The organism is Pedobacter sp. MC2016-05, assembly GCF_026239735.1.
Classification (GTDB): Bacteria; Bacteroidota; Bacteroidia; order Sphingobacteriales; family Sphingobacteriaceae; genus Pedobacter.
In genome coordinates this window covers 57672-107991 of sequence record NZ_JAPIVT010000020.1, presented here as the reverse complement: position 1 = coordinate 107991, position 50320 = coordinate 57672, and the positions used below count along the sequence as shown (strand labels likewise).

The 50320-nt window shown below is 38.6% G+C and carries 31 protein-coding genes and 1 tRNA gene (1 of these 32 running past the window's edge); 21 read left to right on the top strand and 11 right to left on the bottom strand.

What is annotated here, in order from left to right; translation table 11 throughout:
* The 3 genes from OQZ33_RS20250 to OQZ33_RS20240 form a co-directional block, all read left to right on the top strand.
* Positions 1-403 (top strand): DUF2264 domain-containing protein (locus tag OQZ33_RS20250; protein ID WP_265801187.1); only part of this gene is annotated, 403 nt, incomplete at its 5' end.
* Positions 404-439: 36 nt separating this feature from the next.
* Entirely contained in the window at positions 440-1564 is a 1125-nt protein-coding gene (locus tag OQZ33_RS20245) for a glycoside hydrolase family 43 protein (RefSeq protein ID WP_265801186.1), read from the top strand.
* A 239-nt stretch (positions 1565-1803) separates the two neighbouring features.
* A complete protein-coding gene (locus OQZ33_RS20240) occupies positions 1804-4926 on the top strand; it encodes a glycoside hydrolase family 2 TIM barrel-domain containing protein (RefSeq protein ID WP_265801185.1) in 3123 nt (1040 codons plus the stop codon).
* 572 nt (positions 4927-5498) lie between these two features.
* Here the strand turns inward: OQZ33_RS20240 and OQZ33_RS24590 are convergent.
* The 5 genes from OQZ33_RS24590 to OQZ33_RS20225 form a co-directional block, all read right to left on the bottom strand.
* Positions 5499-5696, bottom strand: a complete 198-nt coding sequence (locus OQZ33_RS24590) for a phage integrase SAM-like domain-containing protein (RefSeq protein ID WP_416338767.1) — start codon at positions 5694-5696, stop codon at positions 5499-5501.
* 159 nt (positions 5697-5855) lie between these two features.
* Complete coding sequence (locus OQZ33_RS24585) at positions 5856-6080, bottom strand: Arm DNA-binding domain-containing protein (RefSeq protein WP_416338768.1); 225 nt, start codon at positions 6078-6080, stop codon at positions 5856-5858.
* 239 nt (positions 6081-6319) lie between these two features.
* Positions 6320-6392 (bottom strand) — tRNA-Lys (locus OQZ33_RS20235).
* 164 nt (positions 6393-6556) lie between these two features.
* On the bottom strand, positions 6557-7255 hold the full coding sequence (locus OQZ33_RS20230; protein WP_265801184.1) for an NUDIX hydrolase: 699 nt from the start codon (positions 7253-7255) through the stop codon (positions 6557-6559).
* On the bottom strand, positions 7255-7926 hold the full coding sequence (locus OQZ33_RS20225) for an HAD family hydrolase (protein ID WP_265801183.1): 672 nt from the start codon (positions 7924-7926) through the stop codon (positions 7255-7257). The genes OQZ33_RS20230 and OQZ33_RS20225 overlap by 1 nt, the downstream gene beginning before the upstream one ends.
* Before the next feature lie 129 nt (positions 7927-8055).
* On the opposite strand from OQZ33_RS20225, the gene OQZ33_RS20220 reads away from it, so the two are divergent.
* Positions 8056-9207: an aldose epimerase family protein gene (locus OQZ33_RS20220; protein WP_265801181.1), complete on the top strand. Its 1152-nt coding sequence runs from the start codon at positions 8056-8058 to the stop codon at positions 9205-9207.
* 129 nt (positions 9208-9336) lie between these two features.
* Here the strand turns inward: OQZ33_RS20220 and OQZ33_RS20215 are convergent, their stop codons facing one another.
* The 5 genes from OQZ33_RS20215 to OQZ33_RS20195 form a co-directional block, all read right to left on the bottom strand.
* Positions 9337-10506, bottom strand: coding sequence for an alpha-hydroxy acid oxidase (locus tag OQZ33_RS20215; protein ID WP_265801179.1), 1170 nt, complete (start codon positions 10504-10506; stop codon positions 9337-9339).
* Positions 10507-10602: 96 nt separating this feature from the next.
* Positions 10603-11424 (bottom strand): amidohydrolase family protein, encoded by an 822-nt coding sequence (locus tag OQZ33_RS20210; protein ID WP_265801178.1) that lies wholly within the window; start codon positions 11422-11424, stop codon positions 10603-10605.
* 8 nt (positions 11425-11432) lie between these two features.
* The gene (locus tag OQZ33_RS20205; RefSeq protein ID WP_265801177.1) at positions 11433-11762 is read right to left on the bottom strand and encodes an L-rhamnose mutarotase; all 330 of its coding nucleotides are present in this window, start codon (positions 11760-11762) and stop codon (positions 11433-11435) included.
* A 1-nt stretch (position 11763) separates the two neighbouring features.
* The gene (locus tag OQZ33_RS20200) at positions 11764-12618 is read right to left on the bottom strand and encodes a fumarylacetoacetate hydrolase family protein (RefSeq protein ID WP_265801176.1); all 855 of its coding nucleotides are present in this window, start codon (positions 12616-12618) and stop codon (positions 11764-11766) included.
* A gap of 23 nt (positions 12619-12641) precedes the next feature.
* Entirely contained in the window at positions 12642-13406 is a 765-nt protein-coding gene (locus tag OQZ33_RS20195; RefSeq protein WP_265801175.1) for an SDR family NAD(P)-dependent oxidoreductase, read from the bottom strand.
* 339 nt (positions 13407-13745) lie between these two features.
* On the opposite strand from OQZ33_RS20195, the gene OQZ33_RS20190 reads away from it, so the two are divergent.
* The 7 genes from OQZ33_RS20190 (at position 13746) to OQZ33_RS20160 (ending at position 29032) form a co-directional block, all read left to right on the top strand.
* Positions 13746-16490, top strand: a complete 2745-nt coding sequence (locus OQZ33_RS20190) for a hypothetical protein (RefSeq protein ID WP_265801174.1) — start codon at positions 13746-13748, stop codon at positions 16488-16490.
* On the top strand, positions 16490-18043 hold the full coding sequence (locus tag OQZ33_RS20185; RefSeq protein WP_265801173.1) for an MGH1-like glycoside hydrolase domain-containing protein: 1554 nt from the start codon (positions 16490-16492) through the stop codon (positions 18041-18043). The genes OQZ33_RS20190 and OQZ33_RS20185 overlap by 1 nt, the downstream gene beginning before the upstream one ends.
* 131 nt (positions 18044-18174) lie before the next feature.
* Positions 18175-19752 carry a glycoside hydrolase family 28 protein gene (locus OQZ33_RS20180; protein ID WP_265801172.1) on the top strand — a complete coding sequence of 526 codons (1578 nt, stop codon included), beginning with the start codon at positions 18175-18177 and terminating at the stop codon, positions 19750-19752.
* Between the two features lie 6 nt (positions 19753-19758).
* The gene (locus OQZ33_RS20175) at positions 19759-22569 is read left to right on the top strand and encodes a glycosyl hydrolase family 95 catalytic domain-containing protein (RefSeq protein WP_265801170.1); all 2811 of its coding nucleotides are present in this window, start codon (positions 19759-19761) and stop codon (positions 22567-22569) included.
* Between the two features lie 110 nt (positions 22570-22679).
* On the top strand, positions 22680-26168 hold the full coding sequence (locus OQZ33_RS20170; protein WP_265801169.1) for a malectin domain-containing carbohydrate-binding protein: 3489 nt from the start codon (positions 22680-22682) through the stop codon (positions 26166-26168).
* Between the two features lie 313 nt (positions 26169-26481).
* Positions 26482-28050, top strand: a complete 1569-nt coding sequence (locus tag OQZ33_RS20165; protein WP_265801168.1) for a sodium:solute symporter — start codon at positions 26482-26484, stop codon at positions 28048-28050.
* 49 nt (positions 28051-28099) lie between these two features.
* Positions 28100-29032: a dihydrodipicolinate synthase family protein gene (locus OQZ33_RS20160; RefSeq protein ID WP_265801166.1), complete on the top strand. Its 933-nt coding sequence runs from the start codon at positions 28100-28102 to the stop codon at positions 29030-29032.
* A 158-nt stretch (positions 29033-29190) separates the two neighbouring features.
* On the opposite strand, the gene OQZ33_RS20155 is transcribed toward OQZ33_RS20160, so the two are convergent.
* Positions 29191-30060 carry an AraC family transcriptional regulator gene (locus OQZ33_RS20155; protein WP_265801165.1) on the bottom strand — a complete coding sequence of 290 codons (870 nt, stop codon included), beginning with the start codon at positions 30058-30060 and terminating at the stop codon, positions 29191-29193.
* Positions 30061-30288: 228 nt separating this feature from the next.
* Here OQZ33_RS20155 and OQZ33_RS20150 point away from each other — a divergent pair, with 228 nt between their 5' ends.
* The 10 genes from OQZ33_RS20150 to OQZ33_RS20105 all read left to right on the top strand — a co-directional run.
* Positions 30289-31920, top strand: coding sequence for a fucose isomerase (locus OQZ33_RS20150; protein ID WP_265801163.1), 1632 nt, complete (start codon positions 30289-30291; stop codon positions 31918-31920).
* Between the two features lie 17 nt (positions 31921-31937).
* Entirely contained in the window at positions 31938-32606 is a 669-nt protein-coding gene (locus OQZ33_RS20145) for a DUF3826 domain-containing protein (RefSeq protein ID WP_265801162.1), read from the top strand.
* 454 nt (positions 32607-33060) lie between these two features.
* On the top strand, positions 33061-36198 hold the full coding sequence (locus OQZ33_RS20140; protein ID WP_265801160.1) for a SusC/RagA family TonB-linked outer membrane protein: 3138 nt from the start codon (positions 33061-33063) through the stop codon (positions 36196-36198).
* 26 nt (positions 36199-36224) lie between these two features.
* Entirely contained in the window at positions 36225-38060 is a 1836-nt protein-coding gene (locus tag OQZ33_RS20135) for a RagB/SusD family nutrient uptake outer membrane protein (protein ID WP_265801159.1), read from the top strand.
* Positions 38061-38089: 29 nt separating this feature from the next.
* Positions 38090-39025: a hypothetical protein gene (locus OQZ33_RS20130; protein ID WP_265801158.1), complete on the top strand. Its 936-nt coding sequence runs from the start codon at positions 38090-38092 to the stop codon at positions 39023-39025.
* Between the two features lie 474 nt (positions 39026-39499).
* Positions 39500-42697, top strand: a complete 3198-nt coding sequence (locus OQZ33_RS20125) for a SusC/RagA family TonB-linked outer membrane protein (protein ID WP_265801157.1) — start codon at positions 39500-39502, stop codon at positions 42695-42697.
* Between the two features lie 35 nt (positions 42698-42732).
* Complete coding sequence (locus tag OQZ33_RS20120) at positions 42733-44745, top strand: RagB/SusD family nutrient uptake outer membrane protein (protein ID WP_265801156.1); 2013 nt, start codon at positions 42733-42735, stop codon at positions 44743-44745.
* 374 nt (positions 44746-45119) lie between these two features.
* Positions 45120-46775: a pectate lyase family protein gene (locus OQZ33_RS20115; RefSeq protein ID WP_265801155.1), complete on the top strand. Its 1656-nt coding sequence runs from the start codon at positions 45120-45122 to the stop codon at positions 46773-46775.
* A gap of 1 nt (position 46776) precedes the next feature.
* Complete coding sequence (locus OQZ33_RS20110) at positions 46777-48408, top strand: pectate lyase family protein (RefSeq protein WP_265801153.1); 1632 nt, start codon at positions 46777-46779, stop codon at positions 48406-48408.
* Positions 48409-48571: 163 nt separating this feature from the next.
* On the top strand, positions 48572-50320 hold the 5' portion of the coding sequence (locus OQZ33_RS20105; RefSeq protein ID WP_265801152.1) for a DUF6298 domain-containing protein. Its footprint extends 1404 nt past the window's final position; 1749 of the gene's 3153 nt are visible here — the first part of the coding sequence; the start codon lies at positions 48572-48574; the stop codon falls past the right edge of the window.

Below are 50320 nucleotides of genomic sequence, written 5' to 3'. Positions count from 1 at the left end.
TTTAATCAATGCAGATGGAAGTTATCCTGCTACGGGTCGATCTATTATTTATCGTGGTGCAGCTTTTCATCATCTGGCCGATGTTGCTTTGAGAAAGACATTGCCGAAACAGCTTAGTCCTGCGCAAGTTAGAGGTGCATTAACTGCGGTTATCAAGAAAACTTTAGAAAGCCCGACAACCTACAAAGCAGGCTGGTTAACTATCGGATTGTATGGAGCACAGCCTTCGTTGGGCGATTTTTATAACAATCAAGGTAGCCCTTACATTGCAACAAACATATTTCTTCCATTAGGATTATCAGAAAATGATCCCTTTTGGGCAAGTCCTGCAGAAAAATGGTCGGCACAAAAGATTTGGGGTGGAGAAGACTTTCAGAATGACCATAGTGCGAGTTTAAAGTAAATACAAATTTAGAAACATCCAAATCCAAACTTCCTCATGCTTTTAAACTTAAAAAAGGTATTTACCATTTTTTTGGTATTATTCCTGCCGCTGATTTTCCACCATGCATTTGCGCAACAGCGATATAATAACTTCAAGCCAGGCAAAATCTGGGAAGATAACAAGGGGAAACACATCAACGCACACGGTGGTGGGGTTACCGAAATTGATGGCGTTTACTATTGGTATGGAGAGCATAAGGTGGCAGGAAATATTGGAAATACCGCGCAGGTAGGCGTTCATTGCTATTCTTCAAAAGATCTGTACAATTGGAAAGATGAGGGCATAGCCTTAAAAGTTTCTGATGATCTATCCAGCGACATTGCTAAGGGGTGTATTTTGGAGCGGCCCAAAGTTGTGTTCAATAAAAGAACGAAGAAGTTTGTAATGTGGTTCCATCTGGAGTTGTTAGGTAAAGGCTACGAAGCTGCTAGAGCTGGTGTGGCCATTGCTGATCGAGCATCAGGTCCCTTTCTGTTCGCGAGAAGTTATCGTCCCAATCCAAACAAGCTTCCTGTTTACCCTAATGCAGAATCACAAAAGCAGGCGGTTAACTGTAGCAGTCCTGCCAATAAAAGCGATGGGTTTTTCTGTCGGGATATGCCGGGAGGCCAAATGGCCAGAGATATGACGGTTTATGTAGATGATGATGGCAAAGCTTACCATATTTTTTCTTCGGAAGAAAATTTTACCCTTCATCTTGCCGAATTAAGTGATGATTATCTCTCGCATACCGGTAAGTTTATCAGAATTTATATCGGACAACAAACCGAAGCACCGGCTTTATTTAAAAAAGACGGTAAATATTATATGGTGGGATCGGGTTGTACCGGTTGGGCGCCAAATCCTGCCAGGTGGTTTGTTGCGGATAGCATTTGGGGACCGTGGAAATACATGGGGAACCCTTGTATAGGTGAAGGTTCAGCTTTAACCTTTGGCGGGCAGAGTACGCACATTTTCAAAGCGCCAGGTACGAAAAACCAATTTATTTTTATGGCTGATCAATGGACACCTAAAAATCCGATAGATGGAAAATATCTTTGGTTGCCTATCGATTTTAATGAAGGGAAAATGGAAATTTCGTGGAATGATAGGTGGGATCTGTCGGTTTGGAAAAAATAATATCAGGATCTATTTAGGGCGTAAATATTATGAAATAGGATTTATCCCCTGTTATATGCCAAATTACCCCTTACATCCCAGGCGTTTTATCATTTTATTTGTGGCATAAGTTAAAGGAAAGCGTAGGCAAAAAGCCCGTCAACTTTAGGCTTTGAGAATAACCTTTTCTTTATCGTGAACCTTAACCAGCTAATATAAACCAATTTCCAGATCATGTTTGGAGATAAGATTGAATACACATGAAACTTAAATTTTTACTCATTCTGCTTTTGATGAATTTCGTTGGGGCAAAAGCCCAAAATAACGATTGGGAAAATCCGACACTCGTAGATCAGGGAAAGGAACGACCACATGTACCTTTTATGCTTTTTGAAAATGAAAAAGACGTAATTGATGACGATTATTCAAAATCAAATCGCTATAAACTGCTCAACGGTACATGGAAGTTTAACTATGTAGACAAACACGCAGATCGTATAAAAGATTTTTATCGTGAAGATATCAATGATCAGTTATGGGCAAATATCCCTGTACCATCTAACTGGGAACTGAATGGTTTTGGTATCCCTATATACACCAATATCACCTATCCTCATCCTAAAAATCCTCCTTTCATTGGAGAAAATAATCCGGTAGGTACTTACAGGAAAAGTTTTGCTGTTCCTGCAGACTGGAAAAATCAGGAAACATTTATCCACTTCGGTTCCATTTCAGGCTGTGCTTTTATTTATGTAAACGGCAAAAGAGTGGGTATGACCAAAGCAGCTAAAACACCTGCAGAATTTAATATCACACCATTCTTAAAAGCAGGTAATAACCAGTTAGCCGTACAGGTTTTTCGCTGGCATGATGGAAGTTACTTAGAAGATCAGGATTTTTGGAGATTAAGTGGCATAGAACGAGATGTTTATCTGTTTTCGCTGCCAAAGCTTACCATTTGGGATTTCTTTTTAAAAGGTGATTTGGATGCGAATTATAAAAATGGAGTTTTTAGTGCAGATATCGACCTAAGAAAATTTCAAGGCAATGTTACTCCAGCAGGAAAATTAAGTGTTAAACTTTTGAATAGGGATGGTAAAGTAGTTCTGAGTAAGCGCCAAAATTTCACCACCTCAACGAATGATTTACAAACGATTAAATTAAATGGTGTGGTGGATAAACCATCGAAATGGAGTGCCGAGCAACCGACCTTATACACCTGCATCATAAAGCTGGAAGATGAACAGGGAAAAACGTTAGCAATTACCGGCGCCAAAGTCGGCTTTAGAAAGGTGGAAGTAAAAAACGCACAATTGCTTGTGAATGGTGTGGCGACAATGATTCATGGCGTTAACAGACATGAGCACGATGATGTTACCGGGCATACCACAACCAGAGAGCTGATGTTAAAAGACATTAGGTTAATGAAAGAGCTAAACATCAATTCGGTTCGTTTGTCGCACTATCCAAACGACCCCCTTTGGTACAAATTATGTGATCAGTATGGTTTGTATTTGGTGGATGAGGCCAATATCGAAACCCATGGAATGGGAGCGGAGTTTCAATCATGGTTTGATAAAACCAAGCACCCCGCATATTTACCAGAGTGGGCTGCCGCACATACAGATCGTACGGTTCGTATGGTAGAGAGAGATAAAAACCATCCCTCAATTATTATTTGGTCGCTTGGAAATGAGTGCGGAAATGGTCCTGTTTTTCATGATAATTATAAATGGATAAAAGCGAGGGATAATAGCAGGCCTGTGCAGTTTGAGCAAGCCGGAGAAGATTGGAATACCGACATCGTTTGCCCAATGTACCCAAGCATCGGAAGTATGAAAAGATATGCGGCCGATAAAACTAAAACCAGGCCATACATTATGTGCGAGTATGCGCATGCAATGGGCAATAGCAACGGCAATTTCCAGGAATATTTTGATATTATTCGCACGGGCGAGCACATGCAGGGCGGCTTCATTTGGGATTGGGTTGATCAGGGAATTAAAACCAAAGATGCCAATGGAAAGACTTTCTGGGCCTACGGAGGCGACCTGGGTGGTTTCTATTGGCAAAATGATGAAAATGGTGTAGCTGATGGAATTTTAAGTGCCGACCGTACTCCTGATCCGGGTGCTTACGAAGTAAAAAAAGTTTACCAGAATATTCTTTTCTCAAGTGATGACATCAGCAAAGGAAATTTAAACATTGAAAACATTTTTGATTTCACCAATCTAAGTGATTACCAGTTTAAATGGGAGATGCTCGCTGATGGGCTCAAAATAAAAGAAGGAAGATTCAACGTTAACCTTGCCCCCCATAGCAAAACAACAATCAAACTTAACCTGCCACAATTCAAATCAGTGGAGGGCACTGAATATTATTTGAATGTATTTGCATTAGTAAAAAAGGAAATCCCCATGTTAAATATAGGTTTTGAAGTGGCAAAGGAACAATTCAAATATGCCGGAAACTACTTTGAAAAGTCTGCAAAAATAGAAAACCAGCTTAAGCTTAATGCCGAGAATAGCAAATTGAAATTTTCGGCTGGAAACATTTCTGGTGAGTTTGATACCAAGACTGGGCATTTTAGCAGGTATGCCATTAACAACACAAGTGTTTTGAGAAGTTTTCCGGAACCCTATTTTTGGCGAGCGCCAACTGATAATGATTTCGGAAATAACATGCCATCACGACTAGGAATCTGGAGATCTGCTCATGAAAATAAAACACTTAAATCAGTTGATGTAAGCAAGCAGACTGATAGCGGAGTGGTAATTAAAGTGGCATATGAACTTACGGCCATACAGCTGCCTTATCATATTAACTACTTAATTGGTAATGACGGATCGATTAAAGTGACGGCATCTATGAATATGGGAGACAGGACTTTGCCAGAGTTGCCACGTTTTGGAATGAGAACTACCTTGTCTGATAAATTTGCTAATCTGGAATATTATGGGCGAGGGCCATTTGAAAATTACAGCGACAGACATGATGCTTCATTCATAGGGTTATACCAGGATAAAGTTCAAAATCAATATTACTCAGGTTATATACGACCGCAGGAAAGTGGAAATAAAACCGATGTGAGGTGGCTGAGATTAAAAGACGATGCGGGGAATACACTACAAGTTGAAGGCAGCCAACCTCTATCTTTCACCGCAATCAAACATAGCGCTGAAGATCTGGATCCTGGATTAACTAAAAAACAGCAGCACCCAACGGAACTTCCGGTTAGAGATGAAGTTTTTCTTTCGATCGATTTGAAGCAGCGGGGCGTAGGTGGCGATGATAGCTGGGGGGCCTATCCACACAAACCCTATTTATTGTTGGATAAAACTTTTTCGTACAGTTACACCGTCAAACTCTTAAATTCACTATGATGCGCCGGGTGCCTCGCTAGACTTTTATGCATTGATCTCAATTTCGAATCATGTGCATTCAAAAAAATGTATGTACATTAAATATTTATTGATCTGAAGGTTATAGATTTAGTGTCGATGCAAACTTAAGGCTAGCAGCAAATCGGATGCTAGACCCGGATGCTGAAATAAGATTTGTTAGGAAGAACTACTGTCGCATCAGCAAGAAATTGCTGTTGTTGAAAATCGAAAAGTTATTGTAGAAGCAAAGCCGGAAAAAAAAAATCACGTTATTTGAATGGATGTAACAGGTGGCGAATAAAATTGGCGTACATTAAGTTTGCCTTTCTGCGTCCTTAATCACCTAGGCTTCCCCTGTTTTTCGTAAGGGATGCTCAAACCCGTGAAGCATTGGAAAATGAATGCGTCTCTGACCTTTGCTAGACAATCAATTGTAAGTTTCTTACGCCATATCTTTTCAACCTCAGAGATTTCAAGATGTATTATTTCTGGATCTTCCGAACCACACTTGAATTTTTCAATAGGATTTTTTAATATCCATTCATTTGCTTCAGCTGTATTTAATAACTGTTTTAGGTTTTTAATCTGCTTGATTGCAGCATCTTTGATAGGGAAAATCTGTCTAGAACGAGGTAGTTATAGAATTTTTGAGCAAAGCAATATTCAATATCTGATAAGTCAATATCGTCTATCTTTAATTTCTCTTTCAGGAATTTTGCAATCTTCTTCCCAGTGGCGTTCCATTGTTTTAGCGTTTCCTTTGACCTCAAAGCCTTTTCAATTACCTTTCAAATACCTTAATATGAATCGACTAATTCCAATAATGAAGGAACCTTGCTCTGAGTCTGCGATTTGATTTGTCCTTTGCTTTCAATCTTGATGTTATGAATTTTTTAGCATTGTTGGAGTGATAAATTCATACTTTGTTTTTAAAATGCGAAGTTGACTTCCAAGACACTGGATATACGAATGAGTTCGGAATTGATTTTCTTAGCATTTTCTGATCTGATGACCTTTTTAAGTTCGATGTTCCAATTGTTAATATGGACTTTTTGATCAGTAGAAAACTCAGCGCCCTTGCCATCAATAGAAATTCTACAAATGATAGGGGCATAATCTTTTAAATCCGCTTTTGATTTGCGCTGCCAGAACAGGATTTTTAGGGTGAAGTTACTTTTCGTTTCTCAATCTTTTGGTAAACATGTTGTTTTCAGATTGTCCGTCAAATGTTATTTAAGGTATTCTCGATAACTGGTGCCCAAATTTACCGAATACATTTGGGAACCATTTGTATTGGATTATTATTATGGTTAGAAATTACCTATTATTTTTTCGCGAATCGTCGTTTAAAAGGTCTTTTAAACAAAAAAGACGCAATCTCTTGCGTCTTTCGTGATCCCGCTGGGATTCGAACCCAGGACCACTACATTAAAAGTGTAATGCTCTACCAGCTGAGCTACGGAATCATTTCCTTTTGTTTAAGGAGGTGCAAATATAGAGATAAAAATTAATTGAACAAATATTTTTAAATAATTATTAATGCTTTCAGTGAAGCGTTAAAAAATTGTTAAGCCAACTGACTGATTTTGAATTTCGTAAGCTTACATAGTGTGTGAAAAATTTTTCAAAATTATTTTATAGTCTTTGGTATAAAGTTCAAAAAAGATTGAAATTGTGCCTTGTGCTTGTTTTTATCTAACTTGAAATAAAATGCACCACGCCTCGAATTTGATTTGTCTTTCTCGGTTTGTTTAATTAGCAGTCCGCTGGCGGTAATTTTACGAATGAAGTTGCGGTTATCAATCGGTGAGTCGTAAACCTGCTCGTATAGTGCTTGTAACTGCGGGATAGTAAATTTCTTTGGCAGCAGTTCAAACAAAATAGGGTGCAGTGCTGCCTGGTAACGGATCTTGGCCATAGCAGCCTTAACCATTTCGTTATGGTCGAAAATCAGTTCGGGTACTTCTTTTATCTTAAACCATTCTGCATGGTATTGATCGTTGATCTGTTTGTTATATTTATTAATATCAATCAAAGCAAAGTAAACAACCGAAATGGTGCGTTCAATGGGGTCACGGTCTGGGCGACCATAGGAGTGGAGCTGCTCCAGATAAACATCATGCAAGCCTGTTAATTCTAAAAGAATCCTTTTTGCAGCGCCATCTAAATCTTCGGTGTCGCCGATAAAACCACCCATTAAACTCCACTGATCTTTGACCGGTTCAATCGCCCTTTTAATTACTAATAGTTTAAGTTGATCACCATCGTAACCAAAAATAATGCAATCTACAGCAACAAGGACAGGTTTTTGATTTAAATATTTTCCCATTAAAAAAGAGAGTTTAGTTTTTCGTCGTTATAATCACTAATATAGCCTAAGATGTTCGGGTATCCATCAAATTCCTCGATGCTGTGGGTGGTAGTGAGCACGATGCATTTCATTCCAGCATTTAATGCTGATTCAACGCCTTTCGGCGCATCTTCAAAAACCAAACAATCTTGCGGTGAAATATTTAATGCTGCTGCGGCCTTTAAAAATGTTTCAGGATCTGGCTTGCTAATTTCGACGTCATCTGCACTCACTATCGCATTAAGGTAATTACGAATGTTTAATCCATCAACAACGAAGTCGATATTAAACGGGATTGCTGCAGAACCAATGGCCATCGCGATATTTTTTTGCCTGGTCAAATCTAAAAACTTGTCTAATCCGGAAATTAAAGCCAGGTGCGGAAAATAGCCTTCCTGATATTTTTTCTCCTTATCCATAGAAAGCTTTTCTATTTCTGATGGAGAAAATTTATTGCGACCAAATACCCGCTCTAAAACTTCGTGGTTTTTGCCATACATCTCTTGCTTAACGGTTTCGTAATCTAAATTTGCACCTAAATCTTCGTTCATAATGGAATGCCAGGCCATGGTGTGATATTGCATATCGTTGATCATGGTGCCATTCAAATCAAACAGAAATGCTTTAGGTTTGAAGTCGAAATTCTGCATAAGCCGCTAAATTATGTGAAATTTTTAGATGTGAGCTAATCCAATCAATATTACCTTAAATTTAATTGATAATCGTTGTAATAACGTTAATTTTTTTTTCATACTTTAGCCTTAACCAAAATAAATCTTATGAAACGAATTTTTTTAAAATGCTTTCCAATTGCAGCAATTTGCTTAGCGGCCACATTATATTCCTGCAATCCAAAAAGTGAAAAAAAGGATGAAACAAGCGTTCAGGCTGATTCATCAAAATATAATACCACACTTGATGGCAAGGAAGTGAAGCTTTTTACCTTAAAGAATAAGCAAGGTGCAGTGGTTACAATTTCCAATTATGGTGGTCGAATCGTATCACTTAAGGTGCCTGATAAAGATAACAAACTTACCGATGTAGTTTTGGGATATGATAGCATCGGAGCCTATCGCAAAAAAGGAGAGCCTTTTTTCGGTGCTTTAATCGGTAGATATGGTAACAGAATTGCTAAGGGAAAATTTACCCTTGAAGGCAAGGAGTATCAACTTCAGTTAAATGATGGGGTAAACAGTTTACATGGCGGAAAAGATGGTTTCTTTTCAAAGGTGTGGGAAGCCAAGCAGTTAGACGGACAGAAATTAGAACTTAATTACATATCTAAAGATGGCGAGGCGGGTTATCCTGGAAACCTTGATGTGAAAGTTGTTTACAGCCTAACGGAAGATAATTCATTAACAATTGATTATACTGCTACCACAGATAAAGCAACGGTGGTAAACTTAACTAACCATGCCTACTTCAATTTAAGTGGTGAAGGAGATAAAACGATTTTAGATCATGAGTTAATGATTGCTGCTGATGCATATACCCCAGTTGATTCAACCTTGATTCCTACAGGTAAGTTACAGCTAGTTAAAGGCACTGCTTTTGATTTTAATACTGCCAAAGCCATAGGCAAATCAATTGATGAAAATGACCAGCAATTAAAGTACGGTAAAGGCTACGATCATAATTTCGCACTTAAAGCAAATGATGGCAAAACTGCTGTTGCAAAGGTTAAAAGTCCATCGACAGGAATTATATTAGAAGTTTTTACAACTGAGCCGGGATTACAGTTTTACAGCGGGAACTTTTTAACAGGTGCAGATAAAGATGGTAAAGGTGGAAAATCGTATCCTCACCGTTCGGCCTTTTGCCTGGAAACGCAACATTTTCCAGATGCACCGAATCACCCGAACTTTGCTTCAACGGTGTTAAAACCTGGTGAAACTTACAAAACCAGCTCTACTTATAAGTTTTCTAAATAAGGTCAAAGCTTTTATAAGAAGCGCAATGGAGTGAATTGAAATCTGCATTTAAAGCAAAAGCAAGACTGATTGGCCTTGCTTTTTTATTTTATTATTGAATCTAAGTCCGAAAAGTTTTCTTCAGGAATCTTAATGTTGTAGTAACCGATCAGGAAACTGAGTGATTTTCTCAATCGTTAACTGTTGCATAATCTGATACAAATGCGTTTTGAACATGTTGATGGTATGATCACCACCTTCGTTGCCCAATGCACCTACGCCATACATAAAAGGGCGGCCCATAAAATTAAATTCCGAACCTACGGCATGTGCCCTTGCTAAATCTACACCTGAACGAATACCTCCGTCCATCATAATTTTAAGCTTTGATTTGTATGCCGGATTAGCGGCGAGTTTGATTAACGAATTGATAGAGGATTCGCCTGCATCAATTTGTCTGCCGCCATGGTTAGATACAATTACGCCATCTACACCAATTTGAATCGCTGCCTGCATATCTTCATCGGTAGCAATTCCTTTAAGTACCAAAGGGCCTTTCCAAATCTCGCGGATAGCCGAAACTTTTTTGATATCAACTTTTCCGGTGAAGGTTTTGTTCATGAATTGCCCCAACTGCGACATATCCATGCCTTTTTCCATATAAGGTTTTAATGTTGCGAAAGAAGGAATGCCATGTTGCAGCGTTTTTATTCCCCATAGTGGACGGGCAAAAGCTTGCAGAATATTATTGACAGACATTTTTGGTGGGATAGAAAGTCCACTCTTGATCTCTTTGTATCGTAAACCAAAAGCCGGTACATCAACTAAAACGACCAGAACCGGGCACTCTACTGCTTTTAATCGTTTAAGGATATCATCTCTTAAGCTATTTTCTGTCGGATGATATAATTGGAACCAGGCTTTTCCATCCGATACTTCAGCAATACGTTCGATGCTGCTCGTAGATACCGTACTGAGCGTATATGGGATATCTGCTTTTGCTGCGGCCCTCGCTAAAATTTCTGGTGCGTTTGGCCACATTAAACCTTGCAAACCAATCGGCGAAATTCCAAACGGTGCACTATAACGGCGACCGAAAAGTTCGACTGACATGTCAATATCACCACCCACTTTTAAGTAGTTTGGTTTTAAATAAATGTCATCAAAATCGTTTTCGTTTCTAATGAGGTTGAGTCCTTCATTGCAACCCCCTTCTAGATAGTCGAAAGCAAACTTTGGAATTCTTGACTTCGCCTTAACTCTTAAATCGGCAATGGAGGGATATTGTGGATTATAAGGGAATGTGATCTTTTTACTCATATTAATTTGTTCATTATCTATTCTTTGGTTCTAGAGGCGAAAACTAATATTTTAAATTGAATTTTCCATCCTGCTCTATCGGCCTGGTTTAACTGATCAGAGTTTGTAAAAAGCACTTGCATTCTCTCCAAAAATAAGTTTTATTTCGGCCTCAGTAAATTGCATCGCATACTTACTTACCAAGGTAAACCAATCCTGGTATGGGCGACTGATGATCATTACCGGCCAATCGCTGCCATACATCACCCTTTCGCAGCCAAAATTTTCAAAAATCACATCGAAACAATTAGATATTTCGACTTCCTTCCAGTTTTTCCAATCCGCTTCTACTAATAATCCGGAAACTTTGCATGATACATTTGTGTTTTGCGCAAGCGTTTTGATATGACCGGACCATTTTTTGAGGTCTTGAGATTTTACATCGGGTTTAGCACAATGATCTAAAACCAGCGGTTGATCTGGAAGTTGGTCAACAAGCTCCAAAATACTTTCCAATTGGTTATGGTAGCAAAGTAAATCATAGGTGAATGCAAACTCATTAAGCTGCTTTACGCCATCAACAAATTTCGGATCGACAATAAACTCGTGGTTCTCGGCCTGCAAAACATGCCTGAAACCCTTAATCTTTTTAAAATTTTTCCAATGACTTAATCGATCTGGTAAATTTTTGTCTTTCAAATCAACCCATCCCACTATTCCTTTGATCATTTCATTTTGCTCCGCAAGCGTAAGCAAAAAATCATTTTCAGCTTCCGACTGGTTTGCCTGAACCGCAACACAACCTGAAATTTGAAGCTCATTGTAAGTTCGCATTAAATTTTTTGGAGAAAAGTCTTTGCGGATGGCATTCATTTCCTCTGAAATCCAACTGTCTCTAACAGGGTCGAAATTCCAGAAATGTACGTGAGAGTCAATCATAAAAATTGTTATAGTTTAAAAATCTGGTCCATCAATCTCCATTTTTCGCCGGGTAAAGCACCGTGCAAGGCTTGCTGATATTTCCACATCAACGCTTCCCATTCCTGCACTTTCACATTTTGCAAATCGGCTGCTGTTTTCTTTTCAAAAGTAAAGCTGTCGTTTACATCCATTACCATGAAAAGGCGGGTTCCGGAAAGGTAAATTTCCATGTCATCTATCCCAGAAGATTTAATGCTTTCTAAAATTTCAGGCCAAACCGATTGATGATACTGCTTGTAAGCAGCAATTAGTTCGTCATTGTCGATCAAATCGAGCGTAAAGCAGTATCTTTTCATGTTAGTTTCCGCTGTAAACTTTAACAGTTTGTTTGCTGCTGCCTAAGCCATCAATGCCCAATTCTACCACATCACCGGCTTTCAAATACCATGGTTCAGGTTTTTGGCCCAAACCAACACCTGCAGGTGTTCCGGTAGTAATCACATCACCAGGTAAAAGTGTCATAAACTGGCTAATGTAGGAAATCATGAAAGGAACATTGAAAATCAGATTCGATGTGTTTCCATCTTGTAAGGTTTTACCATTCACAGTTAGCCATAGGCGAAGATTGTGGACATCAGCAATTTCATCTTGCGTGGCAAGAAATGGGCCAATAGGGGCGAATGTGTCGCAGCTTTTACCCTTAACCCATTGTCCGTTTCTTTCCAGTTGGAATTCGCGTTCGCTGTAATCATTATGCAAAACATAACCTGCAACATGATCTAAAGCGTTTTCTTCTGAAACATAACTGGCTTTTTTGCCAATCACGATAGCCAGTTCCACTTCCCAGTCGGTCTTTTTGCTGTTTTTTGGAATCACTAAATCGTCATTCGGACCAACGATTGCTGATGTTGCTTTAAAAAACAAAATAGGTTCAGTTGGGATCGCCGCATTGGTTTCTGCAGCGTGATCTTTATAGTTTAAGCCTACGCAAATAAGTTTTGATGGGCGAGCAAGGGCTGCTCCCAAACGTACATTTTGATCAATTTCTGGTAAATCAGCCGAGTCAAGATCTTTCTTTAATTTCTCTAAACCGTCGCCACCAAAAAAGGCCTCGTTATAATCATCAACCAATGATGAAGCATCGTAATATTTTTCATTGATAATCACACCTGGTTTTTCAAATCCTGGTTCGCCAAATCGTATTAATTTCATTTTAGGAAGTATTTATATTTTATCTAATTATTTAATGTGGTAAAGCCGCCATCAATGGGATAATCGCAGCCGGTTATAAACGAAGCCTCATCGCTACATAAATATAAGGCAAGGGCACCAACTTCCTCCGGCTTCGCCATTCTTCCAATCGGTTGAGTTTTCGAAAGTTTCTCAAACATTTCATCGATGTTATCCGGATAGTTCTTTTGTAGAAACCCATCAACAAAAGGGGTATGTACCCTGGCTGGAGAAATAGAGTTGCATCTGATATTTTCGCCGATATAATCTTTTGCAACGCTCATCGTCATCGCTTTAACTGCACCCTTTGCAGTGCTGTAAACAAAGCGATCGGGCAGGCCGATTAATGCAGCAATGGAAGCCATATTGATAATCACACCACCACCAGCTGCCCGCAATTGTGGGATAGCCGCGTACAAACAATTATATACGCCTTTTACATTTACACGCATTACCTTGTCGAAATCAGATTCTTCAGTGGTATCAGCCTTACCGATATGGGCAATGCCAGCGTTGTTTATCAAAATGTTAATCGCTCCGATTTGATTGAAAATTTCTTTTACGGCCTGATGATCAGCAACGTCGCAAGCATAACTAAACGCTTTTCCGCCAGCCGCTTCAATTTCTGATAACGCTCCGGCAGCTTGTTCTACACCCAGCTCGATGATGTGCACTTCTGCACCTTGTTTTGCCAATATGGTCGCTATGGCTTTTCCAATTCCACTTCCACCACCTGTAACGACAGCCCGTTTATTTTGTAATGAAAACATATTTTTTTTTCAGATTAATAATTGATAATTTGGTTAAAATCCTGATCGAAATCTTAGTAAGAAGCAAATATATACAACGCTTCTCTTTGTTGTTGTTTTTACACTTACAAATAAAGCAGATATTCTTGATTAAAAATTTGATCTTATTATCAAAATACTTGCTTATGTTGTCATATTGCCTTTAAAGTTATTAAAAGATGGTTTACCTTGCAGAAATATTACATAATCCAAAAGCTATAATACTTATATTTGAATAATTTATTTATATTTAAATAAGCTTTTTAACCAAATGTTATTTCCTTAGCCTTGTTTTCAAGGTTTGTTATTAGAGCCAACCGAATGAGAAATTTTCTGATTTTAATTTTCCTTTTTATTTCCAGTAGTGCGATAGCGAATTCAGTAACGCCAGCAGCAAAATCAAAAACCATTTATTTATCCTCGCAAAGTGGTACACGTGAAAAGTTTGGCTTGAAACGCCTAACCGATGCTTTAGTTGCAAGCGGTTATAACGTTAAGTTTAGTGTGATTGATTATCGCCAAAAGTTTGTAAAGGGTAAAAATTCTATTGTTATCGGCACTGCAGACGACAAAATTTTTAAACCGCAATTCCCGGTTTCAATTCTCAAAAAGGCTTCAGCAGCTGGTAAAGAAGGTTTTTTTATCTCTTATGATAAGGATGGTACCCTTTATATTATAGGTGCAGACCATTCAGGAAACCTTTACGGTTGTTTGGATTTGACCGATAAAATTGCTGAAAACAAAATTCTCCCCGCAAAGCTTTCCTATACCGATCATCCGGAAATGGTGTTAAGGGGAACCTGCATTGGCCTTCAAAAACCGGATTATCTCCCAGGGCATGATGTTTATGAATATCCTTATACGGAGGAGTCTTTTCCATGGTTATATGATAAAAAGCTATGGATAAAATATCTGGATATGATGGTTGAAAACCGTTATAATTCTCTTTATTTATGGAACGGGCATCCATTTTCATCCTTATTAAGGCTTAAAGAATATCCTTATGCGGTTGAAGTTGATGATGCGACTCTAAAAAAGAACGAAGAAATTTTCCGTTTTCTAACCAGTGAGGCTGATAAACGTGGAATTTGGGTCATTCAGATGTTTTACAACATCATTATTCCAAAGCCTTTTGCCGATAAGCATGGCTTAAAAACCCAAGACAGGAACCGCCCGATTATTCCTTTGATTGCTGATTATACACAGCAATCTATTTCTGCCTTTGTAGCCAAATATCCAAATGTTGGTTTAATGGTTGCGCTAGGCGAGGCCATGGAAGGTGTCGGGCAGGATGATATCGACTGGTTTACCAAAACGATTATACCAGGTGTGAAAGATGGTTTGAAGGCAGCCGGCATTAAAGAAGAGCCGCCAATTGTTTTACGGGCGCATGATACCGATGCACCAGCGGTGATGAAGGCGGCTTTACCTTTTTATAAAAACTTATATACCGAAAATAAATTTAATGGCGAGGCTTTAACAACTTACGAACCTCGTGGAGCATGGGCAGAGCTCAACCGGAAATTGGCAGCCATTGGCACGGTGAACATTTCAAACGTTCACATCCTTGCAAATCTGGAGCCTTTTAGATATGGATCTGCAGATTTTATTCAGAAATCGGTTATAGCGATGAATAAAATATACAACGCGAAAGGTTTGCATTTGTATCCTCAACACAGCTATTGGGATTGGCCTTATGCCGCCGATGACGTGAAAGGAAGGATTTTAGAGGTAGATCGCGACTGGATTTGGTACAAGGAATGGGCAAGATACGCCTGGAAATCAGAACGTGATCGCCCACAGGAAATTAATTATTGGGGCAAGCAGCTTGCTGATAAATATGGTTCGAGCCTGGCGGATGGAAAATCAATTTTGAACGCCTATGAAGCGTCTGGAGAGATATCGCCAAAATTATTGCGTCGGTACGGCATTACCGATGGCAACCGCCAAACCTTAACTTTAGGTATGCTGATGACGCAGTTAATTAACCCTTTCCGTTATGGTTTATTTACCTTGATGTACGAATCGGAAGCGCCAGAAGGCGAGATGATTATTGAGTACGCTGAAAAGGAATGGAAAAAACAAGGTCATATTGGCGAAACGCCTGTTCAGGTTGCTAAAGAGGTGGTGGAACATGGTAAAAAGGCATTGGCATCTATCGAAAAGGTAAAAGCAACCAAAGATGTTGAAGAGTTTAATCGCCTTAAAAACGACATGTATTGCTACGATGAAATGGCTAATTTCTATGCAGAAAAGGTAAAATCAGCACTTTGGATTTTGAGATATAAATACTCTAACAACGTTTCAGATTTGGAGCAGGCATTGCCTTTTCTCCAAAAAAGTGTGGATCATTATGCTAAACTGGTAAAGCTTACTGAAAGCAGTTATTTATATGCCAATAGCATGCAAACCAAACAAAGAAAAATTCCGATGCGAGGGGTTGATAAAACTTTTATCCATTGGAAAGAAATGTTGCCTGTTTTTACAAAGGAATTAAACCATTTTAAGAAGAGCATCGATTCTTTAAAATCATTGAACGGGGCAGCTGTTGCTAAAGTTATGCCTTACAAAGCTGCTGAAGTAAATGTACTTAACGAATCTGCAAACTACATCATCAACAAAAATGTGGAGGTATTTACAGATACCACCGTTCAAATCAAAGAAGTTGCCGAACAATTAATCGGTTTGAAAGGAATAAAAATTTCAAAAGAAAAGCAAGTTAAAACGGGTACCGAAATCAAATTTTCGACTAAAGCTCCGGTAAAGTTATTGGTGGGATTTTTCAATCAGAAAAACCCAAAATACCTGGCGCCACCGCAGTTGGAAACCGATGCAAGTGCAAATAACTATGGCCAGTCGGAAATTAAAATTTCGAATGCCTTGGTGCTAAATGGCTTTCCGCCTGCAAACGTACATGCTTATTCATTCCCGGCAGGAACGCATATGCTAAATCTGGGCAAGGGTGAATGTTTAATATTAGGTTTTATTGATGATAAACAAGAACTGCGTATCTTCAATGCAGGCTTAGATGGTAGAGGAAAAGATATAGACTGGTTATTTGAATAATGAGAAATACACGAAATTTTATAGCAACCATTTCCTTGTCGGTTATGGCGTTTACAGGCTTTGCACAGCAAAAATCTATTTTAGGCACTGAGAAATTAAATAAATATGTGTCGTATTTTAATTCAATTGATGATGAAGCGATAAAAAATTATATTCCAAATGCCGACGCTTTTAATTGGCTGGCAGATCAGGCGCCTTTATTCGAATGCCCTGATTCTGTTCTGGAACAAAATTATTATTACCGTTGGTGGACCTTTAGAAAGCATTTGGTTAAAACACCAGAAGGATTCATTTTTACCGAATTTATTGAACCAGTAAAACACGCTGGGAAATATAACTCCATCAGTTGTGCCCTAGGGCATCATATTTATGAAGGCCGTTGGTTAAAAGACAATAGCTATTTAAAAGATTATATCAAATTTTGGCTTTACAAGGCCGATGTTGGTCAAACAAAGCAACGTTTTCATCAATTTAGCAGTTGGGTTGATGATGCCGTTTATCAGAACTATCTGGTAAAACCTGATCAGGGTTTTTTAAAAGAAATTCTTCCGGCACTTGATGAAGATTATTCCAAATGGGAAACTCAGCGACAACTTAAAAATGGCTTGTTCTGGCAACATGATGTGAAAGATGGAATGGAAGAATCAGTGAGCGGCTCAAGGAAAGATCAAAATCAACGCCCTACCATTAACAGTTATATGTATGGAAATGCTGTGGCTTTGGCTAAGATTGCTGAAATGTCTAGCGATCAGAATTTGGTTTCAAAATATCAATCAAAGGCTAAAGCGATTAAAAAATTAGTGCAGGATAGTTTGTGGAATTCGTCTGAATCATTTTTCGAAACAAGAAAAGCAAAAGGTGGTTCGTCTGATGTACGCGAAGCCATTGGTTTTACACCCTGGGATTTCAACCTGCCTGATGATAAGGAAGAATACGCAAAGGCATGGAATCAATTACTGGATACCGCCGGCTTCAAAGCGCCTTGGGGATTAACCACAGCGGAGCGTCGGGAGCCAACTTTTAGAACCCGTGGTACGGGCCATAGCTGCGAATGGGATGGTGCACTTTGGCCCTTTGCAAGCTCGCAAACCTTAAAAGGGCTTTCGAATTTGCTCACAAACTACAAAAATCATGGTAAAATGAATGCACAGGTCTTTTATCAGGAGTTGCATCAATATGCGGCTTCTCATGTGAAAAACGACAAACCGTACATTGGCGAATATCAGGATGAAAAAACGGGAGAATGGCTAAAAGGCGATAATCCTAGAAGTAGCTTTTATAATCACTCCACTTTTAACGATTTGATCATTAACGACCTGATTGGAGTAAAACCTCGCCAGGATAATATGTTAGAAATCTACCCATTAATTCCAAAAAATAAATGGGATTGGTTTGCTTTGGATAATCTAACTTACCATAATAAAATAGTGACTTTAATCTGGGATAAAACCGGGAAAAAGTACAACAAAGGAAAAGGTTTTACGGTGTTTGTTGATGGAGAAGAAATTTATAGATCTAAAACATTGAAGCCTGTAAAAGTTGAGATGAACTAAAGCCAATAAGTGGTTTGGCAGTTCGTCATTTTCGCGACGGCGAAACTCATAAAGCAGCATGTTATGCTTTAGGCTTAGTTAATTATAAATGATCACATCATAAATTAAAAATATAAATAGTAATAAACAAAATGAAACACATCCTAAAGTCGCTAATATTTTTACTATTAATAGGTTTTTATTTATCCGCTGACGCACAATCGTTTTATAATGTTACCAAATATGGTGCGAAAAACGACAGCAGTAAATTGGCTACCGCTGCCATCAAGAAGGCAATTGATGCGGCATCAAAAGCAGGTGGTGGAACGGTTTATTTCCCAGCAGGAAAATATCTAACTGGGGCAATACATTTAAAGAGTAATATCACCATTTTTATTGATGCTGGTGCTGAATTGCACTTCAGCAATAACTTTGATGATTATTTGCCAATGGTAGAAAGTAGATACGAAGGGGTTGATGTTAAAAGTTTTTCTCCATTATTTTATGCTTACAAAGCGGAGAATATTTCCATCATAGGGCGTGGATTAATTGATGGCCATGGTAAGAAGTGGTGGGATTTTGTAGAAGGTTATAAAGAAGGGCAAGCTCGATCTAAATGGCAATATGAATTCGATAAATTAAACAAAGATATTCTTTTGCCCGATGATCCAAAGCAGATGAAACGAGGTTTTCTTCGTCCGCCGTTTATTCAAACCATGTTTTGTAAAAACGTATTAATCGAAGGCATTACCATACGAAATTCTCCATTCTGGACGGTTAACCCTGAGTTTTGCGAAAATGTAAAAATCCATGCAGTGACGATTAATAATCCGTACTCCCCAAATACGGATGGAATCAACCCGGAATCCTGTAAAAATGTTCACATTTCAGATTGCCATATTAGCGTTGGTGATGATTGTATCACGATTAAATCAGGTAAGGATGAACCTGGAAGAAGAATGGCAGTCCCTGCAGAAAATTATGTAATTACCAACTGTACGATGTTATCCGGTCATGGCGGTGTAGTGATTGGCAGCGAAATGTCTGGAGATGTGCGAAAAATTACCATATCTAATTGCGTTTTTGATGGAACGGATAGAGGAATCAGAATTAAAACTGCAAGAGGAAGGGGTGGTGTAGTGGAAGAAATTCGGGTGAGCAACATCATCATGAAAGATATTAAGCAGCAAGCTATTGTTTTAGATTTGCAGTACGCTAAAACGAATGTCGAACGCGTGTCTGATCGAACCCCAAAATTCAGAAATATCCACTTCAGCAATATCACCGGCCAGGTAAACCAGGCAGCTTACCTTAATGGTTTAGAAGAAATGCCGATTGAAAATATCACGTTTAACGATATTAATATGGATGCAAAAACTGGTTTTGACATCAGTTTTTCTAATAAAATCGAATTTCATAATGTACAGGTGAACACAGAAATCGGCCCATCTTTAAAGGCATCTAGAGTAAATAATCTGGTAATTAATAATCTTAAAACTTACACTCCGCATAACGATGCAGCAGTGGTAGACTTAAAAAATGTAAGTAACTTATTTCTTTACAACTCTTTTCCAGTGGCAGGAACAGGCACTTATTTGAGGTTAAGCGGTGCCGGAACGAAAAATATCTCTTTAGGAAATAACAATTTTAGAAACGCCAGGGTGGGTGTAAGAAAGGAAAAAGATGCCTTCGAAGCGATAGACTATGTTTCTGGTGATAAAGGACAATAGAACCTGATGAAAGTTGAATCGATTATTTTAATAGCTACGCTCTTGTGTACCATCAAGGTTTCTGTTGCACAACAAGCCAAGCAGGAACTCTGGTATAAACAATCTGCAGAGAAATGGACCGATGCCCTACCAATTGGAAACGGCAGAATTGGGGCAATGATTTATAGCGGTGTAACTCACGATCATATTCAGTTTAACGAAGAAACTTTATGGACCGGAAAGCCTCGCAACTACAATCGGAAAGGTGCCTACAAATATCTTCCGGAAATTAGAAAGCTACTTTTCGAGGGGAAGCAAAAAGAAGCTGAAGCACTTGCTCAAAAAGAGCTTATGGGCCTGCAAAGTGAAGCAGGCGATCGTAAAGCATGGGTGGCGGAAATGAAGAAAGGTAAGGGAATGACCGGAAACCCTGCTTCAGCGAATTATGACGACAAACTTTGGAAAACAATTGCGGTACCCGCTTACGAAGGTTGGGAAACTGTAGGTTTAGCTAATGTTGATGGTTCAGTTTGGTTTAGAACAACTTTTGATGTAGCACCAGGCTGGGCGGGTAAAGATTTGGTTCTCGATCTTAACAAAATTTTCGATCAGGACTTTACTTACGTAAACGGCCAATTGGTTGGCAATACCGATGGCCCCGATGCCAGAAGATATACTGTGCCTTCAAAACTGATTAAACCTGGTAAGAATGTAATTGCTATCCAGGTGCTTAACTACTACGATCGTGGTGGGATAGGTGGATATAAGGATACGAGTAAAAAGATCGGTGTTTATCCCGTAGGTGCAACAATTGAACAAGGCGTTTCGTTAGTGAAAACTTGGAAATATAAAATTCAAGATCAAAATCCTCCAGCCGTTCCGCAGTATCAAGCCAGTTATCAGCCTTTTGGTGATTTGAATTTACAATTTGCTCAGCAAGGTTCAATTAGTAAGTACAAGCGTTCTCTTGATTTAGCCACTGCAACCGTTCGCACTGCTTATCAGGCAAATGGAGTGAATTTTATTAGAGAATATTTTGCGAGTCAGCCTAACCAGGCGATCGTGATAAATCTTACTGCCGACCGTAAAAAATCAATCAGTTTCACTGCTGTTTTATCTAGTTTACATCAAAAGTCTGTGGTAAAAGTGTTGCCGAATAACACACTTTCACTTACCGTAAATGTGAAAGATGGCGTATTGAGGGGCGAAAGCAGGTTGACTATCCAGGTTAAAAATGGATCGATAAAAACAATCGGTGAAAAAGTTCAGGTGATTAATGCTGATGAAGCGAGATTATATTTAACGGCGGGAACTAATTTTATAAACGCTCAAAACGTTTCTGGCGATCCAGCCAAGGCAAATATCCAAGCGCTAACCTCGTTGACAGGTAAGTCGTACGCAGAAGTGAAGAAAAATCATGTTCAGGAATATCAGGCTTATTACAATAAATTCAAAGTAAATTTTGGTGCCTCGGAAAATGAGATACTGCCAACTGATGAACGTTTAGTAAAGTTTGCAACTTCCAATGATCCTGCTTTCGCTGCACTTTACATACAATATGGTCGGTATTTGTTGATTTCTAGTTCAAGGCCTGGTACGCAACCCGCAAATCTTCAAGGGATTTGGAATGATTTACTTACGCCACCATGGGGGAGTAAATACACCACAAACATTAACATGGAGATGAATTACTGGCCAACGGAAATTCTAAATCTTTCGCCATTAAATGAGCCTTTGGTTAAGAAAATAGAAGGTCTGGCGAAGGCAGGGGCAGAAACTGCTCGTGAGTATTATGATGCACCGGGTTGGATTTTGCACCACAATACTGATATTTGGAATGCTACAGCGCCAATAAATGCCTCCAATCATGGAATTTGGGTAAGCGGTGCCGCCTGGTTAAGTCAGCATTTGTGGGAACATTATGCATTTAGCCAGGATAAAAAATTCTTAAGTGAAGAAGCTTATCCCTTGATGAAAGGAGCGGCGTTGTTTTTTGATGCTTTTTTGGTTAACGATCCGAAAACAGGTTGGTTAATCAGTACGCCTTCCAACTCGCCAGAAAACGGTGGCTTAGTTGCCGGGCCAACGATGGATCATCAAATCATCCGTACCTTATTTAAAAATTGCATTGCTGCTGCCGATATTTTAGGTGTTGATCGTGAACTGAGAAATTCATTGGCAGTAAAGCTGAAGTTAATTGCACCAAACCAAATCGGAAAATACGGGCAGTTGCAAGAATGGTTAGAGGATAAAGACGATACCACAAATAAACATCGTCACGTTTCCCATTTATGGGGTGTATTTCCTGGAAATGACATCACCTGGAGTCAGGATGAAAAGATGATGAATGCCGCAAAACAATCTCTGCTTTATCGCGGCGATGAAGCCACTGGCTGGAGCTTGGCATGGAAAATTAACTTTTGGGCAAGATTTAAAGATGGCGACCATGCCATGGAACTGGTAAAAATGTTGCTAAAACCAGCGAAAAGTGGAGCTGGATCCTATGTAAACTTGTTCGATGCCCACCCACCATTTCAGATTGACGGAAATTTTGGTGGTGCAGCCGGCATCGCAGAAATGATTGTCCAAAGCCACCAGGGATTTATCGATATTCTACCTGCCTTACCAACAGAAATCCCTCAGGGAGAGATTAGTGGATTGCAGGCCAGAGGTGGTTTCGAGCTAGATATTAAGTGGAAGGACGGAAAACTGGAAGCACTCGAGGTGAATTCTAACGCTGGCGGAACATGTTTAATTCGCTATAAAAATCAAACCATTAGTATTTCGACCCAGCCAGGTGAAGTTTATAAGTTAAGTGGGGATTTAAAAACGCTTTAAATCTTATGTAAATCGTCATTGCGAGGTACGAAGCAATCTTAAAGCAACTGCAAAATTAAATTAATGAATAAGACTGCTTCGTGCCTCGGGATAACGCATAACGTTATTGTATGAAAAATTTAAAAGTATCATTTCTTGCCATTTTTCTTTGTTTAGCATCCGGTGCTTTCTCGCAAAACAACCGAAAAGACATTCTACTTAATGCCAACTGGGTAAGCATTGCTGATGAAAAAAACATCAATGCCTACAATGGGTTTGAAAATACCACCTTTAAAACCAATAACTGGAAAACCCTAAACGTTCCCCACAACTGGGACCAATACGAAGGATATCAAAGAAAACTTCACGGCAATAAACATGGTTACGCCTGGTATAGAAAAACCTTCAAAAGCAACGAAATTAAAGCTGGCAAAAGGTTTTTCTTATACTTTGAAGGTGTTGGCTCTTACGCCACCATTTGGCTAAATGGAAACAAAGTTGGTTATCATGCTGGTGGAAGAACTACGTTTACTTTAGATGTGACCGACATTATCAAATCAAATAATCAGGAAAACTTATTGGCTGTTAGGGCAGATCACCCTGCAAACATCCAGGATTTACCCTGGGTAGATGGAGGTTGCTCTACCGAAAGAGGCTTTTCCGAAGGTTCGCAGCCTATGGGTATTTTCAGACCAGTACATCTCATCGTGACCAATGAGTTGCGAATTGAGCCTTTTGGTGTTCACATTTGGAATGATAATAGGATTTCAGAAAAATCTGCCCTGCTGAATTTTGCTACTACTGTCAAAAATTATGGTTCAAAACCTAAATCAGTAACAATCTACAACCAGTTGTTAGATGCTGAAGGCACTATCGAAAAAGCACTGCCTAAAAAAATAGTTATCCCGGCAGGCAAAGAGATTGTAATAAATCAAGAAACCGATGAGATTATTAATCCCAAATTATGGTCGCTCGAGAACCCATATTTATATACTTTGAAAACATCCATTATCGAAAATGGTAAGGTAATAGATGAAATAAAAACGCCTTACGGAATCAGATGGATTAGCTGGCCAATTGGTGAACAAGCAAATCAAAAAGTATTTCTTTTAAATGGAAAGCCAGTTTTTATCAATGGAATTGCAGAATATGAGCACTTAATTGGCAACAGTCATGCTTTTAGCAATGAGCAGATTCGCTCGCGGGTAATGCAAATTAAATCTGCGGGTTTCAACGCTTTCCGCGATGCACACCAACCGCATAATTTACTTTACCAAAGCTATTGGGATGAACTTGGTATTTTAAGCTGGACCCAAATGGCAGCTCATATCTGGTATGATACGCCTGAGTTTAGAAAAAACTTCAAATCATTACTGGTCGACTGGGTTAAGGAACGCAGAAATAGTCCGTCGGTTGTATTGTGGGGCTTAGAAAATGAGAGTACTTTACCCGAAGATTTTGCGAAAGAATGCACCGAACTGATCAGGAAATTAGATCCGACGGCATCATCGCAAAGAAAAGTAACCACTTGTAATGGCGGTAAAGGGACCGATTGGGATGTACCGCAAAACTGGACAGGAACTTACGGAGGCAATCCTGCAACTTATGGAGAAGATTTAAAAAGACAGGTTTTGGTTGGTGAATATGGTGCCTGGAGAACAATCGATCTTCATGAGGTTGACGCAAACGGGAAAGGTTTTACTGAAAACAAAATGACCGATTTAATGGAAACGAAAGTTCGTTTGGCAGAAACGGTAAAAGATCAAACTGCAGGTCATTTCTTCTGGCTATATAGTTCACATGATAATCCGGGTCGGGTACAGGGGGGAGAAGGCCTGCGAGATTTAGATCGCATTGGTCCGGTAAATTATAAAGGAATGTTTACCCCATGGGAAGAGCCGACTGACGTTTTTTACATGTTCAGAGCCAATTATGCGCCAAAAGCTACCGAGCCCATGGTTTATATTGTTTCTCATACCTGGCCAAATCGCTGGTCAATACCAGGGATAAAAGACAGCATTGTGGTTTATTCCAACTGCGATGAGGTAGAGCTTTTTAATGATGTAGATGGAGCATCATTAGGCAAGCAAAAACGTGGCGCTATCGGAACACATTTCCAATGGAATAAGCCAAATATTAAATATAATGTGCTTTACGCAGTCGGATATATTAATGGAAAGGCTGTCGCCAAAGATCAAATGGTGTTAAATAGCCTACCGAAATCTCCAAATTTTGATCGCTTGGTAATTAATACCGATGTTTTAAAACCTCAAGATAAGTACAACTATTTATATCGGTTAAATTGTGGTGGGCCATCTTATCAAGATCATTTCGGGAACCAATGGCTGGCAGATCAACAGTTATCTTCCAATACTAAAAATTACGGTTCAACCTCCTGGACTTCCAGTTTTCCTGGAGTACCGTCATTTTTTGCTAGTCAGCGAAGAACCTTTTCGCCAATCGCGGGCAGTTCAGATTGGAAGCTCTTCCAATCCTTCCGTTATGGTAGAGATCAGTTGAAGTTTAGTTTTCCTGTTCCAAAAGATGGCGAATATTTAGTAGAGCTATATTTTATTGAACCTTGGCTGGGAATAGGTGGTGGCATGAATGCTGAAAAAATGAGGTTGTTTGATGTAGCCGTTAACGACAAAACCGTGCTAAAAGATGTTAACATCTGGAAAGAAGCAGGTGCTAATGCTGTTTTGAAGAAGACCGTAAAAGTGTTCAGCAAAGCGGGACAATTGACTATATCGTTTCCGCAGATCAAAGTTGGGCAGGGGCTTATTTCCGCCATCGCCGTTGCCAGCTTAGATAAAACTCAAATTCCTGCAAATCAGTCTAATTCGATTGTGAGCATTCCATCTGGAAAGAATTTTAAACTTGGTAGTTGGATGGATATTGGCGATAAACAATTTAATGATTCATCTGTGGAATTTACTTCCTTACCACCAAATTTATATGGGGCAGAGTGGATTCAAACCAGTAAAGTCAACAAAGATTTTGTTTTTAAGCTAAATGCAGTAGCTGATGTTTTCGTGGCTTTAAATGATAGCGATGCCAAGCCAGTCGATTACGAGAATACCAAAACGCAGATTACAAATAGCGATGAAGAAAAGTTTATGGTCTTCCGCAAAAGGTTTTCAGCAAATGACCAGGTCACAGTGAGAGGCAACGTAAGAGCGATAGCCATTGTTCCGCCAAGTGAACTCGAGCCAGCATACGATTTAAAAACAGTGACTAGTTACAAAGCAACTGATGCAAAACTGGCAGGTCAGAGTATTGTTAAACAAAATTTAATGGATAAGCAACGCGTTATTTTTAAAGAAAGTAGCGGTGGGATTTTAGAATGGTCGATAGGCGTTGGAGTGGCCGATACGTATTCTTTAACTATCAAATACCATAATCCATTTTCAAAAGTTTCAAGAGCTAAAATCGAATTTCTTTCTGCGGATGGCACATTAATGAAAACAGAACAGGCCGAATTTGCCCCAACAAAATCAGGTAAATGGAATTATCTGAATACCAATACGGGCAGCATGATCAATGCAGGAAGTTATAAAGTGCGTTTAATTGCAATAGATGCGAAAGAGTTGGCGATTGATGCTTTAGATGTGCAATAGGGTATCAGTTGCAAGTTACCTGTTATTATTTACCTGTTTGATCTTTTATAAGTTACGGGTTGAAGGTTGCAGGTTACAAGTTAATAGTTGTGAGCATACAGCCGGTTTCTTATAAGGATCGCAAGCAGATATAACTCATATTGGATAAGTTTTTATTTTTCGGCTTGCAGACCTGTAATTGATAACTCGCAGCCCGTAACACGACAACCCTTAAAGATAAGATGGTACAAGATGTAGCCAAAATCTTATATGAATGCTGATGTTTAGAAATGCATATTTGTTTTAACCAAATTAATAAACGAGCCAATAAGTAATGAAAGGTCTTCCTATTTTCGATCTTGCGATAATCTTCATATACCTTGTTGGGATGATATTAGTTGGCGTTTATTTCTCACGAAAAAATAAAAATTCCGAACAATTTACAAAAGCTTCGGGCCTTATTCCCGGATGGGCAATAGGTTTATCAATTTATGCAACGTTTCTAAGCAGCAATACTTTTTTGGGGGTTCCAGGGAAAGCCTTTGGAAGCAACTGGAATGCATTTGTTTTTAGTATTTCTATGCCGCTCGCCGCTTGGGTAGCCTCAAAGTATTTTGTTCCTTTTTACCGCAATACAGGAGAAATTTCTGCCTATACACATTTAGAAAAACGTTTTGGCGCCTGGGCGAGGGTTTACGCAGTGCTTTGTTTTTTACTTACGCAACTGGCCAGAATGGGGTCCATATTCTTCGGCATTGCATTAAGTTTACAAGCGTTAACCGGGTATTCCATGCAAATGATCATGATTGTGATGGGCATCTGCATTATTTTTTATACCGTGTTAGGTGGAATTGAAGCAGTAATCTGGACCGAAGTGGTGCAGGCTGTAGTGAAAACATTCGGCGCTCTACTTATCCTATACCTCATCATTACCAATATGCCAGGCGGCGTTTCTAAAATCGTAGAAATTGGTAAATCGGCAGATAAATTTAGTCTGGGAAGTTTTAAAATGGATTTCGTCGGCTCTTCGTTTTGGGTAGTGTTGTTGTATGGGTTCTTTATCAATCTGAACAATTTCGGGATGGATCAAAACTATATCCAACGTTACCATACCGCATCATCAAGTAAAGCTGCATCTAAATCAATATGGCTTTGTGTATGGTTATATATTCCAGCATCGCTATTATTTTTTATTATAGGATCTTGCTTGTTCGCCTACTACGAAGTTAATCCGGACTTGGTGCAATCCATTAAACACCAGGTAGCACTTGAAAGATTGCCCGTGGGTACAAATGCTTCAGAAGTTTTGAAACTGCAAAATGCATTGCTTCCATCAGATTACGGCGATAAGATTATGCCGCATTTCATGGTCACGAAAATTCCGGTAGGGTTGGTTGGATTAATCGTTTCAGCAATTTTATCGGCAGCAATGAGTACTATCAGTTCTGGTATGAATGCATCTGCAACGGTTTTCTCTGAAGATATTTACAAGCGATACATCAAACCCGATGTAACGGAAAAACAGAACCTGTCGCTGCTACACATTGCAACGATTGGTTTTGGCTTATTGGGGATGATTGCCGGAATTGCAATGATTGGCGTTAAAAGCATTTTGGATGTTTGGTGGGAACTTTCGGGGATATTTGCTGCTGGTATGCTGGGTTTATTTTTACTTGGAATTATTAGTAAACAAACAAAAAACCACGAAGCGATAATCGCAACCATCATCGGAATTGTCGTCATTATCTGGATGACATTTTCCACCCTATTGCCACCGGAATATGAAAATTTCAGGAACCCTTTGCATAAAAACATGATTATCGTAATCGGCACGCTGACCATATTTTTAGTTGGAATTTTCGTTACAAAAATCAAGAAGAAAAAAATAGAAACTGCAAATTAATATCATTTGATTGCACAAATTATCATATTAAATCCCACATCAATATAAAATGGAAAATGCACAAAAAGGGTTCATCCCGGTAATGCTCACACCTTTTTTAAGTAACGGCGAGATAGATTATCCTGCCCTCACGCAATTAACCGAAATCTATTTGCAAGCGGGTTCTTCTGGTTTATTTGCCAATTGCCTTTCGAGCGAAATGTTTGAATTAACTGATAAGGAACGTATCCAAGCCATTAAACATGTAATAAAAGTAGCAGATGGTTCGGTACCGGTGGTGGCTACCGGAACTTTCGGTGGTCCAATTACTAAACAAGCAGATTTTGTTAAAGAAGTGAGCGATTTAGGCGTTGAAGCTGTAATTGCCATCACAGGTTTGTTGGCAGATGAGCAAGAAAGCGATGCTGTTTTTAATGATCGGGTTTATGACTTGCTGAATCAAACTGGCAAAATTCCCATCGGTTTTTATGAATGTCCTGTGCCTTACAAAAGGGTTTTGAAACCTGAACAGTTGGCAGATTTTGTATCGACAGGAAGAGTGATCTACCACAAAGATACCTGTCTGGATTTAACACAGATTAAAGAAAAACTTCGGCTTACGGAAGGCAACGCTTTTGGTTTATATGATGCGTATATTGTGCATGCCGTAGAATCTTTAAAGGCGGGGTCGTCTGGTTTATCCTGCATTCAGGGTAATTATTTTCCGGAGTTAATCGTATGGCTTTGCGACCGCTATAATGATGAAAGTCTGGTTCAAGAAGTAAATGCTGTTCAGCAATTTTTAATCGATAATATGGATGTAATGCACAATGTTTATCCAATAGTTTCGAAATATTTTCTTCAAAAAAGAGGGTTAAATATCTCAACATTTACGAGGAGAAATGTAGGATCATTTACACCGACCATAGTTAAGGAGGTAGAGAAATTATATGACGATTACACTGCTTTAAGAACGGATTTAAATATCCAGGTATTTATTTAGTTTGGCCGCAGATTCGAAGATGATAATTGTTAATTTTAAATCTCAGCACTTTAGTATTCCAAACAACGATTTTTTGTGATTTCGTATCAGGTGAATCAAAAAATCATAATTAATTATTCTTAATCAATCTGCGAATCTGCGGCCCAGATATTATGATGCTAATTCAAATATTTTCTTTTATAGTCCAGCGGCGTCATCCCGGTAACTTTCTTAAAATGCCGGTAAAAGTTCGAAACGTTGTTGAAACCGCAATCAAAACAGATCATTTCGGTAGGGAGCTTGTTTTCTATTAAAAACCTGCAGGCGTGGCTTACCCTTATTTCAATCAGGAAATCATAGAAAGTCTTTTTGGTCATCAACTTAAAATAACGGCAAAACGAGGTTACGCTCAAATTACTCAAATTAGCCACCTCTTCAAGTGTAATGTCCTTTTTATAGTTGCTTAAAGTATAATTACAGATTTTATTGATACGCAAAGTCTCTGATTCGTTCGATCGATAGAAAGTATTTTTGCTCGTCACGATGGTCGAATACTCGTCAGTTTCGGCCAATGTTTTCAGTATGGATAACAAAATAATAATGCGGTCTAAATTTGTCGCATCAATAGCAGAACGCATTAGCTTAACCAACTTTTCTTTTGCCATTCCATTAATAACCATTCCACTTTTCGCTTTTTCAAATAGCTTTGGCAATAAATAGGCTTCGGGTAAATTGAGCATATATTTTCCCAGGCAATCAGGCAAAAAGTGAATCACCATCGCTTCGGTGTTAAGCTCCCGGTTATTTTGAAAGTACTCATCCTTACAACGCCAGGTGTGAGGTAAGTTTTCGCCTAGCAGAATCATTTCATCCGGCTCAAAATTACTGATGTTATCCCCAATAAACCGAACACCTTCTCCTTTGATTACATAATGCAATTCCAGTTCTGGATGGTAATGCCAAATGTTTCCAAAATCAGGTTTAATATCATGACGGATACTAAATGAACTTTGAAGCGTAACGGGAACTTTATGAAAGTGAGGTTTCATATTTATTGAACTAATATTTGGTTAAGATTAAATATCATTATTATTTAATCGTGCTGCTAATTGACTTAAAGTTAGTAAGTTTTATGGTAACATCCTATATTAATTTGATAAAAACTATTATTAAATAACGTTTTCTTTTGTTGAGTTTTGTATATAGCCCAATAAGGTTTAACCAAAATATAAGCTGACAAATTATTTTTATATAAATTTTTTGTTCATTAATAAATTATGAGAGAAGGTTATCAAGGAGAAATTCTGCTTGTTTCTAGCGGAGATTTACGACTTTCAGCAAATCAGAATTGCTGGCCGGCGCAAGTTGCAATGGAGAAAGATTTAACTGCTGCCATTGAAAAACTAGGTGGGAAAGTTAAAAGAGCTCATCAATATAATTCAGAGAAAAAACACGGTTTTATCGACTCGCAAAGAATGGGTATGGATATTTTTAGAAATATTGATCCAAACCAACCCTTAATAGTTGCTGAAAGTGTTTGGCAATATTCTCATCACGTTCTTGCAGGTTTAATCACGCATAAAGGTCCGATATTAACGGTAGCCAACTGGAGTGGGCAATGGCCTGGTTTAGTAGGAATGCTCAATTTAAATGGGTGCTTAACCAAAGCGGGCGTTTCTTATAGCACCTTGTGGAGCGAAAATTTTACCGATGAATTTTTTATCGATGGCTTACAAGAATGGATTTTAACTGGTAAAATCACTTACGATCAAAGTCATGTTAAAAGCTTAGCGCTAAACAAAATACCGGCAGAAGATGAAAAAGTAGGAAGAGCATTTGCCCGTTCGTTAAAAGAACGTAAGGTTATAATGGGTGTTTTCGATGAAGGTTGCATGGGAATGTACAATGCCATCATCCCTGATGAGCTGCTCCATAAAACCGGTTTCTTTAAGGAACGATTGAGTCAATCGGCACTTTACGCAGCGATGCTGGAAGTTACCGAGAATGAGGCTGAAGAGGTTCTTCAATGGATGCTCAAAAAAGTAATGACTTTTAATTGGGGAACAGATGAAGTGACCCAACTTACCCGCAAACAAACATTAGAGCAGTGCAAAATGTATATTGCAGCCTTGCGCATTGCTGATGATTTTAGTTGCGACACCATTGGAATCCAATATCAACAGGGTTTAAAAGATTTAACCGTTTCCAGCGATTTGGTGGAGGGATTACTCAATAATCAGGATCGTCCTCCGGTTTATTCAAAGTCAGGGAAAGAACTTTATCCTCAAAAAGCATTGCCACATTTTAACGAAGTTGATGAATGTGCTGGTTTAGATGCTTTGGTAACTTATCAACTTTGGAATGAGTTGGGAATGTCTGGTGAAACAACTTTACACGATATCCGTTGGGGAGAATATTACAAAGGTGACAAGGTTGATGGTTTTGTCTGGTTATTCTTAATTTCGGGTGCTGCTCCACCGGCACATTTTATTGATGGTTACACTGGTGCCAGTAGCGATCGGCAACCGGCAATGTATTTTCGCTTGGGCGGTGGGTCTTTAAAAGGCATAAGTAAACCCGGCTTTATCGTTTGGAGTAGGGTATATGTGAAGGATAACGAATTACATTGCGATTTAGGAGTGGGAGAAGTGGTCGCCCTGCCGAAAGAAGAAACTCAAAGAAGGTGGAATGGAACCACACCAGAGTGGCCAATTATGCATGCCATATTAAAAGGTGTAAGTCGCGATCAGTTAATGGCCAGGCATCAGGCCAACCACATTCAGGTGGTTTACACAAATTATGAAGCCAATGCGCATGAAGCTTGTAGAATTAAGGCTGCAGCTTTGGATGAATTGGGTTTAAAAGTGCACTTTTGTGGTGATGTCAACTTATCAAAAAATAGAATTTAATTTAAATATACTCAAACATGAAATTATCAATATTAGCTTTGCTGTTAACGTTTTCTACTGTAGCAGCAACTTTTGCTCAAAAAATGACTCCTGAAGAAAAAGCGAAGTACGTAAAATCAATTACCGAACGTGCTGATAAGATTGTGGCAAACCTGGGAATTGCAGATGCGAAAAAAGCGGAAAAGGTTAGAAATATTATCAGAGATCAATACAGCAACTTAAATGATATTTATGCTGTTAGAGATTTAACAGCAAAGGAAATTAAAAGCAAACTGGAAGGCAACAAGGCAGAAAGAGATTCTGCTTTGGTTAAGCAAAATAGAGGGGTGATGGAATCGTTGGCCAAACTTCATAATAAATATATCAGCAAGCTTTCTGCTCATTTAAGCGAGGATCAAATTGATTTGGTAAAAAATGGAATGACTTACAATGTTTTGCCAATTACTTATAAAGCTTACCAGGAAGAAATTTTAACACTAACTGAAGATCAGAAAAAACAGATTTTGGTTTGGCTCACTGAAGCCCGTGAATATGCAATGGATGCAGAATCATCAGATAAGAAACATGCCTGGTTTGGGAAATACAAGGGAAGAATTAATAATTACCTTTCTGCTGCCGGGTACGATTTGAAAAAAGAAGGTATTGAGTGGGAGAAAAGACGTAAAGCAAAGGCGCAAGGGAATTAAGCAGCTTAAAACTAGCATCAAATCTTCTATTATAAATTTTTATTTAAGAATATTTCATTTATATATGAAATTTGTCTTACATTAGATTAAGGGTTTGATGCTGATAATGTTACATGTATTTTAGTGAGGATAATTAGATAATATTCTACAATAATTACATTAGAAGAAGATTAACCTTTTTGCTTTAAAACTAAAAGTAAAATATATTTCTAACCAACAAACCAAATTAACGCTAATATGATGAATGAGCCACATATAACTGTGCGGCTACGCTGGTGATCCAGTTAAAGCCACAATTTCCAACATCCCCCTTTCGGTATTTTAATAAGCAAGGTTTACATTAAACTAGTAAGTATTCCTATATTTTAATTTCCGCATACAAACTAAACAAAACAATCGCATTTTGCTGTTGCCAATTAGCATTTGCGCCAAAAACTAACCAAATAATACATTTATGAACTTAAAACTTTTACGCAAATTTTCCTGGGTTTTGCTACTCTCGACAATGATCAGTACGTCTTTGTTTGCCCAGCAGCGGCAAATAACCGGGAAGGTTGTTGATAAAAAGGATGGACAACCAATACCCGGAGTTACTGTAGGAATACGAGGTAAAACCAACAATGTAAGTACGAATGACAAAGGTGATTTTGCGTTAATCGCAGACCCAGCTACCGATGCATTGGTGTTTTCGTATATCGGCTATGTAAGGCAGGTAGTGCCATTAGCGGGCAAAACAAATCTTACCATTAGCTTCGTTGAAGATGCTCAAAGCTTGGATAATGATGCGGTTGTTGTTGTTGGTTATGGCGTTAAAAAAAGATCCGAAATTTTAGGATCCGTAGCCAATATCAGAGCCGAAGAAATACAGGATTTACCCGTGCCCAATATTGCCGCAGCACTCAGAAACAGACTTCCGGGTGTAGGCGTAAATACGGTTTCGGGTAAGCCAGGTTCTTCCATAACACTTAATATTCGTAATTCTACAGCTTCAGAACAATCTCAGTTATTTGGAGTAACGTCAGAACCATTGTATGTAATCGATGGAATTACGGTCACCAGAGATGAATTTGATAATATTGATGTTTCCATGGTTGAAGACATTTCTTTTCTTAAAGATGCTTCAGCTGCAATTTATGGTGCATCGGGAGCGAAGGGTGTTGTATTGGTAACTACTAAAAGAGGAAAGATAGGCAAACCTAAAATTAGCTACACAGGATATGTTGGCTTACAGGATAATACGAGTGATGTGAAGATGCTTTCAGCATTCGAACATGCAACTTTGCTAAATGATGCAAATAAAATAAAAAACGCAGCAACATCTTCAATTTTCTCAGATGCAGACTTAGAGGTTTTGAAAAATAATCCAAATAAAAGCTGGTTTGATGAACTTTGGAAAGTTGCGACTACAAACAGACATAATATTAATATTTCTGGTGGATCTGAAACGATTACCTTTTTTGCTGGTGGCAATTACTACAATGAAACTGGTAATTATGGTGGAATAACTTATAATAAATATGCATTCCGTTCTGGGATGAATGCAAAAATCCTACCAGGGCTAACAGCCGATGTAACGCTAAATACTGATTTCAATAAAAAGAATAGTGATACTTATAAAAATGGTGGAGAGAATGATCAGGCATTTTTTCAACAGTTAATTACCACGCCAATGTGGGTGCCTATTCAAATTGATGGTAAACCGGTAAATTACAATAACAATACTAATCCTCTAGCAGTTATCAACTCTGGGAACAATATCTTCTCAAAATCGCAGGGATTAAATATAAATGCGGCGTTAAACTACTCACCAGCGTTTATCAAGGGACTAACGGCAAGTTTACGTTTCGGTAAAAACAACAGGAGCGGTAGTACCGGCCAATATGTTCCGCCATATACTACCTATAACTTCAAAATGACAGGCCAAAACGGTCTGTTATATACCAATGAATCTACGGCTACAATAACTGCTGTTGGCCTTGCCAATACTTTATTGTTGAAGGGGAATGATACAGGTTCAAGTTATCAGGCAATCGGATCGTTGAGTTATGGACGACAGTTTGGAAAACACTCCGTATCTGCGCTGGCAGCATTTGATCAATCTGAAAATAATAGTGAATCATTATCCGTGTACTGGAGAAATCAGGTTCTGCCAAATGTTAAAGAATATTGGGGATTTGATCAATCAACTTTTACCATGCAGGAGAATACTTTTGGCGAAGCGGTTCAAAGATCATTTATCTCACGCTTTAATTATGATTACGATAAGAAATATTTGTTAGAGGTAATCGGTAGATTTGATGCCTCATCTAACTTTGCACCAGGAAACAGATGGGGCTTATTTCCAAGCGTAGGTTTAGGCTGGGTTGTTAGTCAGGAAAATTTCTTTAAAGACAATGTAAAATTCGTAAATAACCTAAAAGTACGTGCTAATTACGGTTTAGTGGGAGAGAGCAGGGTTGATGCCAGGTTATGGCAATCGCGTTACAAGGTAGATCCGAACGGTTATTCTTATAATGAAGTGCTTTATGGGGGATTGAACCCATCAATTTTGCCTAATCCAGATATTACATGGGAAAAGGCCAGAACAATGAACTTAGGTTTAGATGCAACATTATTTGATAACAAATTAAATATCACTTACGAATTTTATCACAGATATTCTTATGATATGTTTGATAAGGGTAACAACGAAAATTTCCCTATGTATGCGGGTTTTGAGGCTCCAATTGTTAACTATCAGCAGAGAACAGCCTGGGGGCATGAAATCTCTATGGGCTATCGCACTAAATTTGGTAAAGATTGGGGACTATCAACCGATGTGATGTTTGGTTTTGGTAATAGTCGGATCGATAAAATGTTCTACAACCAGTTTCAGTTATTCGATACCACCTATCCGGATTTGAAGTATCAGTTTGGAACGGATCCAAGAGTATATAACTCATCAAATTACGGGCTTATCTCTCAAGGTATGTTAAGAACCCAGGCAGATGTTGATGCCTTACTAAATAAATACCCAACCTATACCATTAATGGTTCTGTACCTCAGGTTGGTTGGTTGTATTATGATGATATCAATGGCGATGGAAAAATTACAGAGAAAGATCAAACCATTATGTATAAGAGCCTGAATTCTTTCGGCGTAGGTTTCAATGTAGGTTTAACTTATAAATCATTTAGCTTAAATACCAATTTTGTAACCCGTTTCGGAGGTAAGGCCTTTTTTGATGCGAAATCTAAAGCTCCTGCCAGTACCACAGTAAATGTTCCGGCTTATTGGAAAGATCACTGGACACCTGAAAATACCAGTGCAGAATTTCCTCGGTTTGATGATCCTTCAATAGCAGCTGGCTGGAACTCAACTTTCTGGTCGAGAAGTGGTACAATGATCAGAATCAATAACATGACACTTACTTACAAAATGCCAAAGAGCCTCATAAGTAAGTTAGGCATCTCTGATTCGAGATTTGTGTTAACCGGAAACAATTTATGGACAATTGTGAACCCTTTAGATTATAAAGATCCATATTCTTCCACAATTTATGACTACCCAACTTTGAGAACAATATCTGTGGGTATAAACGTAAGCTTGTAATGTTATTTAAACTCAAAAAAGTTAAAATGAATTTTAAAACAAAACCCGCATTGCTAATCGGAATGATATCAATGCTTATCATATTTTCTTCATCTTGTAAAAAAGATTTTTTCGAACTAGAGGATAGAAACGGAATGGATTCTAGAATTTGGGATAACGAAGGATCTATTCAATTTCTTCTAAATGATACATATGATGTAACCATGCCAGATTTTCCCTACGAGATTACAGCCGATAACGTTATCTATGCGAGTGATGAAGATAAGTTTTCATCTTCAGAATCAATTATGCGTAAAGCCATCGGTGTAAATGGTGTGTTAAACTCAAATGATGTTAAGTTTATTGCCACGAAATATCAGGGCAATAAAGGAGATAATAGATATTTCGATATTGCCCGCTGTAATACAGCGTTAAAAGAAATCCCTAAAGGAACTTTGCCACAAGCTTCGAAGAATAAATTGAGAGGCCAGTTTTTTGCTTTAAGAGCACTTACCTATTTTCAGCTAACTAGGTTATATGGAGGAGTACCGTTAGTTTTAGAACCGCAAGAGCCAGATAATATTGTTCTTTCTGGTCGGGCAAAGGCATCAGAATGTTTCCAAGCTATTGTGAACGATCTGGATTCGGCAATGAGCTTGTTAAATGGTGTTACATGGGCCGATGCTACTGAAAGAGGTAAGTTTACCCGTCAGTCAGCAGCTGCACTTAAAGCAAGGGCATTATTATATTGGGCAAGCCCGCAGTTCAATCCAACTAATAATGCAGCGCACCCTTTTGATCAAAGCCGTTGGCAAAAAGCCTATGAGGCAAATAAAGAAGCTTATGAAATATGTAAAGCTTCAGGTGCTGCATTAATGGCAAATTACGGAGAGATTTTTTTAAAGGAAGGTACTGCAAATCCTGAAGCCATCATTGTGCGGTCTTATTCAAGTAAATTATCAAAGCGGGGACAAAATGTTGAACAGAAAAGCAGGCCTACCGAAGAGGGAGGTAATGCTTCTGCATTTACACCAACATCACAACTCGTAAATGCATATACCATGCGTGATGGTGTTCCTGTTGGGCAAGCGAGCTCATTTACTTATGATCCGGTAGTTTTCTGGGTTAACCGCGATCCACGTTTAGATGCTACAATTGCTTACAATGGTAGTACATGGAAATTGAGTGGTGCAGCCTCCAGAAAACAATGGAGCTATAATGGTGGTATCACAGAAGCATCGCCACAGGGATTTTATCTTAAAAAATTCTGTGATCCTGATTTAGCAAGAGGTTCGGTAATCTACGCAAATGATTTCGGTGGCAATGGTTTAGATTGGGTTGAACTTCGTTTTGCCGAAGTGATATTAAATTATGCAGAATGCGCTAATGAAATAGGTAATATACAAGAGGCAAAAGATTTAGTTAAATTGGTGAGGATAAGAGCAGGTATACAACCTGGTACTAAAAATTACGGTTTAGATCTTGCAACATCAAAAGATTTGATGCGTGATTTAATTTTAAATGAGAGAATGGTAGAATTTTCTTTCGAAGGCAAAAGATCATTTGATTTAAGAAGAACCCGCCGTTACCATTTACTGAGCGGAAATATGCAAACCATCCAATGGACGGTAAAAAGCACAGCTTTAAAAACAGAGCTTGAGGCAGTTGGTACAAATGGTATAAGGTTTAGAGAAAGTATTAATGTTAACGATCGTACTACTTTCGATAAGTATTTTAGTACATCAAATGTAAATCTTGGCGCAACTGGTTTTGGTGTATTGGATACCTACTATTTTTTTGCATTTCCTAGTACCTTTATGAATTCTAGCCCGCTATTAGATCAAACCATTGGATGGGATGGTGGAACTTTTGATCCATTGTAAACCACATATTCATCATTAAATAATTTAAAATGAAAAGAAATTTAAAATATGTAGGCCTGGTTTGTGTAGCAGCCTGCCTTTTTACAGCCTGCAAAAAAGAAACCACCAATATCTTCAACATGTTTGAAGATGTAACTGTAACTTATTCGGCGAAGAGTCCATATGCGGTAACGGATTACAAGGATGTGAACGTTGGTGATAGCGTTTACATAGAGTACACTATCGAATCAGCGCAGACTGACATGTATGTTGCCTGTATTTTCGAAACCTCATCTGCGATACCAACAAAAATCAACCTGGACGCATCTCAAAGGAGAAAAGCCACAGGTATAGTAAAACTAAAAATGGATACCCGTGTAGGTAAAATATCTTATCGGATATGGGCGCTTGATAAAGGTGGAATTTATCTAGGTGATGGGTATAAAACCATTACTTTAAATGTTCTGCCAGATTATAAATACTGGGCCTCACGCGAATTATTCATTCCGGATTCTGTTGGTAAAACCTCTAATTCTTATATTTCATTAACGGATGGGCAGTTATTTAGTTATGCTAACGGCAAGGATAACACTAATAAGATTGATTTGGGTTTATACAGAGTACCAGTAACAGCCAATGGGGTTAACGGCTACATTTATAATGTTTATGCTTTAGATGCTAATCCTCTACCTTTCAATGCTTATGATATAAGCGCATGGACAAATAAAAGAGCAACTTTAGTCGCTGCGCCAAAAACTGGACAAGCATCGGCGTTCACTGCATTAAGAACAGGAGCACAGGTAGTTACGGCAGGTAAAAGTGCAAAACCTACTCTAAAATCAATAACAACTGGTTTGGGTGCAGGTAGTCTGTTTTATTTTTTAACCCCTGAAGGCAAGTATGGTGCATTTTATGTAAACTCTATTTCAAGTAACAACTCATTGAGAGGGGTATTTTTAAATATTGACGTGAAAATCCAGAATTAGATTTAGTATTTCTTATATTTTTATTGGTTTTTTAAAAGAGGCATTTTTAATGCCTCTTTTTTTTTGAATTTGTTAAAAGAAAGATAGCAGCCAATCTATATCGTTTTAGATGTCTTTAAAATAAATTATTTTTTATTTAAATATTATATTTATATATGAATAATTATTTTTACTTTAGATCCCAGTTTTCAGCCTAATGCTTAAAAGTTTTTTGTGTTCCTAATTTCTGGATATTATTAAAGATTTTTGCAGATGCTAGAATATATTTGAATATCGCATTAGTTAAAGTTCTCTAACCAAAAAATAAATTATTATCAATTAAAATGAGCCTTATGATGTCTGCTTTCATTCAATCCTTCGGAGATTTTTCTTATTGATCACATATTATAAAAAAAAATAATTATTAATGTGTTAATGAGATATTTCGGTTAATACCGAATAAAATTGCTGCATTAACCTAACCAAATAACAAATATGAACTTAAAATTTTTGCGCAAAATTTCTTTGCCTGTGCTATTTATGGTATTGATAAGTACAATGCTGTGTGCTCAGGATAGGAGAATTACCGGTAAAGTTGTCGATCAATCAGACGGGCAGGGGATACCAGGTGTTAATGTCAGTTTAAAAGGTGTTCCTAGTAATGTGAGTACTAACTCTGATGGTAATTTCACAATTCAGGTAAAATCAAATTCTGACGTATTGGTGTTTTCGTATATCGGATATATCAGACAACAAATAATAGTAGGTTCCCAAAGCAACATCACCGTTAGGCTCGTTTCAGAAAATAAAAATCTTGATGATGTAGTTGTAGTGGGGTATGGTGCACAGAAAAGAGCTACACTCACAGGCTCAGTGGTGGATATTAAGGCTTCGGAAATAGAAGACTTGCCTGGAACCAACGTTGCTGCCGCTTTGAGTGGTAGGTTATTGGGAGTGGGAGTTAGCGGCGGAATTGCGAGACCCGGTGTTCCAGCAAAAATCACCATTCGTAATCCGAATACTATCTTTTCTAAAGATGGTGGCAGTACCGATCCTTTATACGTTATTGATGGGGTAATTCAAATTGATGGACAGGGCAAACCAGACGCAACCAATTTTGGTAATTTAGATGCTTCAGAAATTGAAAGTTTATCGTTTTTGAAGGATGCTTCTGCTGCGATCTACGGAACAAGAGGTGGAAATGGTGTAGTTTTAGTGACTACCAAGCGAGGTAAGGTTGGAAAGCCAAGAATAAGTTATAGCGGATCTTATGCTTTGAACGATGAAGCTTACCGTACAAAGATGATGAGTGCTTATGAATTCGGCCAGTACTTCAATATCATGAATGGACCAAATGGGGGCAATAAGCCAGCAGGTGTAGATAATTTTTTTACTGCTGATGAATTGGATTATTTCAAAACAATTGATTACGATAGACTTGAATCTGCATGGAAATCAGCTTACGACATGCGTCATACACTCAGTGTAAGCGGCGGAGCGGACAGGGCTACTTATTTTGCTAACGTATCTTACAATAAACAAACGGGTAACTTAGCTACCTTAAACTTCAACAGATGGAATTTCAGAGCTGGTACAGATGTAACTGTTGCTGCGAATTTTAAAGTTGGTTTACAAGTATCAGGAAATAGTGGTGATTTAGTAAAGACCTTTAATAAAGTATCTGGTGAGGGACCGGAAGATGATTACAAAAATCTTTTACTTGCACCAAGATACGTACCTGAATATGTAAATGGGCTTCCAGTGAAGTTGCCAGGAACTACAAACGATTTATCGCGGTACCACTTTGGGGAAATTAATCGTTTAAATAACCTTGCAACTACTAATACCAATTTATTTACTGTGAACGGTTATGCTGAATATGAACTTCCATTTGTGAAAGGTTTGAAGGCAAGATTAGCATACGCAAGAAATACAGGAAATTCAGTCGGAGATCAGATTGGTACGTTTTACACTCTTTACGAATTTAACAGGTTAGGTGGCAATAAACACATTTACGAGGGTTCTACTGTTCTAAGTTCATTAAGGGTAACAAATGGAGATCGCTTGTATTATGCCAATACAAACCAAAAGAGTGAACAAACCAACTTCGTGCTAAATTACGCACGTGATTTTGGCAAGCATTCAGTTAGTGGTTTGTTTACTATCGAGAAGTCAGAATCTGAAAATGCACAGCAGGTTGTTTATAAAGCGGGACCAATTGCTGCAACTAATGGACAGTTCAATTCCGCAACTGGTGCAATAGACGGGTCAACCTCTGCTAATGAAGCAGGAACTTTATCGTACGTTGGAAGAGCAAACTATGCTTATGCAAATAAATACTTAGCTGAGTTTTTATTCAGAACAGATGCCTCCACTAAGTTTGCACCCGAAAATTATTGGGGTAAGTTTTACTCTGGATCTGTTGGGTGGGTAATTTCAGAGGAAAGTTTCTTCAAAGTTCCAGCAATTAACTATCTGAAATTAAGATATGCATTTGGTGTTCTGGGAAATGATCAAACAAAAGCATGGTTGTGGCGCCAGCGCTATACTTTTCAAGATGGAAAAGGAGGGGTATTTGGTGGAAATAGCGCTGCTACAACTGGTTTCAAAATGGAAGCTGCTCCAAACAGGGATGCGAGCTGGAGTACCGAGTATAAAAATAACCTGGGTATTGATGCTAAATTCTTAAATAATAGATTAAGTTTAAACATCGAAGGATATTATAACATGGCCAGAGATATTTTAATTGAACCAACTGCGAGCTTACCGGTAACAATTGGTGGTACTGTTGCATCTGTTAATTTTGGCTCAGCAGATTATTTTGGTTATGAATTAGGTATCTCATGGGATGATAAAATCGGATCTGATTTCAATTATGGAGTTAGCGCCCGTTTCGGTTGGAGTGATGACAAAGTTAAAGTTGGAAACTTCAACGCTAATGATATTCTTAAACCATGGCTGGCTAAACCTAACCAATCATCAGACAATGGTAAATGGGGTTATGATTATATCGGAATGTTTAAATCTCAAGACGAGATTACCAATTATGTTAATCAATATAAAATAACACAAGTGTTTGGTACGCCAGTAGAGCAGCTTCGTCCAGGAACATTATATTACCAGGATGTGAGAGGTCAGCTTCAGTCGGATGGTACCTTCAGTGGTCCAGACGGAATTATTGATGAAAATGATCAAATCCAGTTATCTAGAAAAGCAAGTAATCACTATGGGTTTGGGGTTACTTTAAAAGCTGGCTATAAAGGTTTTAGTGTTGATGCAGTTGTTGCTGGTTCGTTTGGCGGATGGTCAGAAATTGATGAGCGTAAAGCACTGAACGTAAGCATTGCAAGAAACTTTACAAGTTTGCCAAATATCTGGGGTAATATTTATGATCCGGTTATCAATCCGGAGGGTGTAATGCCAAATCCAAATTTTGCAGATATCAATCTAACACCTACTTCAAACTTCTACAAAGTGAGTGCATTTAGAATTCGTATACCAAGTTTTAACGTCAACTATTCTGTTCCTAAAAACATTGTAGAAAAATTAAAAATAAGTAATGCAAGAGTCTTTGTGTCAGCTTTAAATCCAGTTAACCTCTATAATCCTTATACTTATAAAGGCCCGGATGGCGCATGGGATGCTTATCCAAATTTGAGGACACTTTCCTTTGGTTTGAATTTAACTTTATAGATAGACAACATTTATCAACTCAAAAATATACAGAGATGAAAAAGAATAGAATATTTTGCTTAATAGCCGGCGTAACATTCCTTGTTGCTGGCTGTAAAGATGCATTTCTCGAAGAAAAAAGAGATTTAGCAGGATATAACGAAGAGGTTTTTAAAGATGCGGCTTTGGCACAAGGCTATGTAGACTATGTTTATGGCTTATTTTTGCCAGCAAACAATGCTCAGGCACTCTCATGGAACCTAGCCACCAATAATGATACTTTCGCAAAAACAACTGATGAATTTGCTGGAGAAACAGATTTTAATAAAGTTTGGGCCAATATCAGTTATGTAAACAGCCATGCACTTAACTATTTTGGTGCTAGATTAACTTCAAGTGTGGTTAACAATCCATATACAAGGTTGAAACAAATTAATATTTTCTTAGCCGAGATTGATAAAAATGGCTTGCCAGAAGACGTTAGAAATAAATTAAAAGGCCAAATGTATTTTTGGAGAGCCTGGCAGTATTTTGATCTGGTTAGGTTATACGGAGGGGTTCCTCTTGCACTATCTCCTCAAGACCCTATAAATGGTGAAGGAACTGCCTTGCAAATTCCTCGAAGTTCTTCTTCGGACTGTATTAAACAAATAGTAGCCGATTTAGATTTGGCACAAACATTATTACCAGGCAAATGGGGCAATTCTGACTGGGGACGCATAACTAGCGGAGCATGTGCCGCGTTAAAGGGCAGAGTATTGTTAACATGGGCTAGCCCGTTATTTAATCGTACTGATGATCTTACTCGTTGGGACGATGCTTACAAAGCTAATTTAGCTGCAAAGACTTTACTTGAAGCTAACGGTGGCGGATTGTTTAAAACAGGTGGAACAGCAGATGGAGTTGCATGGGGAAATATGTGGTTTAGCGAAGTTAATAATCCTGAGGCAGTAATCGTTTACGGCTTTAATAACTTGGCAATTGGAGGTACAACTACTAAAAATAACGGTTGGGAACAGGCCGCTAGATCGAAAGAGTTAAACGGTGGAGGTTCTTTGTCTCCAACAAAAGAATTGGTAGATGCTTTTCCGATGAAGGATGGTAAAATGCCTGGCGTATCTACAACATACGTTTACGATGCGAAAAAATTTTATAAAAATAGAGATCCACGCTTCTATAAAACTTTTGTTTACAATGGTGCTATCTGGCCTTATGCAGGAAACAGTACTTTCAAACAATGGACCTATAAATGGTACAAAACAGCGGCAGAAACTGTTCCAAGTTTAACGACAGAAACTAAAGGCGCTAATGCAAGTGCAGTTTATATCAGTAAGGCTACAGATCCGAATGCCTCAAATGCCAATGGAAATTTTCAACAAAACGGAATGGATTTTATGGAAATGCGTTTCGCTGAAGTTATTTTGAATTTAGCGGAATCTGCTATTGGATCTAACCGTTTAAGTGAAGGATTAGAAGGTATAAAGGCTATTAGAGAACGAGCAGGTGTTGAAAATTTAGATGGCGCTTATGGCTTGGCCGGCTTAACAAGCAGAGATCAACTATTCGGAGCTGTTTTAAAAGAAAGAAACATTGAATTCGCGTACGAAGGAAAGAGATTTTTCGATCTTAGAAGGTGGATGCTTTTTGAAGAAAATTCAGCAACCGCTGCAAGATTAGGTATTACCCCTTTAAACGGAACTCGCCGAAAAGGATATTTTATTACTGTAAAATCTGCTATTGGAGTTAAATATGTAGGAAACAACGATCCATTAATAAAGCCAGCAAGTGGTAATGCGCCAATAATTGACCGCGATCCGGCTACTTATCCTACGCCAAACGGCAGTGCAAATTATGCGGCGTATCTAGATTATTTGTATGATAACATATTTGTAATAACAGTCAAAGATGATTTAGATAAAACAAACCCTGCCGATTGGAAATTTACTTGGTATCCACAATATTATTTCTTTGGTTTAAATGAGAACATTTTAAGTGCATCACCATACCTTGAGCAAACCACTGGTTGGAATAGTATGAAAGGTCAAGGAACTTTTGATCCATTAAAATAATTAACGCTTTTCTCGGCGGTTAAACACCGCTATAATTTTATATATATTTGGTTTGAAAAAAGGAAGCAGCGAGTGCTTCCTTTTTCATTTAAGAATGTTACATTTATATATGAAAATTATTTCTACCTTGTATCGTGGCTAAGATATAACAGTCAGGTTTAAATGTGTATACTGCAGCTATTGCTAATATGATATACTTTTAAGTCAAAATGTTGCACAAAACAACCACATATTACGGTTAACTTTAAATTTTAATATACTTTCTAACCAAAATTTTTTATTTGAACTGACAAAGAAATGAGCCACGTTTATTAATATTTTTTTAGTTAAAGATATTAGCTTCAATTCTTTGCTTTTCTTACGAGCAAAATAATATGAAAAAGAACATTTTAAACCTACTATTTTCATCAGCATTAATACTCTCAGCTGGTTCGGCTTTTGCACAATACCCCAACATTCCGGCTGATGTTAAAAAAGCATCAGATTCAATGATGAAAGCTGCTTATCATCAATCAGATGTTGCTTGGGAGAAAGCTAAGCCCATTATCGAGCAAGAAGCTAAGCAAGGAAAGCCTTATATTCCTTGGGCTGGTCGTCCAACTGACTTGCCTCAATCGGATATCATTGCCTTCCCAGGTGCTGAAGGTGGCGGCGCATATAGTTTTGGTGGTCGCGGCGGAAGAGTTATTGTAGTTAAAAATCTAAACGACAGTGGTCCAGGTTCGTTACGCGATGCCTGTGAACAGGGTGGAGCCCGTATCGTTGTTTTCAACGTTGCTGGTATCATTCGGTTAAAAACGCCGTTAATTATACGTGCGCCTTATATTACTATTGCAGGTCAAACTGCTCCGGGTGATGGCGTTTGCGTGGCTGGAGAATCGGTGTGGTTAAATACACACGATGTAATTGTTCGGTTCATGCGTTTCAGAAGGGGCGAGACCTTTGTAGGTCGCCGCGATGATGCGATTGGTGGAAATCCGGTAGGTAACATTATGATTGACCACGTTTCGGCAAGTTGGGGTTTAGATGAGAATATGTCGATGTACCGCCACATGTACAATGATAGCACGGGTAAAATCGAAGATAAATTAGCGACGGTGAACATCACCATTCAAAACTCGATCTTCTCTGAAGCTTTGGATACCTGGAACCACGCTTTCGGTAGTACCTTAGGTGGTGAAAACTGTACTTTTATGCGTAACCTTTGGGCCGATAATGGTGCCAGAAATCCTTCAATTGGTTGGAATGGAATTTTCAATTTCGCAAACAACGTGGTTTTCAACTGGAATAACCGCTCTACAGATGGTGGAGATTATACAGCGCTATTTAATATCGTAAATAACTATTACAAACCCGGACCGGTTACCAACTTAAAAGAACCGATCAGCTACCGGATTTTAAAACCAGAAAGCGGTCGTAGTAAACTGTCCTATGTGGTTTTCGGTCGTGCTTACGTAGAAGGAAATATTATCGAAGGAAATGAGAAAGTAACTAAAAATAACTGGGATGGTGGTGTGCAGCTTGAAGATAAAAAAGGCGAGCTAATGACGTTTGAGCAGGCTTCTCCATACTTTGCAGCAATGAGGGTGAGAAAGCCCTTCCCAATGGCAAAAATTACCATTTTACCAACTTTACAAGCCAAAGATTACGTACTTACCCATGTTGGTGCTAATTTACCAAAAAGAGATCCGGTGGATACACGGGTAATTAAGCAGGTTACAACTGGTAAAATTGATTTTATTGAAGGGGTAAAGTTACCAGAGAAAGATTTCGAACACCGTCGGTTACCAAAAGATTCTTACAAAATGGGTATTATAACCGATGTAAGTCAAGTGGGTGGTTATCCAGAATATAAAGGTACGCCTTATAAAGATGCTGATAACGATGGTATGCCAGATGCATACGAATTGAAAAACGGATTAAACCCGAAGGATGCATCTGACGCTGCAAAAATTTCGAAAAGTGGTTATTCAAACATCGAAGTTTATTTGAACAGCGTTGTCAATGTTTCAACCGTAAAACCTAACTAATATGCGTAAGTGGAATTCTATTTTTAGCATTGCTGTGTTATGTGGTATCGGAAATGTTGCTTTTGCACAGTACCCGGTTATCCCCGAAGCAATGGAAAAAAGAGCCGATTCACTTTTAAAAAGTATTGAAGAGCAATCGGAATTACAGTTTCTAAAGGTAAAACCTATCGTTGATGCTGAAGCAAAGCAAGGCAAACCTTACATTCCTTGGGCTGCAAAACCAGCCGATTTACCACAATCAAAAATAGTTGCTTTTCCAGGTGCTGAAGGTGGAGGAGCCTACTCATTTGGCGGTCGCGGTGGAAAAGTTTATGTAGTGACCAGTCTGGAAGATTCAGGTAAAGGAACTTTACGTGAAGCTTGCGAACAAGGTGGTGCCCGCATTATTGTGTTTAACGTTGCAGGAATTATCAAATTAAAAACACCACTGATTATTCGCGCGCCATACGTTACCATCGCTGGTCAAAGTGCACCTGGCGATGGGGTTTGTATTGCGGGAGAATCGGTTTGGATTAATACGCACGATGTCGTGATTCGTTACATGCGTTTCCGCCGTGGTGCAACTGACGTTACCCGTAGAGATGACGCAATCGGCGGCAATCCTGTTGGAAACATCATGATTGATCACGTTTCAGCAAGTTGGGGATTAGATGAAAACATGTCTATTTACCGCCATGTTTATGATCCGAAAGACGGTTCTAAACCAGAAAAACTTCCAACGGTGAATGTAACCATTCAAAATTCGATCTTTTCTGAAGCCTTAGACACTTATAACCATGCCTTCGGAAGTACCATTGGTGGATTAAATTCTACGTTCATGCGTAACCTTTGGGCTTCGAATATTGCAAGAAATCCTTCTGTTGGGATGTATGGTGATTTTGGTTTCGCGAACAACGTAATTTTTAACTGGTGGAATAGAAGCGCCGATGGTGGCGATAATGCTTCATTTTATAGCTTTGTGAACAATTATTATAAACCAGGTCCAATAACGCCTGCAGGTCAGCCAATTTCTTATCGTATTTTGAAGCCAGAATCGGGAAGAGATATCAGGTTCAAAAATGAGTTTGGCAAGGCTTACGTAATAGGAAATATTGTTGAAGGCAATGAAAAAGTAACCAAAAACAATTGGGATGGTGGCGTTCAGCCAGAAAGCAAACGTGATATGCAGAAGTTGCTAGATTCTATCCGTGTCAATAAACCACTTACAATGGCAAAAATTTCGATCATCGAAACCAAAAAAGCGTATGAGTATGTTTTAGCAAATGCTGGTGCATCTTTACCTATTCGTGATGCGGTAGACAAGCGTATTGTAAAACAGGTATCAACAGGTAAAATTGAGCATGTAGAAGATGGAAAACTTCCGGCTGCTCAGAATTATGTGAAACGCCGCTTGCCAGCTGATTCATACAAAAAAGGAATTATTTCTGATATTGCACAAGTTGGTGGTTATCCTGAATACAAAGGTAAAGCTTACCTCGATTCGGATAAAGATGGGATTCCAGATGCCTGGGAAACTAAAAATGGTTTGAACCCTAAGGATGCCAGTGACGCAGCAAAAATTTCGAAATCAGGTTATGCCAATATCGAAGTATATTTAAATAGTTTGGTTGATGTAAGTAAGGTAAGGCCTTAAAGGAAGTTGAATTGAAAAGTTTAGCGTGAAAAATAAATAATACTAAGCACCATGTATGACCGTGTCGTCATTGCGATGCACCAAGCAACCATAAAGCGAAGGCTACCGTAGTATGATTGCTTCCTGCCTCGCAATGACCATAAGCGTAAATAGAATAACATTAATGCCAAAAACTAACCACATATATTATTCTAAAGTACTGTCTATTCTGGCCTTACTTTTTTTGTTGATCAGTGTTTCTTTTGCTCAAAAAACAAAACCAGTTGAACCACCCAAACCGCTTTACAAAGGCAAGGATGGCAAATTGGCCTACACTCCTGATGCCGAGGGAAATCGCATTCCAGATTTTTCTTATGCAGGTTACATGGGTGGTGAAAAAGCGATTCCAGATGCCACAATCAAAGTAGTGGTTCCGGTTTCGAAGGGAGATGCCACCATAAGAATTCAATCTGCGATTAATTATGTTTCAAAGTTACCTATCGGGAAAGATGGCTTGCGTGGTGCTATTTTACTCGAAAAAGGAACTTACGAGGTGGCAGGCACCCTGAAAATTTCAGCTTCAGGTGTGGTTCTTCGTGGTAGTGGCTTTGGCGTTGGTGGCACGGAAATTTTTGCAACTGGCTTAGATCGGATTGGGGTAATTAGAATATTGGGCAAAAATGATCGGTCAGAACAAAATCCAGTGGCCATCACCAATAATTATGTTCCTGTAAACGCAAATCAGCTCACCTTGTCTAGTATCAATGGTTTTAAAGTCGGCGATCAAATTTTGATTAACCGTCCATCTACAAAAGATTGGATTGAAACCTTAAAAACTGCTGAGTTTGGCGGTGGCGAGAGTGCTTTGGGCTGGAAACCGGGGACAAGAGATATCCGCTGGGATAGAAAGATCAGGGCAATAAATGGTTCTACAATTACTCTTGATGCGCCACTTACCATCGCATTAGATGCTAAATTCGGTGGCGCAACCGTTTCAAAATATGACTGGAATGGAAGAATCAACAATGCGGGAGTTGAAAATTTAAAAATAGAATCCGATTATCAAAAAGAAAATATTAAAGATGAATATCATCGCTGGACGGCTATTTGCCTTGAGAATGCGCAAGATGCTTGGGTTCGACAGGTTGTTTTTGAACACTTCGCCGGCTCAGCGGTAGATGTTTTAGAAACTTCAAAACGCATTACTGTTGAAGATTGCAAATCATTTGCGCCGATTTCAGAGATTGGCGGAGAAAGAAGAAATACTTTTTTTACCACAGGACAACAAACGCTGTTTCAAAGATTGTATGCTGAATTTGGTTACCACGATTTTGCCGTTGGCTTTTGTGCACCAGGACCAAATGTTTTTGTACAATGCCAATCCTATCTGCCTTTCAGTTTTAGTGGTGCCATAGATAGTTGGGCATCTGGCGTTTTGTTTGATATCGTAAACGTAGATGGGCAAGCCTTAAGTTATTTAAATCGTGGTCAGGATGGGCAGGGTGCTGGCTGGAGCGCCGCTAACAGTGTTTTTTGGCAATGCAGTGCAGCAAGGGTTGATAATCCTCAGCCACCAACCGCTCAAAACTGGGCGTTTGGAACATGGGCACAGTTTTCTGGAAATGGTTACTGGGACATGTCGAACGAACAAATCCAGCCAAGGAGTTTGTATTATGCACAGCTTAAAGATCGATTAGGAAATGAAGTTGAAGGAAGAACATTTTTACTTCCGGTAGAAACCGAGGCTTCGAGCAGTCCACCTGTTGATGTGGCTCAGAAATTAACCAAGTTAGCCTATAAATCTGCGCTAACTATTTCCGGATATATTGATTCGGCAACAGAAAGAAATAAAATCTCTACAGAGTTAAACCAAGCAAAAAGCATTGATAAAATTGGCGTAGAGAAAGTAATTCAACCAATGCTTGCCGAGGCG

Excerpts from the sequence above, each read along its gene's own strand:
- OQZ33_RS20175 (WP_265801170.1), top strand. The coding sequence starts at position 19,759 with ATGAAAGTTGAATCGATTATTTTAATAGCTACGCTCTTGTGTACCATC.
- OQZ33_RS20215 (WP_265801179.1), bottom strand. The coding sequence starts at position 10,506 with ATGAGTAAAAAGATCACATTCCCTTATAATCCACAATATCCCTCCATT.
- OQZ33_RS20155 (WP_265801165.1), bottom strand. The coding sequence starts at position 30,060 with ATGAAACCTCACTTTCATAAAGTTCCCGTTACGCTTCAAAGTTCATTT.
- OQZ33_RS20240 (WP_265801185.1), top strand. The coding sequence starts at position 1,804 with ATGAAACTTAAATTTTTACTCATTCTGCTTTTGATGAATTTCGTTGGG.
- OQZ33_RS20220 (WP_265801181.1), top strand. The coding sequence starts at position 8,056 with ATGAAACGAATTTTTTTAAAATGCTTTCCAATTGCAGCAATTTGCTTA.
- OQZ33_RS20180 (WP_265801172.1), top strand. The coding sequence starts at position 18,175 with ATGAAACACATCCTAAAGTCGCTAATATTTTTACTATTAATAGGTTTT.
- OQZ33_RS20170 (WP_265801169.1), top strand. The coding sequence starts at position 22,680 with ATGAAAAATTTAAAAGTATCATTTCTTGCCATTTTTCTTTGTTTAGCA.
- OQZ33_RS20160 (WP_265801166.1), top strand. The coding sequence starts at position 28,100 with ATGGAAAATGCACAAAAAGGGTTCATCCCGGTAATGCTCACACCTTTT.
- OQZ33_RS20225 (WP_265801183.1), bottom strand. The coding sequence starts at position 7,926 with ATGCAGAATTTCGACTTCAAACCTAAAGCATTTCTGTTTGATTTGAAT.
- OQZ33_RS20130 (WP_265801158.1), top strand. The coding sequence starts at position 38,090 with ATGAAAAGAAATTTAAAATATGTAGGCCTGGTTTGTGTAGCAGCCTGC.
- OQZ33_RS20140 (WP_265801160.1), top strand. The coding sequence starts at position 33,061 with ATGAACTTAAAACTTTTACGCAAATTTTCCTGGGTTTTGCTACTCTCG.
- OQZ33_RS20195 (WP_265801175.1), bottom strand. The coding sequence starts at position 13,406 with ATGTTTTCATTACAAAATAAACGGGCTGTCGTTACAGGTGGTGGAAGT.
- OQZ33_RS20135 (WP_265801159.1), top strand. The coding sequence starts at position 36,225 with ATGAATTTTAAAACAAAACCCGCATTGCTAATCGGAATGATATCAATG.
- OQZ33_RS20115 (WP_265801155.1), top strand. The coding sequence starts at position 45,120 with ATGAAAAAGAACATTTTAAACCTACTATTTTCATCAGCATTAATACTC.
- OQZ33_RS20230 (WP_265801184.1), bottom strand. The coding sequence starts at position 7,255 with ATGGGAAAATATTTAAATCAAAAACCTGTCCTTGTTGCTGTAGATTGC.
- OQZ33_RS20185 (WP_265801173.1), top strand. The coding sequence starts at position 16,490 with ATGAGAAATACACGAAATTTTATAGCAACCATTTCCTTGTCGGTTATG.
- OQZ33_RS20200 (WP_265801176.1), bottom strand. The coding sequence starts at position 12,618 with ATGAAATTAATACGATTTGGCGAACCAGGATTTGAAAAACCAGGTGTG.
- OQZ33_RS20245 (WP_265801186.1), top strand. The coding sequence starts at position 440 with ATGCTTTTAAACTTAAAAAAGGTATTTACCATTTTTTTGGTATTATTC.
- OQZ33_RS20165 (WP_265801168.1), top strand. The coding sequence starts at position 26,482 with ATGAAAGGTCTTCCTATTTTCGATCTTGCGATAATCTTCATATACCTT.
- OQZ33_RS20145 (WP_265801162.1), top strand. The coding sequence starts at position 31,938 with ATGAAATTATCAATATTAGCTTTGCTGTTAACGTTTTCTACTGTAGCA.
- OQZ33_RS20120 (WP_265801156.1), top strand. The coding sequence starts at position 42,733 with ATGAAAAAGAATAGAATATTTTGCTTAATAGCCGGCGTAACATTCCTT.
- OQZ33_RS20110 (WP_265801153.1), top strand. The coding sequence starts at position 46,777 with ATGCGTAAGTGGAATTCTATTTTTAGCATTGCTGTGTTATGTGGTATC.
- OQZ33_RS20205 (WP_265801177.1), bottom strand. The coding sequence starts at position 11,762 with ATGAAAAGATACTGCTTTACGCTCGATTTGATCGACAATGACGAACTA.
- OQZ33_RS20190 (WP_265801174.1), top strand. The coding sequence starts at position 13,746 with ATGAGAAATTTTCTGATTTTAATTTTCCTTTTTATTTCCAGTAGTGCG.
- OQZ33_RS20210 (WP_265801178.1), bottom strand. The coding sequence starts at position 11,424 with ATGATTGACTCTCACGTACATTTCTGGAATTTCGACCCTGTTAGAGAC.
- OQZ33_RS20125 (WP_265801157.1), top strand. The coding sequence starts at position 39,500 with ATGAACTTAAAATTTTTGCGCAAAATTTCTTTGCCTGTGCTATTTATG.
- OQZ33_RS20150 (WP_265801163.1), top strand. The coding sequence starts at position 30,289 with ATGAGAGAAGGTTATCAAGGAGAAATTCTGCTTGTTTCTAGCGGAGAT.